Source organism: Streptosporangium carneum (assembly GCF_027922005.1).
GTDB classification, from domain to species: domain Bacteria; phylum Actinomycetota; class Actinomycetes; order Streptosporangiales; family Streptosporangiaceae; genus Streptosporangium; species Streptosporangium carneum.
Genome location: NZ_BSEV01000043.1, coordinates 1 through 50,392, shown reverse-complemented (window position 1 = coordinate 50,392; position 50,392 = coordinate 1). Strand labels below are relative to the sequence as shown.

Annotated in this window: 45 protein-coding genes and 2 tRNA genes; 38 read left to right on the top strand and 9 right to left on the bottom strand. The window is 70.8% G+C overall.

Going from position 1 to position 50,392, the window contains the following annotated elements:
• The first annotated feature begins 346 nt into the window (after window positions 1–346).
• The 21 genes from PKF00_RS42140 (at window position 347) to PKF00_RS42040 (ending at window position 25,411) form a co-directional block, all read left to right on the top strand.
• Window positions 347–1,639, top strand: a complete 1,293-nt coding sequence (locus tag PKF00_RS42140) for a bifunctional folylpolyglutamate synthase/dihydrofolate synthase (protein ID WP_271223394.1) — start codon at window positions 347–349, stop codon at window positions 1,637–1,639.
• On the top strand, window positions 1,636–2,004 hold the full coding sequence (locus PKF00_RS42135; protein WP_271223392.1) for a DUF4233 domain-containing protein: 369 nt from the start codon (window positions 1,636–1,638) through the stop codon (window positions 2,002–2,004). The genes PKF00_RS42140 and PKF00_RS42135 overlap by 4 nt, the downstream gene beginning before the upstream one ends.
• A gap of 11 nt (window positions 2,005–2,015) precedes the next feature.
• Window positions 2,016–3,830: a hypothetical protein gene (locus tag PKF00_RS42130; RefSeq protein WP_271223391.1), complete on the top strand. Its 1,815-nt coding sequence runs from the start codon at window positions 2,016–2,018 to the stop codon at window positions 3,828–3,830.
• Window positions 3,831–3,939: 109 nt separating this feature from the next.
• Window positions 3,940–4,350 carry a nucleoside-diphosphate kinase gene (gene ndk, locus PKF00_RS42125; RefSeq protein WP_271223390.1) on the top strand — a complete coding sequence of 137 codons (411 nt, stop codon included), beginning with the start codon at window positions 3,940–3,942 and terminating at the stop codon, window positions 4,348–4,350.
• Between the two features lie 230 nt (window positions 4,351–4,580).
• On the top strand, window positions 4,581–5,612 hold the full coding sequence (locus PKF00_RS42120; RefSeq protein ID WP_271223389.1) for a rod shape-determining protein: 1,032 nt from the start codon (window positions 4,581–4,583) through the stop codon (window positions 5,610–5,612).
• Window positions 5,612–6,505, top strand: a complete 894-nt coding sequence (mreC, locus tag PKF00_RS42115; protein WP_271223388.1) for a rod shape-determining protein MreC — start codon at window positions 5,612–5,614, stop codon at window positions 6,503–6,505. Before PKF00_RS42120 ends, mreC begins: the two co-directional genes overlap by 1 nt.
• Window positions 6,495–7,022 (top strand): rod shape-determining protein MreD, encoded by a 528-nt coding sequence (gene mreD, locus PKF00_RS42110; RefSeq protein ID WP_271223387.1) that lies wholly within the window; start codon window positions 6,495–6,497, stop codon window positions 7,020–7,022. The genes mreC and mreD overlap by 11 nt, the downstream gene beginning before the upstream one ends.
• A gap of 67 nt (window positions 7,023–7,089) precedes the next feature.
• Entirely contained in the window at window positions 7,090–9,159 is a 2,070-nt protein-coding gene (gene mrdA, locus PKF00_RS42105; protein WP_271223386.1) for a penicillin-binding protein 2, read from the top strand.
• Window positions 9,156–10,319: a rod shape-determining protein RodA gene (rodA, locus tag PKF00_RS42100; protein ID WP_271223385.1), complete on the top strand. Its 1,164-nt coding sequence runs from the start codon at window positions 9,156–9,158 to the stop codon at window positions 10,317–10,319. Before mrdA ends, rodA begins: the two co-directional genes overlap by 4 nt.
• A gap of 114 nt (window positions 10,320–10,433) precedes the next feature.
• Complete coding sequence (locus PKF00_RS42095; protein WP_271223384.1) at window positions 10,434–10,658, top strand: hypothetical protein; 225 nt, start codon at window positions 10,434–10,436, stop codon at window positions 10,656–10,658.
• A 103-nt stretch (window positions 10,659–10,761) separates the two neighbouring features.
• Window positions 10,762–12,189, top strand: a complete 1,428-nt coding sequence (locus PKF00_RS42090) for an NsdA family TPR-like regulatory protein (protein WP_271223383.1) — start codon at window positions 10,762–10,764, stop codon at window positions 12,187–12,189.
• On the top strand, window positions 12,186–13,082 hold the full coding sequence (locus PKF00_RS42085) for a phosphotransferase family protein (RefSeq protein ID WP_271223382.1): 897 nt from the start codon (window positions 12,186–12,188) through the stop codon (window positions 13,080–13,082). The genes PKF00_RS42090 and PKF00_RS42085 overlap by 4 nt, the downstream gene beginning before the upstream one ends.
• An 18-nt stretch (window positions 13,083–13,100) precedes the next feature.
• Window positions 13,101–15,011, top strand: coding sequence for a TIGR03960 family B12-binding radical SAM protein (locus tag PKF00_RS42080; RefSeq protein WP_271223381.1), 1,911 nt, complete (start codon window positions 13,101–13,103; stop codon window positions 15,009–15,011).
• A gap of 97 nt (window positions 15,012–15,108) precedes the next feature.
• On the top strand, window positions 15,109–15,894 hold the full coding sequence (locus PKF00_RS42075; protein WP_425582320.1) for a TIGR03936 family radical SAM-associated protein: 786 nt from the start codon (window positions 15,109–15,111) through the stop codon (window positions 15,892–15,894).
• A gap of 97 nt (window positions 15,895–15,991) precedes the next feature.
• Window positions 15,992–18,733 carry an Rne/Rng family ribonuclease gene (locus PKF00_RS42070; protein ID WP_271223380.1) on the top strand — a complete coding sequence of 914 codons (2,742 nt, stop codon included), beginning with the start codon at window positions 15,992–15,994 and terminating at the stop codon, window positions 18,731–18,733.
• A 265-nt stretch (window positions 18,734–18,998) separates the two neighbouring features.
• Window positions 18,999–19,301 carry a 50S ribosomal protein L21 gene (rplU, locus tag PKF00_RS42065; RefSeq protein ID WP_271223379.1) on the top strand — a complete coding sequence of 101 codons (303 nt, stop codon included), beginning with the start codon at window positions 18,999–19,001 and terminating at the stop codon, window positions 19,299–19,301.
• A 19-nt stretch (window positions 19,302–19,320) separates the two neighbouring features.
• A complete protein-coding gene (rpmA, locus tag PKF00_RS42060; RefSeq protein WP_012893687.1) occupies window positions 19,321–19,578 on the top strand; it encodes a 50S ribosomal protein L27 in 258 nt (85 codons plus the stop codon).
• A gap of 103 nt (window positions 19,579–19,681) precedes the next feature.
• Complete coding sequence (gene obgE / locus PKF00_RS42055; protein WP_271223378.1) at window positions 19,682–21,034, top strand: GTPase ObgE; 1,353 nt, start codon at window positions 19,682–19,684, stop codon at window positions 21,032–21,034.
• Window positions 21,035–21,090: 56 nt separating this feature from the next.
• Entirely contained in the window at window positions 21,091–22,215 is a 1,125-nt protein-coding gene (proB, locus tag PKF00_RS42050) for a glutamate 5-kinase (RefSeq protein WP_271223377.1), read from the top strand.
• A gap of 15 nt (window positions 22,216–22,230) precedes the next feature.
• The gene (locus PKF00_RS42045; protein ID WP_271223376.1) at window positions 22,231–23,523 is read left to right on the top strand and encodes a glutamate-5-semialdehyde dehydrogenase; all 1,293 of its coding nucleotides are present in this window, start codon (window positions 22,231–22,233) and stop codon (window positions 23,521–23,523) included.
• A gap of 226 nt (window positions 23,524–23,749) precedes the next feature.
• Window positions 23,750–25,411: a serine/threonine-protein kinase gene (locus tag PKF00_RS42040; RefSeq protein WP_271223375.1), complete on the top strand. Its 1,662-nt coding sequence runs from the start codon at window positions 23,750–23,752 to the stop codon at window positions 25,409–25,411.
• A gap of 91 nt (window positions 25,412–25,502) precedes the next feature.
• Here the strand turns inward: PKF00_RS42040 and PKF00_RS42035 are convergent, their stop codons facing one another.
• Window positions 25,503–26,528 carry a M48 family metallopeptidase gene (locus PKF00_RS42035; RefSeq protein WP_425582319.1) on the bottom strand — a complete coding sequence of 342 codons (1,026 nt, stop codon included), beginning with the start codon at window positions 26,526–26,528 and terminating at the stop codon, window positions 25,503–25,505.
• A 74-nt stretch (window positions 26,529–26,602) separates the two neighbouring features.
• Between PKF00_RS42035 and nadD the strand changes: the two genes are divergently transcribed.
• The 6 genes from nadD (at window position 26,603) to PKF00_RS42005 (ending at window position 33,657) form a co-directional block, all read left to right on the top strand.
• A complete protein-coding gene (nadD, locus tag PKF00_RS42030; protein WP_271223373.1) occupies window positions 26,603–27,271 on the top strand; it encodes a nicotinate-nucleotide adenylyltransferase in 669 nt (222 codons plus the stop codon).
• Window positions 27,272–27,360: 89 nt separating this feature from the next.
• Complete coding sequence (gene rsfS, locus PKF00_RS42025; protein ID WP_271223372.1) at window positions 27,361–27,768, top strand: ribosome silencing factor; 408 nt, start codon at window positions 27,361–27,363, stop codon at window positions 27,766–27,768.
• Window positions 27,765–28,397 (top strand): histidine phosphatase family protein, encoded by a 633-nt coding sequence (locus PKF00_RS42020; protein ID WP_271223371.1) that lies wholly within the window; start codon window positions 27,765–27,767, stop codon window positions 28,395–28,397. Before rsfS ends, PKF00_RS42020 begins: the two co-directional genes overlap by 4 nt.
• A 126-nt stretch (window positions 28,398–28,523) precedes the next feature.
• Window positions 28,524–28,596, top strand: a tRNA-Ala gene (locus PKF00_RS42015).
• A 412-nt stretch (window positions 28,597–29,008) separates the two neighbouring features.
• Complete coding sequence (locus PKF00_RS42010) at window positions 29,009–30,295, top strand: MFS transporter (RefSeq protein ID WP_271223370.1); 1,287 nt, start codon at window positions 29,009–29,011, stop codon at window positions 30,293–30,295.
• A gap of 65 nt (window positions 30,296–30,360) precedes the next feature.
• Entirely contained in the window at window positions 30,361–33,657 is a 3,297-nt protein-coding gene (locus PKF00_RS42005) for an AfsR/SARP family transcriptional regulator (protein ID WP_271223369.1), read from the top strand.
• Between the two features lie 242 nt (window positions 33,658–33,899).
• On the opposite strand, the gene PKF00_RS42000 is transcribed toward PKF00_RS42005, so the two are convergent.
• Entirely contained in the window at window positions 33,900–35,261 is a 1,362-nt protein-coding gene (locus PKF00_RS42000; RefSeq protein WP_271223368.1) for an ATP-binding protein, read from the bottom strand.
• Window positions 35,258–35,935: a response regulator transcription factor gene (locus tag PKF00_RS41995; protein ID WP_271223367.1), complete on the bottom strand. Its 678-nt coding sequence runs from the start codon at window positions 35,933–35,935 to the stop codon at window positions 35,258–35,260. Before PKF00_RS41995 ends, PKF00_RS42000 begins: the two co-directional genes overlap by 4 nt.
• Window positions 35,936–35,985: 50 nt before the next feature.
• Between PKF00_RS41995 and PKF00_RS41990 the strand changes: the two genes are divergently transcribed.
• Window positions 35,986–36,672, top strand: coding sequence for a hypothetical protein (locus PKF00_RS41990; protein WP_271223366.1), 687 nt, complete (start codon window positions 35,986–35,988; stop codon window positions 36,670–36,672).
• Here PKF00_RS41990 and PKF00_RS41985 read toward each other — a convergent pair.
• Complete coding sequence (locus PKF00_RS41985) at window positions 36,669–37,184, bottom strand: 2-thiouracil desulfurase family protein (protein WP_271223365.1); 516 nt, start codon at window positions 37,182–37,184, stop codon at window positions 36,669–36,671. The genes PKF00_RS41990 and PKF00_RS41985 overlap by 4 nt on opposite strands.
• A gap of 86 nt (window positions 37,185–37,270) precedes the next feature.
• Between PKF00_RS41985 and PKF00_RS41980 the strand changes: the two genes are divergently transcribed.
• From PKF00_RS41980 to PKF00_RS41950, 7 genes are all read left to right on the top strand, one after another.
• Window positions 37,271–37,633, top strand: a complete 363-nt coding sequence (locus tag PKF00_RS41980) for a hypothetical protein (protein WP_271223364.1) — start codon at window positions 37,271–37,273, stop codon at window positions 37,631–37,633.
• Complete coding sequence (locus tag PKF00_RS41975) at window positions 37,630–38,010, top strand: hypothetical protein (RefSeq protein ID WP_271223363.1); 381 nt, start codon at window positions 37,630–37,632, stop codon at window positions 38,008–38,010. Before PKF00_RS41980 ends, PKF00_RS41975 begins: the two co-directional genes overlap by 4 nt.
• Before the next feature lie 60 nt (window positions 38,011–38,070).
• Entirely contained in the window at window positions 38,071–38,754 is a 684-nt protein-coding gene (locus tag PKF00_RS41970; protein WP_271223362.1) for an SRPBCC family protein, read from the top strand.
• Window positions 38,755–38,959: 205 nt separating this feature from the next.
• On the top strand, window positions 38,960–40,189 hold the full coding sequence (locus tag PKF00_RS41965) for a CynX/NimT family MFS transporter (protein ID WP_271223361.1): 1,230 nt from the start codon (window positions 38,960–38,962) through the stop codon (window positions 40,187–40,189).
• A gap of 88 nt (window positions 40,190–40,277) precedes the next feature.
• A complete protein-coding gene (locus tag PKF00_RS41960; protein ID WP_271223360.1) occupies window positions 40,278–41,120 on the top strand; it encodes an alanyl-tRNA editing protein in 843 nt (280 codons plus the stop codon).
• A gap of 236 nt (window positions 41,121–41,356) precedes the next feature.
• Window positions 41,357–42,787 (top strand): MFS transporter, encoded by a 1,431-nt coding sequence (locus PKF00_RS41955; RefSeq protein ID WP_271223359.1) that lies wholly within the window; start codon window positions 41,357–41,359, stop codon window positions 42,785–42,787.
• A 19-nt stretch (window positions 42,788–42,806) separates the two neighbouring features.
• Window positions 42,807–42,879 (top strand) — tRNA-Ala (locus PKF00_RS41950).
• A 140-nt stretch (window positions 42,880–43,019) separates the two neighbouring features.
• Here the strand turns inward: PKF00_RS41950 and PKF00_RS41945 are convergent.
• Entirely contained in the window at window positions 43,020–44,018 is a 999-nt protein-coding gene (locus tag PKF00_RS41945) for a quinone oxidoreductase family protein (RefSeq protein WP_271223358.1), read from the bottom strand.
• A gap of 87 nt (window positions 44,019–44,105) precedes the next feature.
• On the opposite strand from PKF00_RS41945, the gene PKF00_RS41940 reads away from it, so the two are divergent.
• Entirely contained in the window at window positions 44,106–44,528 is a 423-nt protein-coding gene (locus PKF00_RS41940; RefSeq protein WP_271223357.1) for a MarR family winged helix-turn-helix transcriptional regulator, read from the top strand.
• Between the two features lie 125 nt (window positions 44,529–44,653).
• Here PKF00_RS41940 and PKF00_RS41935 read toward each other — a convergent pair whose 3' ends face one another.
• A complete protein-coding gene (locus PKF00_RS41935; protein ID WP_271223356.1) occupies window positions 44,654–45,691 on the bottom strand; it encodes a TerC family protein in 1,038 nt (345 codons plus the stop codon).
• 738 nt (window positions 45,692–46,429) lie between these two features.
• On the bottom strand, window positions 46,430–47,008 hold the full coding sequence (locus tag PKF00_RS41930; protein WP_271223355.1) for a TetR/AcrR family transcriptional regulator: 579 nt from the start codon (window positions 47,006–47,008) through the stop codon (window positions 46,430–46,432).
• Window positions 47,009–47,087: 79 nt separating this feature from the next.
• Here PKF00_RS41930 and PKF00_RS41925 point away from each other — a divergent pair, with 79 nt between their 5' ends.
• The gene (locus PKF00_RS41925) at window positions 47,088–47,504 is read left to right on the top strand and encodes a VOC family protein (protein ID WP_271223354.1); all 417 of its coding nucleotides are present in this window, start codon (window positions 47,088–47,090) and stop codon (window positions 47,502–47,504) included.
• A gap of 69 nt (window positions 47,505–47,573) precedes the next feature.
• On the opposite strand, the gene PKF00_RS41920 is transcribed toward PKF00_RS41925, so the two are convergent.
• Window positions 47,574–48,575, bottom strand: a complete 1,002-nt coding sequence (locus tag PKF00_RS41920) for an alpha/beta fold hydrolase (RefSeq protein WP_271223353.1) — start codon at window positions 48,573–48,575, stop codon at window positions 47,574–47,576.
• Between the two features lie 121 nt (window positions 48,576–48,696).
• Between PKF00_RS41920 and PKF00_RS41915 the strand changes: the two genes are divergently transcribed.
• Entirely contained in the window at window positions 48,697–49,545 is an 849-nt protein-coding gene (locus tag PKF00_RS41915; protein WP_271223352.1) for a helix-turn-helix domain-containing protein, read from the top strand.
• Window positions 49,546–49,634: 89 nt separating this feature from the next.
• Here the strand turns inward: PKF00_RS41915 and PKF00_RS41910 are convergent, their stop codons facing one another.
• Window positions 49,635–50,117: a hypothetical protein gene (locus PKF00_RS41910; RefSeq protein ID WP_271223351.1), complete on the bottom strand. Its 483-nt coding sequence runs from the start codon at window positions 50,115–50,117 to the stop codon at window positions 49,635–49,637.
• Window positions 50,118–50,392 lie beyond the last annotated feature (275 nt).

Genomic DNA, 50,392 nt, shown 5'->3' with positions numbered 1-50,392 from the left:
CACCGGGGACGGTGTGGGAGAGTAGGTCGCCGCCGGACAATCTTTCAAGGAGGGTCACCCCGTTCGGGGTGGCCCTTCTTTGCGTTTCCGGGACTTTCTCGTGCGGGCTCGATCCGGTGGTGTGTCGCGTCGTTGGCGCGGGGCCGGGCTGGTGGGTGTCCGTACCCGGTGTCGGTGCTCGCCGTACCGGCATCGGGAAGCACTGAGAAGCGCTGAGAAGAGGGCCCAGAGCGGACAGGACGCGGAAACACGGGCTCCGGGGTCTTGCCTGACGGGCCTGGCGGGAGGCCGCCGGTGGGGTCAGTAGGCTTGGGACGTGGAATATCGAGCGGTCGAACAGGCAATCATGGAACGCGGAGTCGAGTGGAACTTCGAGCCCACTCTCGACAGGATCGCCGCGCTCATGGACGTGCTCGGTTCCCCGCAGCACGCCTATCCGGTCGTTCACGTCGCGGGAACGAACGGGAAGTCCAGCACGACGCGCATGATCGAGACGCTCCTGCGCGAACGCAATCTGCGCGTCGGTCGCTTCACCAGCCCGCATCTGGTGTCCATGCGTGAGCGCATCTCCGTCGACGGCGCTCCGCTGAGCGAGGAGCGTTTCACCGAGGTCTACGAGGACATCGAGCCCTACCTCAAGATGATCGACGCCCAGGGCCGCAGGCTCTCGTTCTTCGAGACGCTCACCGCGATGGCCTTCGCCGCCTTCGCCGACGCGCCCGTCGACGTCGCGGTGATCGAGACGGGCATGGGCGGCAGCTTCGACGCGACCAACGTCGCCGACGGCGTGGTCGCCGTCATCACCCCGATCTCCCTGGACCACGTCGACTATCTCGGCCCTGACGTCGAGACGATCGCGGGCGAGAAGGCCGGCATCATCAAGCCGGAGGCGACGGCCGTGCTGGCGCAGCAGCAGCTTCCCGCCGCGGAGGTGTTGGTGCGCAGGGCGGCCGAGGCGGGGGCGACCGTGGCCAGGGAGGGGCTGGAGTTCGGCGTGCTGGGCAGGGAGTTGGCGGTCGGCGGGCAGCTGCTCCACCTCAAGGGCCTGAAGGGGACCTACGAGGAGGTTCTGCTTCCCCTGTACGGGGCACACCAGGCGGGCAACGCCGCCTGCGCGCTGGCCGCCGTCGAGGCGCTGACCGCGGGGGACGAGCCTCTCGACCCCGAGCTGGTACGGCAGGCGTTCCTGCAGGTGCGCTCGCCGGGCAGACTGGAGGTCGTACGGCGTGGGCCCACGGTGCTCGTGGACGCCGCGCACAACCCCGGCGGGATCCAGGCCACCCTGGAGGCCGTCCATGAGTCCTTCGACTTCGCCAAGCTCATCGGTGTCGTGGCGATGTTCGCCGACAAGGACGTCCGGGGCATCCTGGAACTGCTGGAGCCGATGATGGACGAGCTCGTGGTGACGAGGAACTCCTCGCCGAGGTCCATGGATCCGCACGAGCTGGCGGCGCTCGCCGGGGAGATCTTCGGGCCCGACAGGGTCCGTCTGGCCGAGCGGCTCGACGAGGCGATCGACGTCGGCATCGGCCTCGCGGACGAGGCGGGGGAGCTGGCCGGGGCCGGTGTGCTGATCACCGGTTCCGTGGTCACGGCCGGAGACGCGCGGCTGTTGCTGAAGGCGGAGGAGGCCACGTGAGCGAGACGACGGAGAAGGGGCGAGGGATGTTCACCGTCACCCCAGGTATGCGGCGGCTCTGCGCCAGTGTGCTGGGCATGGAGGCGATCGTCGTCGGGTTGTTCACGCCGGTGGCGATCAACACCCAGAACGTCGCGCCCGCCGTCGCGGTGACGGTCGGGATCGGCCTGGCGGTTCTGTCCGTCCTGGTGGTGGGCATGCTGAAACATCCCTTCGCCTACATCGTGGGAAGTGTGATCCAGGTTCTGGCCATCGCCGCGGGTTTCCTGGTTCCGACCATGTTCTTCCTCGGAGCGATCTTCGCCGCGCTGTGGATCACGGCGATATTCGTCGCTCGCCGTGTCGAGGGCGTGACTTCCCGCTAAAGTCGGCCAACATGGCCGTCCCTCCCATTCAGCCGGACCGGGGGGTGGTCGCCGGGTCCGAGACCCTGGCGCGCCCCCTCCGTGCCTCGCTGGTGCTCGACGTCGTCCTCGGGCTGCTCGTCGCGGTGACGCTTCCGCTGGCGATCGTTGCGATCCCCAACACCGTCTCCGTGGTCGCCGCGCTGCTCCCACCGGACATCTCGCAGGTCGAGATGGTCAGGGCGCACGGGCTGGCGCTGCCCGCCATGGTGCTGACCGTGCCGCTGGCCGCGCTGCTCTTACGCCGGGTGCGCGCGGTCCCGATCCTGGTCGCGGGGCTGACGCTGCTCGCGCTCGCCGACGCGGCCGGAGGTTACGCCGAGTCCTCGCTGCTGGTCGGCGTTCTGCGGGTCCTGCACGGGGTGGGGGCCGGTCTGCTGGTGCCCGCCAGTCTCGTGGCGGTCTGGGAGCGGTCCCTGGTCCTGCGCGCCGTCTGGGGAGGCATGCTCGCGGTGAGCCTCCTGGCCGCGCAGGCGCTCGCCCTGTGGCCTCTCGACGAGGTCAGGTCGTGGCGGGTGACGCTTCAGCCGTACCCCATGCTCACGGGCGTCGCCCTGGCGCTGGCAGCCGTCTGTCTCGTGCTGTGGGTGCGAGGCGGCGAAGGCGCGGCCGAGCCCGTTCCGCTGGAGCGCGGGCGGTTGCCGGTGGCGGCCGGACTGGCGGCGGCGATCGCCGCCCTGGCCCTCGGCACGACGTTCGACTGGCCGCCGGGGCTGCTCGTCCTCACGGCCGCGCTGTCCATCCTGGCGCTCTTCTGTCTCGCCTCAGCCTGCGGGTTCGAGGGCGTCTTCGGCAGGGCGTCCGCCTACACGACGCTCGCGATCGGCGTGGTGGTCCTGCCGACCGCGGCGCAGGTCACCTACGTCGAGCTCGGCGGTCTGGGCGGGCCGGGTCTGTCCGGCCTGTGGCTGGCGTTCGCGATCGCCGGGATCACGGGCCTGGTCGCCGCGGTGCTGGCGAGCAGGCTCGGCGACGCCGTCATGCCGCTGTGCGCCGCGGGCGGCCTGGTGGTCGTGGTGGCCGGGTTGTGCGCGGTCAGACTGCTCCTTCCCGCGGCGGAGGGGCCCGCGCTGATCCTTCCGTTCGTGCTGCTCACGGTCGGCACCGCGGTCGCGCTGACCTCCGCGCTGCGTCCGTCGGGCGCGGGCGCCGCGCTCTTCGCGCTGTCGCTGTTCTTTCCCGGCGTCCTGTCCGGCTTCCTGCTGGGCAGCGGGATCCAGGTCACCCGCCTGAAGGAGGCCGGGTCCCCGCAGGCTATGGTCGACGCGTTCGTGGACGCCCTGCATCTGTGGGCCCTGGTCGGCGGAGGCCTGGTGGTCGTCATGATCGTGCTCGGCGCGGTTCTGGCCAGCCGCCTCCCCGCGGTGCGGGCCGGTGCGGCGGGTGCCCTGCCCCGGGTCGAGCTGCCTCCGGTCGAGGGTCTCGACGACGTCCAGGAGGAGGAGCCGAAGGGGGAGGCGTCCGCGGCCTCCTCCGCGTTTCCTACGGCGTTTCCCGCGGTTCCCGCGCCCGCGCCGCCTGTCGACTCCGATCTGTCCTCCTCCGCCGGGGCTCGCGGGGAGTCCGCCTCCGGGGCGGTCGGCGGGCTCGAGGAGGACAGGCCGGGGCATGTCCGGCCGGAGCCGGAGCCGAAAACGGGTCCCAGGCCGAAGGAGAAGCCGGGAAACACGCCCTCACCGGCGGCCAGGCCGGAAGCGGATCCTGACAAGCCCGGCGCGTTGCCGGTGGTGCCGCCGCCGACCCCGTCTCCCGAGGGGGCGCTGGGGGACGGGGCCGACCGTCCGTGATGTCGCCGACCACGGCGAATCGGGCCGGGGACGGTAAACTTCGCGCGTTCATCGCAGTCCGCGAGTCATTTCCGTTCAGCGAGTCGTTTCCGTTCGAAGGAGAACCTCAGTGTCCGAGCGCACCCTTGTCCTGATCAAGCCCGACGGTGTCGCGCGTGGTCTCATCGGCGACGTGATCGCCCGGATCGAGCGCAAGGGCCTGAAGGTCGCGGCGCTGGAGCTGCGCACCCTGGACGCCGACACCGCCAAGTCGCACTACGCCGAGCACTCCGAGCGGCCGTTCTTCGGCGAGCTGGTCGAGTTCATCACCTCGGGCCCGCTGGTCGCGCTGGTCGCGGAGGGTCCCCGTGCGATCGAGGCCTTCCGCTCCCTCGCCGGCCTGACCGACCCGGTCAAGTCCGCCCCCGGCACCATCCGCGGCGACCACGCCCTGGAGATCGGTGAGAACGTGGTCCACGGCTCCGACTCGCCCGAGTCCGCCGCCCGTGAGATCAAGCTCTTCTTCCCGGACCGCTTCTGAGTCCCGCCCCGCAGACCTTTTACCCGCCCGAGGCCTGATCCCGGGCGGGCCCCAGGTCCCTTCGAGCCCCGTCATCCCTGTGGATGGCGGGGCTCGACGTGTTGCGGCGACTTAAGATTTTCCCGGAGCTGGGGGCCTCATTGCGTTCAGTGGTGGGTACGTCACGTTACGATTCGAGTGCGTTCTGTAGTTTTCGCCGACGACCTGACGGAAGGAGGGCCGCCTTCCTCATGAGCAGCAAGCTTGCCTTCCTCGGCCGCGACATGGCGGTCGATCTCGGCACCGCCAACACTCTCGTCTACGTGCGGGGGCGCGGCGTCGTTCTCAACGAACCATCCGTCGTGGCGATAAACACGACCACGGGAAAGATCGTGGCCATCGGCATCGAGGCCAAACGCATGATCGGCAGGACCCCCGGAAACATCCTGGCGATCAGGCCCCTCAAGGACGGCGTCATCGCCGACTTCGACGTCACCGAGCGCATGCTCCGCTACTTCATCCAGCGGGTGCACAAGCGTCATCATTTCGCCAAGCCGCGCATCATCATCGCGGTGCCGAGCGGGATCACCGGGGTCGAGCAGCGGGCGGTCAAGGAGGCCGGATACCAGGCGGGCGCCCGGGGGGTCTACATCATCGAGGAGCCGATGGCCGCCGCGATCGGCGCGGGGCTGCCCGTGCACGAGCCGACCGGCAACATGGTGGTCGACATCGGCGGCGGCACCACCGAGGTGGCGATCATCTCGATGGGCGGGGTGGTGACCAGCCAGTCGATCCGGGTCGGCGGTGACGAGCTGGACCAGGCGATCATCACCTTCGCCAAGAAGGAGCATTCGATCATGCTCGGCGAGCGGACCGCGGAGGAGATCAAGATGGCGATCGGTTCGGCCTGCCTGCTTCCCGAGGAGGGGCACGCCGAGATCCGCGGCCGTGACCTGGTCACCGGCCTGCCGAAGACGATCGTCGTCTCGGCCGCCGAGATCCGCAGGGCCACCGAGGAGCCGGTGAACGTGATCGTCGACGCGGTCAAGACGACGCTGGACAAGTGCCCGCCGGAGCTCTCCGGCGACCTGATGGACCGGGGGATAGCGCTCACCGGAGGCGGCGCGCTGCTCAAGGGGATGGACGAGCGGCTCAAGGACGAGACCGGCATGCCGATCCATCTGGTGGACAACGCGCTCGACTCCGTCGCCCTCGGGTCGGGCAAGTGCGTCGAGGACTTCGACGCCCTGCAGCAGGTTCTGGTGCCGGAGCCGCGGCACTGATGAGGGACACACGCCGGGCACGGATGAGCCTGGGGGTGCTGCTGGCCGCGGCGCTCGCACTCATGACCGTCGACCACAGGGCGGGGGCGAACTCTCCGCTCAGTCCGCTCAGGACGGCGGGCGCGGAGCTGTTCGGCGCCGCGGAGAGCGCGGGAGCGGGCTTCGTGCGGCCGATCGGGCGTTTCTTCGAGACGATGACGGCCGCGCCGGACGCGCAGCGCCGCATCGACGCGCTGCGCGCGGAGAACCAGCGGCTCAGGCGTGATCTGACGGCCCAGGCCCTGGACCGTCAGCACTCCGCGGAGCTGGGGCGTCTGCTGGGCGTCGCGGGGATAGCCGGATACCGGCTGGTTCCGGCGCAGGTGATCGCGCGGCGTGGCACGCCGGGGTTCGAGGAGGCCGTCCAGCTCGACGTGGGCAGCGCCGACGGGGTCCGCTCGGAGATGACCGTGCTGAACGGCGACGGCCTGGTCGGCAGGGTGGTCCAGGTGAGCACGTCCACCTCGACCGTGGTCCTGCTGAGCGACCCGGCCTCCGCGGCGGGGGCGCGGCTCGAGGGGAGCAACGAGATAGGGGTGGTGCACGGGGTCGGGCAGAACGGCCGTCTGCTCCGTTTCCGTCTGCTCGACTCGACCGCGCAGGTCGTTCCCGGGCGTCGCATCGTGAGCTTCGGCTCCCAGCGTGGCGCGCCGTACGTCGCGGGGGTGCCGATCGGGGTGGTCGAGCACGTGGAGGCCACGCCGGGGGAGCTGACCCGCATCGCCTACGCGCGCCCCTACGCCGACCTCACCGCGCTGGACGTGGTGGGTGTGGTGGTGCAGGCGCCCAGGCGCAACCCGCGCGACGCCGTGCTGCCCGACGTGCCGCGTGAGGGGGCCGACGGTGGGGCGTGACGTGGCGTCCGTGGGGGTGCTCCTGCTGGCTCTGGTCGTGCAGGTGACGGTCGTCAACCGGTTGCCGCTGCCCGGTGGGGCCGCGCCCGATCTGGTGCTGCTCACCGTCGTGGGATACGCCCTGGCGCGTGGGGCCACCGCGGGGGCGGTCATGGGTTTCTGCGCGGGGCTCGCGGGCGACGTGCTGCCGCCCGCCGCGCACGTGCTCGGGCAGTACACCCTGGTGCTGTGCCTGATCGGGTTCGCCGCGGGGCGGGTGGCCGACAGCCGTCCCGATGCCAGGCTGCCCGCCGCGCTGGCCTGCGCGGCGGCGGGGCCGCCCGCTCTCGCGGTGACCAGCCTGCTGCTCGGCGACGCCCAGATCGGCGGGGAGGCGCTCGTCGCGACGCTGCCCTGGGAGGTCGGATACAACCTGCTGGCCGCGCCGCCGACGGTGTGGCTGGTGATGAGGATCGCCAGGGGGCCCCGCGAACGGGAGCTGCGGCCTGTGGGGCATCTCGTGCGGAGACGGGCATGAGCGGGCGGGGCGTCGGGGACGGCGTCCTGGGTTCCCGCTCACCGGTTCCCGCGGCCGGGAGGCCGGAGTGATCCGGACAAGGGGCAGGCTGGTCGTGCTCCAGATCCTGGTGATCTCGTTGCTGGCGCTGCTGGCCGTACGGCTCTGGCAGGTGCAGGTGGTGCGCGGGGCGGAGTACGTGGCGGCGGCGACCGAGACACGCACCCGCGACGTGGTCGTGCCCGCGGTGCGCGGGCAGATCCTCGACTCGGCGGGGCGGCCGCTGGTGCGCAACCGGACCAGGCTTGTGGTGTCCGTCGACCGCACGAGCCTGAACCGGATGGAGGGCAACGGCAGGGTCGTGCTGCAGAAGCTCGCCACGGTGCTGAACCGCAGGCCCGTGGACCTGCGCATGCGCATCAGGGCGTGCGGGCCCGGGGTCACCAGGCCCTGCTGGCCTGGCTCCCCGTACCAGCCGATCCCGATCGACGACGACGTCACCACCCGCGAGGCCCTGCAGATCCTGGAGCGGCAGGAGGAGTTTCCCGGGGTCACCGCAGAGGTGCAGGCGGTCAGGGAGTACCCCGGCAGTACCGCGGGCGCGCAGGCGCTCGGCTACCTGCAGCCGATCACGCAGGAGGAGCTGGAGAAGCGCGACGGGTTCAAGGCGGTGTTCTCCGGGGTCGACCTGGTGGGCCGCGACGGCCTCGAGGCGGTCTACGACAGACAGTTGCGGGGGGTGCCCGGATTGCGGCGGGTGCAGGTCGACCGGCTTGGCAAGGTGATCGGGGTCGAGCGGCAGGTGCAGCCGACACCGGGTGACACGCTCATCACCAGCATCGACGCCAGAGTGCAGGCGGTGACGGAGAAGGCTCTGGCCGAGGCGATGAAGGCGGCTCCGACCGCGGACGGCGCGGCGGGGGTCGTGCTCGACGTGCGGACCGGCAGGGTGGTCGCGCTGGCCAGCGCGCCGACCTACAACCCCGCGGTGTGGACGGGGGGCATCTCGGAGCCCGACTACCAGCGTCTGCTGTCGGGCAAGGCGGGCATGCCGCTGGTGTCGCGGGCGATCAAGGGGGAGTTCGCCCCCGGTTCGACGTTCAAGGTGTCGTCGGTCTCGGCGATGCTCAGGGACGGTTATCCCCTGCACGGCCGTTACGACTGCCCTGGCTCCTTCATGGTCGGCAGCAGGCCGTTCAACAACTTCCACGGCATCGGGATGGGCACCATCGACCTGCACACGGCCCTGGTGAAGTCCTGCGACACGATCTTCTACAAGGCGGCGTACGAGCAGTGGCTGCGCGACGGGGGATTGCGGCCGAGGGGGAAGACGAAGGAGCCGATGGCGACCATGGCGCGGGCCTTCGGGTTCGGCAGGCCGACGGGGATCGACCTGCCGGGCGAGTCGGCGGGCCGGATCCCCGACCGCGAGTGGAAGAAACAGCTGTGGGCTGAGACCAAGACGGAGAACTGCAGGCGGGCGAGGTCCGGCTATCCGGAGGTCGCCAGGAGCAGTCCCGGCAGGGCGGCCTTCCTCAAACAGCTGGCGTACGAGAACTGCGTCGAGGGCTACCAGTGGCGGCCGGGCGACGCGGCCAACTTCTCCATCGGGCAGGGCGACGTGCTGGTGACCCCGTTGCAACTCGCCGCGGCGTACGCGGCGCTGGTCGGAGACGGCAAGTTGCGCAGTCCCCGTCTGGGCTGGGCGCTGGTGCGCCCCGACGGCACGATGGTCAAGGAGATCAAGGCGCCTGTCGTGGGCAGGCTGCCGATCTCCCCGGTGGAGCGGGCCTACATCAAGGGGGCGCTCAGCGAGGTCGCCTCCGACGGCACGGCGGCCGGGGCCTTCGCGGGGTTCCCCATGGACAAGGTCAAGGTCGGCGGCAAGACCGGCACCGCCGAGGTCTACGGCAAGACCGACACCTCTTGGTTCGCCTCGTTCGCTCCCACGGACAGGCCGCGGTTCGTGGTGGTCGTCATGGTCTCCCAGGGCGGGATGGGCGGTCAGACCGCGGCTCCCGCCGTGCGGAAGATCTACGAGGGCATCTACGGCCTCGCGCCCGAGGCCAAGGGGAAGCCGGTCCGCGCGGCGCTGCCGAACCATCGTCCCGCCGTCGACCTGCCGATGATCAAGCGGGACGGGACCGTGGCGCGGTGAACCGCTCGACGGCCGTGCAGAGCGGTGGTTCCCTCGCCCGCAGGGCGGTCGCGGCGTCCTCCGCGGTACGCAGGATGGACGGGGTGTTGCTGGTCGCCGTCGCCGCGCTGACGGTGATCGGCACGATGCTGGTCTGGTCGTCGACCAGGACCTGGGCGCCGGGTGCGACCGGGCTCGTCAAGAAGCACATCCTCAACGTGTCCATCGGGATCGCGCTGACCAGCGCGGCGGTGATGGTCAACCACAGGTCGCTGCGCATCTACTCGCCGCTGGTGTACGGCGTGAGCCTGGTGGGGCTGGTGCTGGTCATCACGCCGCTCGGCGCGACCGTGAACGGCGCCCACTCGTGGATCATGCTGGGCGGCGGTTTCGCCTTCCAGCCCTCCGAGTTCGCCAAGCTCGGCCTGGTGCTGATGCTGGCCATGCTGCTGGCCAAGCCGTCCAGGGGCACCGACAGGCCTCGAGGGCTCGACGTCGCGCTGTCACTGGGGGTGGCGGGGTTCACCATGGGGCTGGTGATGCTCCAGCCCGACCTGGGCACCACCATGGTCCTCGGGGTGATCACCGCGGGGGCGATCGTGATCGGGGGCGTCCGCAAGCGCTGGGTCCTCGGGCTCGGAACGCTGGTGGTCTGCGGGGGCGCGGCCGTGTGGCTGCTCGACGTGCTGGAGCCGTACCAGATCGCGCGGTTCACCGCCTTTCTCAATCCCGCGAGCGATCCGCGCGGTGTCGGCTACAACAGCACCCAGTCACTGATCGCGATCGGTTCCGGCGGGCTGTTCGGCAAGGGGTTGTTCGAGGGGGGCCAGACGACGGGGCGGTTCGTGCCCGAGCAGCACACCGACTTCATCTTCACGGTCGCGGGGGAGGAGTTCGGTTTCCTCGGTTCGGTCACCGTGGTGGTCCTGATCGGGGTGATTCTGCTGCGCGGGGTGCGCATCGCGCGGCAGTGCGACGACAGGTTCGGCACCCTGGTGGCCGGGGTGATCGTCTGCTGGCTGGCCTTCCAGGCTTTCGTCAACATCGGGATGACGATAGGAATCATGCCGATTACAGGGCTTCCGCTCCCGTTTGTCTCCTATGGCGGTACTGCCACCTTCGCGAATATGATCGCTATCGGCTTGCTCCAAGCTATCCACATTCGCGAACAACCCTTCTGAATCAGCCAACATGAGAGCCGTCCGCATGTTCGCTCCCCTTAATTCTCACTGGATTTCTGTGAGTCAAGCGAACATTCTGGGAACGATGACGGAACTCGCGATGACGGAGGAGCCGTGACATCGGAGCTCGCCGAGCGGCAACGGGCGTTGGAACTGCTGCGGACAGCGTTTCCCGACTATCGGATCGTGTTCAGCAAGGGGCGTTGGGCCGCGGTTTCGGCGGGTAGTCCACCCGCGGTCTGGTTCGCCGAAACTCCGAGCAGCCTGTGCGGGCAGCTGTTCCAGGCGCAGCTCCGCAACGGCGGGACCGTGGTGCCCTTCGGCGGTAACGGTTCATGAGGGGGGCGCTCTCCCCAACCGGCGAAAAGCTCTCAGGTCCACCCGGTGTCGACCAAACCACTAGCGTGGGGGCGACCCCATCGGGAAAGGGCCGAAAGAGCCTATGACCCAGAACTCCCGGGGCGGAGACCGCGCCGCCCTGGCCTGTGCCACGATCATTCGTAACCGTACGTTGGCGGCCCTGCCCGGGCCGCCTTCCGCGGCCGTCATCCAGCAGATGGTCGAGGAGATCCACACCTGCTGCCCGCAGCAGAGCTGGTTCAAGTGCCGGAGGCTGGCCCACGGCTGGACCGTGGAGGAGGCCATCGAGCAGTTCCACGCCCTGTGCGACAGGGAGGGCGTCAAGCGGCGAGGGCTGACCGAGCGCTCCTGGCGGGAGTGGGAGGCCGGTTCGCGCCCTGACCGTGACTACACCGACCTGCTGTGCAGGCTCTTCGAGACCGGTCCCGTCCAGCTCGGCTTCGCCAACGACTACACCCCCGAGGAGCTGCGTTCCGCGCCGTCCGCGCCGCCGGCCCTCGACCTGATCACCGTGGCGGCCGACGAGGCGGGCGCGCACGCGGAGGAGGCCGAGGCGAGCGAGCTGGGCGCGGGAGCGTTGGAGCGCCTGCGCACCCAGGTGATCTGGGTCGGCAAGCGCTACGTCGCCGAGGCGCCGCTGCCGCTGTTCGTGGAGATGCGGGAGCTGCAGGAACGCACCAGGAGGGCGCTGGACAAGCGCATCCACCCCGGTCAGGCGAGGGAGCTCTACTTCCTCACCGGCGCGTTGTGCGGGCTGATGGCCAACGTCAGCATGGACATGGACCGTCGCATCCCCGCCGACACCCTCGCGCGCGCCGCGTGGACCTACGGCAAGGTCGCCGGGCACAGCGCGCTGATGGGATGGGCGCGCGGCATGCAGTCCTCGGTCGCCCTGTGGGACCGCCGCTACAGCGACGCCGCCAGATACGCGGAGGAGGGCCTGACCTGCCTGCGCACCGGCTCGGGCGCCACCCGCCTGCACATGTTGCGGGCCCGCTCCTACGCCCTGCTCGGCCGCAGGCGAGAGGCGGCCGAGGCGCTCCGCGAGGCGGAGGACGCGCGGCTCGCCGGAGCGGACGAGCTGCACGACGAGATCGGCGGGGAGTTCGCCTTCCGGCCGGCCAAGGAGCGTTACTACGCCGCCGTCACGCACCTGCACCTCGACGACCCGGCCTCGGCCATCGTGGCGGCACGCGAGTCGCTGGCCCTGTACGCCTCGGGCGAGCCGGAGAACCGCTCGTACGGGTGCGAGTCCATGGCCAGCGCGCACCTGACGGTCGCCCACATCATGGAGGACGACGCCACGGGCGCGGAGGAGGCGATGGCGCCGATCCTCGAGCTCGCGCCCGACAGACGCATCAGCAGCCTGGGCACGACCCTCAGCATGGGCCGTGAGCTGCTTTCCTCCCGTCCGGGAGGGCAGCAGCTGGCCAGGCGGATCGAGAGTTTCTGCGCGGTCGGCCTGCCCCAGCGGGCCCGGCACGCCATTTCAGACAGGAGCGGACGATGACGATTGCCGCCGAGGGCTCGCTCCTCACCAGGGCAGCCTTGGCACTGAACGAGGCATGCCAGAAGGCAGGCCTGGACGCGGGCGGTGTCAGGCTGCTGCGTGACTTCGCCAACACCGTCTACCACCTGCCCGCCGAGCGGGTGGTGGTACGGCTGGCGCAGGCGAACACCCCCGGCAAGTTCGACCGCCTGGTGACCTCGATCAAGGTCACGCGCTGGCTCGTCGAGCAGGGGTTCCCCACCATCAGGCCGCTTGAGGGCAAGCAGCCGGTCGTCGCCGACGGGTTCCTGGCGACCTTCTGGCACCACGAGGAGCACATCGGCCCGCCGCCGGACCCGGCGCAGCTGGGGCCGCTGCTGCGGCGGCTGCACGACCTGCCGCCCGTGCCGTTCGACCTGCCGACCCACGACCCGTTCAGCGGGGTGCGCAGGGCCATCCAGGCCGGTCTCGCGCTCGAGGAGAAGGACCGGAGCTGGCTCCTGGAACGTTGCGAGAGTCTGGCGGAGACCTACTACGAGCGGCTTGAGTTCGCGCTGCCGTACGGGCTCGTGCACGCCGACGCCCACCGCGGGAACATGATCCGCACTCGTGACGGCTTCCTGCTGTGCGACTGGGACGGGGTGTGCGCGGGGCCGAGGGAGATCGACCTGATCCCGACACTCGCGGGAGTGCGGTTCGGGCTGACCGAGCGTCAGCGCGGCAATTTCAGCCAGGCCTACGGTTACGACGCGACGAAGTGGGAGGGCTATCCGGTGCTGCGCGACATGCGTGAGCTGCAGACCCTCACCGCCGTGCTGCGCAACGCCCACCGCGACGAGGCCGCTCACGCCGAGCTGCGTCACCGGCTCGATTCGCTGAGGGCGGGCGACGACCGCCTGTGGCACCCTTTCTAGACGGATAGTCTTGGCTGTATGCCTGTCGAGTCGTTGTTTCCCCGCCTGGAAGCGCTCCTGCCCAAGGTGCAGAAGCCGATCCAGTACGTCGGAGGTGAGCTCAACTCGACCGTCAAAAGCTGGGACGAGACGACGGTCCGCTGGGCTCTGATGTATCCGGACGCCTACGAGGTCGGCCTGCCGAACCAGGGTGTCCAGATCCTCTACGAGATCCTCAACGAGATGCCGGAGACGCTGGCCGAGCGGACCTACGCGGTCTGGCCCGACCTCGAGGCGCTCATGAGGGCCGAGGGTGTTCCCCAGTTCACCGTCGACGCGCACCGCCCCGTGCGGGCGTTCGACGTGTTCGGGATCTCCTTCTCCACCGAGCTCGGCTACACCAACATGCTCACCGCGCTGGACCTGGCGGGCATTCCGCTGGAGGCCGCGGACCGGGGCGAGGACGATCCGATCGTCCTCGCGGGCGGTCACGCGGCCTTCAACCCCGAGCCGATCGCCGACTTCCTCGACGCCGCGGTGCTGGGAGACGGCGAGCAGGTCGCCATCGCGATCACCGAGGTCATCCGCGAGTGGAAGGCGGAGGGCTCGCCGGGCGGGCGCGACGAGCTGCTGATGCGGCTGGCCGAGTCCGGCGGCGTGTACGTGCCGAAGTTCTACGACGTCGACTACCACGCGGACGGTCGGATCCAGCGCGTCGCGCCGAACCGGTCCGGCGTGCCGTGGCGGGTGCACAAGCACACGGTCATGGACCTCGACGAGTGGCCCTACCCGAAGAAGCCCCTGGTTCCGCTGGCGGAGACCGTGCACGAGCGGTTCAGCGTGGAGATCTTCCGCGGCTGCACGCGCGGGTGCCGTTTCTGCCAGGCGGGCATGATCACCCGTCCGGTCCGGGAGCGCTCGATCACCACGATCGGCGACATGGTCGACGCGGGCGTCAGGGCGTCCGGCTTCAACGAGGTCGGCCTGCTGTCGCTGTCGTCGGCGGACCACTCCGAGATCGGCGAGGTCGCCAAGGGCCTGGCCGACCGCTACGAGGGCACCAACACCTCGTTGTCGCTGCCCTCGACCAGGGTCGACGCCTTCAACATCGACCTGGCGAACGAGTTCTCCCGCAACGGCCGCCGTTCGGGCCTGACGTTCGCCCCAGAGGGCGGCTCGGAGCGGATGCGCAAGGTGATCAACAAGATGGTCACCGAGGAAGACCTGATCAGGACCGTCTCCACGGCCTACAGCCAGGGCTGGCGGCAGGTGAAGCTCTACTTCATGTGCGGCCTGCCCACCGAGGAGGACGTCGACGTCCTGGGCATCGCCGACCTGGCCAGGAAGGTCATCAAGGCGGGACGCGAGGCCAGCGGGTCCCGCGACGTCCGCTGCACGGTCTCCATCGGCGGGTTCGTGCCCAAGCCGCACACGCCGTTCCAGTGGGCCGCCCAGGCCTCCCACGAGGTCGTCGACCACAGGCTCAAGGCGTTGAAGGACGCCCTGCGCGGCGACAAGGAGTACGGCAGGGCCATCGGCCTGCGCTACCACGACGGCAAGCCCTCGATCGTGGAGGGCCTGCTCTCCCGGGGCGACCGCAGGGTGGGCAAGGTCATCCGCGCGGTGTGGGAGGACGGCGGCCGGTTCGACGGCTGGAGCGAGCACTTCTCCTACCAGCGCTGGATGGACGCCGCCGCCAAGGCCGACCTCGACGTCGACTGGTACACCACGCGGGAACGCGAGGAGAACGAGGTGCTGCCCTGGGACCACCTCGACGCCGGTCTCGACCGCGAGTGGCTCTGGCAGGACTGGCGTGACGCGGTCAACGACGTGGAGGTCGAGGACTGCCGCTGGACCCCGTGCTACGACTGCGGCGTCTGCCCCACCATGGGCACCGAGATCCAGATCGGGCCGACGGGGAAGAAGCTGCTGCCACTGACGGTTGTCTGAGATAGGCCGTGCGTGAGCACGGCCTATCCTGGAACGACGACCACGACTTGGGAAGGACGACACCACTCTGAAACCCGTTCCCGACGGACCTCCGCCCGTGCCGGTGGCGCAGCGCCTGCGTGTTCGCTACGCCAAGCGCGGCCGCCTGCGGTTCACCAGCCACCGTGACATCTCCCGAGCCGTGGAACGCGCGGTCCGGCGAGCCGACGTCCCGGTCGCTTTCAGCGCGGGCTTCTCACCCCACCCCAGGATCTCCTACGTGGGCGCCGCCGCACCCACCGGAGTCGCGAGCGAGGCCGAGTACCTCGAGATCAGCGTGACCCGGCGGTGTGACCCCGAACTGCTGCGCGCCGCGCTGGACACCTCGCTTCCGCCCGGCCTGGACGTGTTGGCCGTCGTCGAGGCGACGGAGGGGAGCCTGGCCGACCGCCTTGAGTGCTCGGCGTGGGAGATACGGCTGCCGAAGGCCGATTCCGCCCTCGCGGTGGCGGCGGTCGAGGGGTTCAACGCCGCCGAGCGCGTCGACGTCGAGCGCCTCACCAAGAAGGGGCTGCGCCGTTTCGACGCCAGGGAGGCCGTGCTGAGCCTCGAGGTTGTTGAGGGAACTGAGACAACAGCAGGTCAGGCGTCCAGTCAGCCATGTGTCATACTTCGCATGGTTGTACGGCACGCAACTCCTGCCGTTCGACCCGACGACGTTCTTACCGGACTGCGTCTTGTGGCTGGCTTCGCGCCGCCGGTGCCCCCCGAGGTGACCAGGCTGGCGCAGGGACCGCTCGACGTGGGCACCGGTGAGCCCGCCGACCCCTTCGGCCTGGACCGCGAGGTTACGCGCGGCGGCGAAACGGAACCGGTGGGCGGGCACGTCGGCGGCGACCTATAGGACTTGGCGTCGGACCGCGAGGCCCGGCGTGCAGCGAGAGACGAGGGCTCCCGCGCGGCGCGGAGACGCGCCCGGGAGCTGACGGGAGAGCGCCCGCATGCTCGACAACGAGCCCAACACCGGGGCCAACGGCCCTGGCGAGGATACAAACGAACAGAAGAAGCCGACACCTCGCCGGCGATCCGCGAGCCGTCCGGCCGGTCCTCCGCCGGAGGAGCCGGAGGCGGCCCCCGCGGCGGTCGTGACCGCCGAACCCGAGCCGACGTCGGCTCAGGAGGCGGAACCGGCGCAGGAGGCGGCGCCCAAGCGCGCCACCAGACGCAGAACCGCCGCCACGGACACCACGACCACGACGACGCGGCGCAGCCGTACGAAGAAGGCGGACGTGGAGCCGGTCGCGGAGGCGGACGGGGCCGCCCCGACGGGCGAGGTCTCCGAAGCCGGCGCGCCGCCCGTCGCCCAGGCGGAGGAACAGGCCGTCCAGGCGGCCCCCGAGCCGGCGGCGCAGGAGGCTCCCGCGCCGGTCAAGCGCAGCCGTACCCGCAGGAAGGTCGTCCAGGAGGACGCGCAGGCTGAGCCGGTCGAGGTGGAGCGGGTCGCCGACATCACCACGGCCGAGGCCGAGGAGGTCGCGGCGGCGCTGCTGCTCGCGATGCCCGCCGACGAGCCTCTGGACGACGAGCCCGCGGGCGAGGACGTCGTCGAGGAGCAGCGCCCCGGCCTGTTCGCCGATCCGTTCGGACTGGCGGCACAGGACCGCTCCGAGGTTCCCTCCGTCGCCTTCCAGGCGCCCGCGGCGGTGTTCCAGCCGCTGTTCCAGGCTCCCGACCCGTACCGCGCGGAGCAGCCCGTGCGTTCCGCTCCGGCGCAGCAGCCCGCCGCGGTCCAGCAGCCCGAGCCGGAGGCCGTCGAGGCCGAGACGGACAGCGCGGAGGAAGCCGATGACGACGAGGCGGAGGGCGACGACGACGCGGGCAGCCGCCGTCGCCGTCGCCGCAGGGGCGGCCGAGGGCGGGGCAAGACGCGCGAGCTCGACGAGGCCGAGGACGACGACTCGGAGCAGCAGGAGGAGGAGACCTCCGCCGAGGCCGAGCAGGAGGAGGAGCCGGAGGCCGGCAGCTCCCGTCGTCGCCGTCGTCGTCGCCGCAGGGGCGCCGACGACGCTGGAGATGTCCCCGACGACCCGCCGAACACCGTGGTGCGGATCCGCGCGCCCCGCGCGGGGCGCAGCACCTCCGTCGACGAGGTGCAGAGCGTGCGCGGCTCGACCCGTCTCGAGGCGAAGAAGCAGCGCCGCAGGGAGGGACGCGAGCTCGGCAGGCGGCGTCCGCCGATCATCACCGAGTCGGAGTTCCTGGCCAGGCGGGAGTCGGTCGAGCGCGTGATGGTGGTCCGCCGCACCGGTGGCCGGACCCAGATCGCGGTGCTCGAGGACGGCGTCCTCGTCGAGCACTACGTCAACCGCGAGGCGAGCCAGTCCTACGTGGGCAACGTCTACCTCGGCAAGGTGCAGAACGTCCTGCCCAGCATGGAGGCGGCGTTCGTCGACATCGGCAAGGGCCGTAACGCGGTGCTGTACGCCGGTGAGGTCAACTTCGACACCGCGGGCCTCGAGGGCCAGCCCAAGCGCATCGAGGTGGCGCTGAAGTCGGGCCAGTCGGTGCTGGTGCAGGTCACCAAGGACCCGATCGGCCACAAGGGCGCGCGGCTCACCTCGCAGATCAGCCTGCCCGGCCGATACCTGGTCTACGTGCCCGACGGTTCGATGACCGGCATCAGCCGCAAGCTCCCCGACAAGGAGCGCACCCGCCTCAAGAGCATCCTGAAGAAGGTGATGCCGGAGAACGCCGGCGTCATCGTCCGCACGGCCGCCGAGGGCGCCTCGGAGGAGGAGCTCGGGCGTGACGTGGCCAGGCTGTCGGCCCAGTGGGAGAACATCCAGCGCAAGGCCAAGTCGGCCAGCGCGCCCGAGCTGCTGTCCTCCGAGCCCGACCTGACGGTCCGGGTGGTCCGCGACGTGTTCAACGAGGACTTCACCTCGCTGGTCGTGGCGGGCGACGAGGTGTGGGAGACGGTCGACGAGTACGTCCGCTACGTCGCCCCGCACCTGGCCGAGCGCCTGACCAGGTGGGAGGACCGGGGAGACGTCTTCGCGGCCTACCGGATCGACGAGCAGATCGCCAAGGCGATGGAGCGCAAGGTCTGGCTGCCCAGCGGCGGCTCGCTGGTGATCGACAGGACCGAGGCCATGACGGTGGTCGACGTCAACACCGGCAAGTTCACCGGCCAGGGCGGAAACCTCGAGGAGACCGTCACCCGCAACAACCTGGAGGCGGCCGAGGAGATCGTCCGCCAGCTCAGGCTGCGCGACATCGGCGGCATCATCGTCATCGACTTCATCGACATGGTGCTGGAGAACAACCGGGACCTGGTGCTGCGACGGCTGCTGGAGTGCCTGGCCCGTGACCGGACCAAGCACCAGGTGGCGGAGGTCACCTCGCTCGGTCTGGTCCAGATGACCCGCAAGCGGGTCGGGCAGGGCCTGCTCGAGGCCTTCTCCACCGTCTGCGAGTGCTGCAACGGCCGGGGCCTGCACGTCTCGACCGAGCCGGTCGAGGGCAAGCCGGAGCCGCGCGGAACCCAGGGCAAGATGGCCGTGGAGAAGGCCGTCGCGGAGAAGCTCGCCAAGGACGGCGGTCACGCCGTAGCGGCCACTGAGCCGTTCGGTCGTGATACGGTGACCGATGCGCTTGATGACGTCCAGGGTGAGGACGCGCAAGCCGGACAGGCTTCTGGCCGGGGGCGGCGACGTTCCCGTAAGGCCAAGTCCGCCGACTAGGCCCTGTCCCGCAGACCCTGCCGTGGCGAGGCGCCGCACGGACGACCGCGACAGGCAGAGGATCTGCGGGAAAGGGCTTGGCCCGGCATCCCGACGTTCCGCCCGGTTCGACCAGGACACCGGTAATCCGGTACCCTGGTGAACCGGTGCGCTCATGGCGCGCCCTGTTCGCGCGTCTACCCGGTTCGTCGGTCAAACTCAATGACCATAGCCGGATGCGGGGCGCAGCATCCAGCGAGCAATCAGTCAGAAGAAGGGTTCCGCGGTGTACGCGATCGTTCGTTGCGGCGGCAGGCAGCAGAAGGTCTCCGTCGGTGACGTCCTCGAGGTGGACAAGGTCGCCGGCGAGGTCGGTTCCACGGTTTCGCTGCCGACGGTGCTCGTCGTCAACGATGGCGATGTGACCACCGAGGCGGGCAAGTTCACGGTTGCCGCCGAGATTCTCGGTGAGACCAAGGGTCCGAAGATCCGGATCCTGAAGTACAAGAACAAGACCGGTTACAAGAAGCGCCAGGGTCACCGCCAGCGTTACACGCAGGTGAAGATCACCGGCATCGACCAGGCCTGAGTTTCGGGAGTTTTGCGAGATGGCACACAAGAAGGGCGCGTCGTCCACTCGGAACGGCCGTGACTCCAACGCCCAGCGCCTGGGCGTCAAGCGCTTCGGCGGTCAGCTGGTCAACGCCGGCGAGATCATCGTCCGTCAGCGCGGCACCCACTTCCACCCGGGTGACAACGTCGGCCGTGGTGGCGACGACACGCTGTTCGCGCTGGCCGCGGGCCACGTGCAGTTCGGTGTCAAGCGCGGTCGCCGCGCGGTGAGCATCGTCCCGGTCGCGGAGTAGATCCGCACCGACAGACGTCAACGACAGGGGTGGATCGCGTAGAGCGGTCCGCCCCTGTTTGTGTTTTAGCGGGCATTTCCGTAGATGGGGGTAAGAGGCAGACATGCCGGACTTTGTGGACCAGGTGGTCCTGCATATCAAGGCCGGTGACGGGGGACATGGCTGCGCCTCTGTCCATCGGGAGAAGTTCAAGCCGCTGGGCGGGCCCGACGGAGGGAACGGCGGGCGCGGTGGTGACGTGATCCTGGAAGTCGACCCGAACACCGCGACGCTCCTCGAGTACCACCGCCGCCCGCACCGCAAGGCCGACAACGGCAAGCAGGGGCAGGGCTCCAACCGCGACGGGGCGAACGGCCCCGACATCATCCTCGCCGTCCCCGACGGCACCGTCGTCAAGGACGCCGACACCGGCGAGGTGCTGGTCGACCTGATCGGCGCGGGCACCCGCTACGTGATCGCGGAGGGCGGGCACGGCGGCCTCGGCAACGCCGCCCTCGCCTCGACCAAGCGCAAGGCCCCCGGCTTCGCGTTGCTCGGCGAGCCCGGCGACGAGCTCGACGTGATGCTGGAGATGAAGAGCGTCGCGGACGTGGCGCTCGTCGGCTTTCCCAGCGCGGGCAAGTCCTCCCTCATCGCCGCGCTCTCCGCGGCCCGCCCCAAGATCGCCGACTACCCCTTCACCACGCTGATCCCCAACCTCGGCGTGGTCACCGCGGGCGACACGATCTTCACCGTCGCCGACGTCCCCGGCCTCATCCCCGGAGCCTCTGAGGGCAAGGGGCTGGGGCACGAGTTCCTGCGCCACGTCGAGCGCTGCAACACCATCGTGCACGTGATCGACTGCGCGACCATGGAGCCGGGCCGCGACCCGATCAGTGACTTCGAGGCGATCGAGGCCGAGCTGCGGGCCTACGGCAAGCTGGAGGACCGCCCGCGTCTCGCCGTGCTCAACAAGGCCGACGTCCCTGACGCCCGCGAGCTGGCCGACATCGTCAGGCCGATGCTCGAGGAGCGGGGCCTGAGGGTCTTCTCGATCTCCGCGGCCACCCACCAGGGGCTCAAGGAGCTGACCTACGCCATGGGCGAGATGGTCGCCGCCGCGCGGGAGGCCGCGCCGGTGGCCGAGCCGACCCGCCTGGTCATCAAGCCCAAGCAGCTCGGCGACGCGGGCTTCACGGTGCGCCGGGTCGACGAGAACACCTTCCAGGTCACCGGGGTGAAGCCGGAGCGGTGGATCCGCCAGACCGACTTCACCAACGACGAGGCCGTCGGCTACCTGGCCGACCGTCTCGAGCGTCTCGGCGTCGAGGAGGAGCTCACCAAGGCCGGGGCCAAGGCGGGGGCCGAGGTGGTCATCGGCTCCATGGAGACCGGTTACATCTTCGACTGGCAGCCGACGCTCAACGCCGAGGCCGTGCACCAGGGACCGCGCGGCACCGACAACCGGCTCGGATAGCCTGCTGTCTCCCCGGTGATCTCCGTGGTCCCATGATCTGGAAAGGTGTACGTTTCGTGGACTCCGCGCGCGATCGGATCCGTACGGCCTCACGCCTCGTCGTGAAGGTGGGGTCGTCATCGCTCACGACCCCGCAGGGAACGATCGACGTCGACCGGGTCGACGCCCTGGTCGACGTGCTCGCCGCCCGCAGGAAGGCCGGGACGCAGGTCGTGCTGGTCTCCTCGGGGGCGATCGCGGCCGGTCTCGGCCCGCTCGGCCTGTCCGCGAGGCCGCGTGACCTCGCCACCCAGCAGGCCGCGGCCTCGGTGGGGCAGGGAGTGCTGGTCGCCCGCTACACCTCCTCCTTCGCCCGGTACGGCCTGCGGGTCGGCCAGGTGCTGCTGACCGCCGACGACATGATGCGCCGCTCGCACCACGTCAACGCCCAGCGCACGCTGGGCAGGCTGCTGGAGCTGGGCATCGTCCCCGTGGTCAACGAGAACGACACCGTGGCCACCGACGAGATCCGCTTCGGCGACAACGACCGGCTCGCCGCGCTGGTGGCCCACCTGACCCACGCCGACGCGCTGGTGCTGCTGTCCGACGTGGACGCGCTCTACGACGGAGACCCCCGCCGCCCCGGGGCCCGCAGGCTGGGCGACGTGCGAGGTCCTGAGGATCTCGTGGGGGTCGAGCTGGGCAAGGGCGGCGCGGTCGGCACCGGGGGCATGGTCACCAAGGTTCAGGCCGCCAGGATCGCCACGGGCGCGGGCGTGCCCGTGGTGCTGACCGCGGCCGCGCACGCCGCGCAGGCCCTCGCGGGCGCCGACGTCGGCACCTACTTCCACCCCGACGGCCGCCACCCCGGCACCCGTCTGCTCTGGCTGGCCCACGCCACGACGGGGCGCGGCAGGCTCCACCTGGACTCGGGGGCCGTCGACGCCGTCGTGGAACGCCGAAAGTCGCTGCTGCCCGCCGGGGTCACCGCCGTCGAGGGCGAGTTCGCCGCGGGGGACCCGGTCGACCTGTGCGGGCCGCTCGGCCGGGTGGTCGCCAGAGGGCTGGTCAACTTCGACGCGGGGGAGATCCCCGGCCTGCTCGGCCGGTCGACCCGTGAGCTGGCCGCCAGCCTCGGTCCGGAATATGAACGCGAGCTCATCCACCGTGACGACATCGTCATACTGGAGTCCCACCACTAGTTTCTGGAGCGCGAGATGTCCGAGGACTTCCTGAAGGCAGCCATGGCGGCCAAAGAGGCCGCCGCAGAGCTGGCCCCGCTGCCGCGGGCGCCGAAGGACGCCGCGCTCCGTGCGATCGCCGACGCCCTGGTGGCCAGGTCCGCCGAGATCGTCGAGGCCAACGCGCTCGACGTGCGGCGGGCCGAGGAGAGCGGCACCTCCGCCTACATGATCGACCGGCTCAGGCTCGACGAGGCCAGGGTCAGAGCCGTCGCGGACGCGGTGCGCCAGGTCGCTGACCTGCCCGACCCCGTCGGCGAGGTCATCCGCGGCGGCACCCTGCCCAACGGTCTCGAACTGCGTCAGCTCAGGGTGCCGCTCGGCGTGATCGGCATCATCTACGAGGGCCGTCCCAACGTGACCGTGGACGCCGCCGCGCTCTGCCTGAAGAGCGGCAACGCCACCCTGCTGCGCGGATCCTCCAGCGCCTACGAGTCGAACACGGTCCTGGTCAGGATCATGCAGGAGGCGCTGGCGGACACCGAGGTCCCGGCGGGAGCCGTGCAGCTGGTGCCGGGCCAGACCCGTGAGTCGGTCAAGGAGCTTATGCGGGCCCGCGGCCTGGTGGACGTGCTGATCCCGCGCGGCGGGGCCTCTCTGATCAACTCGGTGGTGGAGGAGGCGACGGTTCCGGTCATCGAGACCGGCGTCGGCAACTGCCACGTCTACGTCGACGCCGACGCCGACCAGGACCTCGCCATCGAGATCCTGGTCAACGCGAAGGCGCAGCGCCCCTCCGTGTGCAACGCCGCTGAGACGTTCCTGGTGCACGCCGCCGTGGCCGACGCCTTCGTGCCGCGCGCCCTGGCCGCCCTGGCGGCGCAGGGGGTGACGGTGCACGGCGACGCCAGGATCGCCGCCTACGGCGACGACGTGGTGCCCGCGGGAGAGGACGACTTCCTGGCCGAGTACCTCTCGCTGGACATCGCCGCCGCGGTGGTCGACTCGCTCGAGGACGCCGTCGCGCACATCAGGAAGTACGGCTCGGGCCACACCGACGCCATCGTCACCCGTTCGGTCGGAGCGTCCCGCAGGTTCGTCGCCCTGGTCGACTCGGCGGCGGTCGCGGTCAACGCCTCGACCAGGTTCACCGACGGAGGCGAGTTCGGCTTCGGCGCGGAGATCGGCATCTCCACCCAGAAGCTGCACGCGCGCGGCCCCATGGGCCTGCCCGAGCTGACCTCGACCAAGTGGGTCTACACCGGCGAGGGCCACCTGCGCACCGCCTCGGGCACGGTCATCGCCTCGGGCGAGGCCGCAGGGGCGTGAGGCGGCGGGCGGCCGTCCTCGACGTCCCAGGGCGTTTCGCGGACGAGCCGCCCAGGCGGTCGCGCCCCGCCGATCTCCCGCCGCTACGGCGCGCCGCCGGAAATTCGTCGTCTCCGCCCGCTATGGTGTTGTCTCCTATGGCTGGAGAGCGGGGAAGCGCGCGAGAGCGGGTGACCCGGTAGGCGCAGCGGTCCCCAGGACCCATGTGGCCGACGCAGGAGGTCACGTGGGTCGTCTCGGGCGTGTCGGCTCCTATACGTTGGTTGAACGCCTCGGCCGGGGCGGCATGGGCGAGGTCTACCGCGCCACCAACAAGCGCGGTGAGAGCGTCGCCCTCAAAATGCTCCACGACGCCGTCGACGCCGACTCGGAGGCGCGAATACGCCTCGAGCGCGAGGTCCGCGCTCTTCGCCGGGTCGAGAGCCCCTATGTCGCGCGAGTCGTCGACGCCGATCTCGCCTGCGAGCGGCCCTACCTCGTCATGGAGCACATCGAGGGAGACACCCTCCTCGACCGGGTACGGCGCGGCGGCCCGCTCGGGGGCGCAGGCCTGGTCGCCCTGGCCCACGGGCTCGCCACGGCTCTGTCGATCATTCACGCGGCGGGGGTCGTCCACCGGGACCTCAAGCCCGCCAACGTCCTGATCAACGCCGAGGACGATCCCGTCCTGATCGACTTCGGCATCGCCCAGGTGCTGGACGCGACCCGGCTCACCCTGACCGGCACCTTCCTCGGCACTCCGAGCTACGCCGCGCCCGAGGTGTTCGCGGACGAGCCCGTGGGGGAGCCCGCGGACGTGCACGGCTGGGCGGCCACGGTCGCCTTCGCCGCGACAGGACGGCCCCCCTTCGGCAGGGGCAGCGTCGAGGCGCAGATGTACGCCGTCCTCAACGGCCAGGCCGATCTCGCCGGTATCCCCGCCGCGCTGCTCCCCCTGATCCGTGCCGCCCTCAACCGCGAGACGGCCAAACGTCCGACCGCCGCCCTCCTCGCCGCCCGGCTCAGCCGCCTGGCCCGTGCCGCCGCACCCGATCCCGAGCCTTCGAAGACGACGAGGCAGGCCGCGGGGACGGTCGCCTCGGCCATGGCGGGACCGGGGGCGGCGAAGAAGCCGGAGACCCGTGGCAGGGCTGCGGCCAGGACGGAGGAGCCCCCGCGCGCAGGGCGGCCCGGAGCCAAGGTGGCCGAGTCCGTTCGCGGAGCCAGGCCTGGCGCCGGGGCGGACGGCGCGATGAGGAGCGGGCGTGCCGCCCAGGCCGTGGACGGCGTGGCGCGGGCCGGGCGTCCCGCAGGGACGGAGGGAGCGGTGCGGGCCGGACGCGCCGTTCAGGGCGCGGACGGCGCCGTCGCGGGCGCCAGGTCCAGGCCGTTGCGCGCGGGAAGCGCGGCCCTGGTCCTGCTGCTGGCCGTGCTCGCCGTGCCGTGTGTGGTGACCACGGTGATCTGGCCGGTGGCCACCTTCGCCGTCACCGGTGTCTTCGCGGCCCTGGCCCGAGCGATCTGGGCCGGACGCTGGCTGGTCAGGAAACGCAAGACGGCCAGGTCGCGAGGGGTTCTGCGCGTCGTGACCTTCCCGCCGGCCTTCGCGCTCTCGCTGCTGACCGTGCTGGCCTGGCCGGGGCTGCCCGCGGCGGCGCTCGCCTGGATCACGCTGTGGCTGGCCTGCGGAGGCTCACTGCCCCCCGAGTGGTGGCTGCAGCCGGTGCCGGTCATCGTCGCGGGCATCGTGTTCGGCGTCGTCTGCGGCGTGCTCGTCGGCAGGGAGGTGGAGCGGGTCGGCGCGAGGACCCCCGAGCTCGGCAAGGAGGGGTTGCGCGCCCTCGCGGTGCTCGGCGGCTTCGTCGCCCTGTGCGCGGCGGCGGTGCGCGCGATCGCGCTCCTGGTCTAGGTCCTGTCGCGTGCCGTGACCGGAGTGGCGTGGTTCGGGGAAAAGGCCCAGAAGGCGGCCTTCCAGACCTTTCCGTTGAGCATGGAGCGGTCTAGTTGCCGTCGCGGCGGGCGAAGCGGTTGAAGATGCGCTCCCCGGCGTTGACCGCGCCCTCGGCCACGTCACGCAGGACGCCGATGAACGGATCCTGGGACTGGGACCACGACTCGCGGTAGGAACGGGCGGCGGCCTTGATCTCTTCGGAGATCTTGGCGTTGGCGTCGTCGGCGCGGCGGGGGTAGTCACCGGAGATGATCGTGTCGTACTCGCCGTCGCGGCGCCACTTGTCGAGCTCCGCCACCCGGGAGACGGCGAAGGGGTGGGTGGTGCCGAGCAGGTTGAGGACCTTGAGCAGGCCGTCGCGGACGTCGCCCGCGGTGTCGTACTCCTTGGCCTGGTCGAGGAAGGCCTCGATGTTCATCTCGTGCAGGCGCGAACCTCCCGCGAGCTTCATCAGCGCGCGCAGGGCGGCGTCCGGGTCCTGGCCGCAGAGCAGACCGCCACGGTCGGCGGAGAGCTCGGACTTGCGGTGCCATTCCTCCAGGCCCGCGACGATCGCGCGCAGTCCGATGTAGCCGAGGGGGATCCAGGCGACACGGGTGGCCAGACGGGTGAGGATGTCCAGCATGGTGCGGTAGACCGCGTGACCGGACAGGATGTGCGCGGTCTCGTGGCCGATGACGAAACGCTGCTCCTCCTCGTCCATGAGATCGAGCAGGCCGGTCGTGACGACGATGAACGGGTCGTCGAAGCCGATCGCCATGGCCTGCGCCTGCGGGTTCTGCTGGACGTAGACCTCGGGGATGCGGTGGAGGTCCAGCGTGTACGCCGCGTCGCGGCCCATGTCGTGGAGGGCGCGGAACTGGGTCTCGCTGGTGCGCACGGCCGAGGCGAGGTAGATCAGGCGCAGGCGGCGCTCACTGATCAGGCCGGACATCTGCTTGAGCACCGTGTCGAACCCGCTGAGCGAGCGCAGAGCTACCAGCGCGGACCGGTCGGCGGGATGTTCGTAGGCACGTGAGCTGACGCCGGGAAGCTGCACGCGGTTGCGATCCGGGGTGGTGGTCATGTCCGGCATGCTACGTCGGGCCCGCCTGGCATGCGCGGGGGGTGATTAAAAGCCCTGCACGGCTTACGCGTATGGTCCGTTTCATGATGAACGCGGCTACCGGCCAGGGGAAGCGGCGCCTGGGGGTCATGGGCGGCACCTTCGACCCCATCCACCACGGTCACCTGGTCGCCGCCAGTGAGGTCGCGCACCACTTCCACCTCGACGAGGTGGTGTTCGTGCCGACCGGGCGTCCATGGCAGAAGGCGGACAAGACCGTCTCCGCCCCGGAGGACCGCTATCTGATGACGGTCATCGCGACCGCGTCCAACCCCCGCTTCTCGGTGAGCCGGGTGGACATAGACCGCCCGGGGCCGACCTACACGATCGACACCCTCAGGGAGATCGCCGCCGACAGGGGCCCCGACGCCGAGCTGTACTTCATCACCGGGGCCGACGCCCTCTCCCAGATCCTGAGCTGGCGCGACGTCGACGAGCTCTTCACGATCGCGCACTTCGTCGGCGCCACCCGCCCCGGCCACATCCTGCGCGACCCCGGACTGCCCGAGGGCAAGGTGAGCCTGCTGGAGATCCCCGCGCTGGCCATCTCGTCGTCCGAGTGCAGGGAACGGGTCGCCTCGGGACAGCCCATCTGGTACCTGGTGCCCGACGGTATCGTTCAGTACATCAACAAGCGCGGTCTCTACCGCTACGTGAGCCCCTCGTCGGACCGTCAATTCGTTTGCGGCGCGGAATCGGGTGGCACACGATAGGCGTTGTACCTACGGCGGCTCTTCAACGACCGCCCGATCGGGCACCCTGATAGGTGACAGCGTCGACTACTGGAGGACTAACCGACACCGTGACCGCAACCGACAGATCCGTTCAGCTCGTCAGACTCGCAGCCGAGGCCGCGGCGGACAAGCTGGCCGATGACATCCTCGCCTATGACGTGAGCGACCAGCTCGTCATCACCGACGCGTTCCTGCTCTGCTCCGCCACCAACGACCGTCAGGTCCGCGCCATCGTCGACGAGATCGAGGAACGGCTGCGGATCGAGGCCCACGCCAAGCCCGTCCGCAGGGAGGGCGAGCGTGAGGGCCGCTGGGTTCTCCTGGACTACGTCGACATCGTCGTGCACGTCCAGCACGAGGAGGACCGCACCTTCTACGCGCTTGAGCGCCTGTGGAAGGACTGCCCCTCCATCGCCCTGCCTGACAGCGTCACGCAGGTCGCCGCCCAGCGCGCCCGCGAGGCGGTAACTGAGTGAGTCGCAGGGTCGTCTGCCTGAGACACGGCCAGACGCTGTGGAACGTCGAGCACCGTTTCCAGGGACACAGCGACATTCCGCTGGACGAGACCGGTGTCGCGCAGGCGGCGCGGGCGGCCTCGCTGCTCGCCGCGCTCCGCCCCACCATGATCGTCTCCTCTGACCTCCAGCGGGCCTTCGACACCGCCTCGGCGCTCGGCCGCCTCGTCGGCCTGAGCGTGTCGGTGGACAAGGACCTGCGCGAGCGCGGCGGCGGCGAGTGGGAGGGGCTCACCCGGGAGGAGATCTCCGCGGGCTGGCCCAGGGAGTTCGCCGACTGGGAGGCCCCCGGCGGCGAGGTGGTCACCGACGTCGCCGAGCGCGTCTCCTCGTCGATCCGCAGGTGGGCCGAACGGCTCGAGCCCGACGGGCTGCTCGTGATCGCCTCCCACGGGGCGGCGATCCGGCTCGGCATCGCCAAGCTGATAGGCCTGCCGGAGGAGCTCTGGCCCGCCCTCGGCGGTCTGGGCAACTGCTCGTGGTCGGTGCTCGAGGAGGGCCGCAAGGGCTGGCGTCTGATGGAGCACAACGCGGGAACCCTGCCCGAGCCCGTCCAGAGCGACGACAGTCCCGAGGTCACCCAGGACTGACCCGGCGTGTGCGGCTCACGCCCCTAGGTGAAGGGCGTGGGCCGCATGACCGTCGATTAGGTGAACTCCTGGATGTCCTTGTATGCTTCCGAAGCGCCGCGACGAGAGGACTCGGAGCGGTGACCAGGGGCTATGGCGCAGCTGGTAGCGCGCCTCCATGGCATGGAGGAGGTCTGGGGTTCGAATCCCCATAGCTCCACCCCGGGTCGTTCTCACGGACGGCCGAAGGAAGTCGACGAGATCCCGTCCGATCGGCTTGATCGGGCGGGATCTCGTCGTTTTCCGGCTCGACACGGCCGCCTCCCGCGGTCGCCCTGCTCCTCGTGGCTCCCTTCCGCCGCGGCAGGGGCACATGCCTCCCGTCTTTCCGGCGCGGGACGACGAGCGGGTCCGCGCATCGGGGCTCGGGCCGGAGAGGGTTCCCGGTCCCGGAGTGCGTACCGATCGGGACGGCTTTCCCATTGGTAAAGGTGATCTATCAGGATCCTGATGATCAAGAGCTTTAAACCTACCCAGATGCGTGATTAGTCTCACAATCCGGTCATTTAGGAATCCATCTCTCTTTGGGGGGTGTTCGGTACTTCGATAAATCCCCAAAGAAGGACAAAGTCGTGTCTTTGTCAGCGGCGACGCTGCGTTCCCTCAAGCACCACAACTACCGGCTATGGGCGGGAGCCGACCTGGTCTCCGTCACCGGCACCTGGATGCAGGTGCTGGGCGTCAACTGGCTGATCCTCTCCAAGACCGGATCGGCGGCCAGTGTGGGCCTGAGCCTCGTCCTCCAGGCGCTTCCCACCCTCCTGCTCGGGCTGTGGGGCGGCGCTCTGGCCGACAGGCTTCCCAGCCGTCCGGTGGTGCTCGCCACGCAGGTCGCCCACGCGGTCCTCGCCGCGGTCCTCGCATCGGTCGCGATGAGCGACCCGGCCTCGATGACCCCCGTCTACGGTCTTGTGCTCGCCAGTGGCGTGGTCAGCGCGATCGGCGGGCCCGCGCTCGGCAGGTTCGGCGCGGAGGTCGTCCCCCGGGAGGACCTGCCCAACGCCCTCGCGCTCGGCTCCGTCATCAACTCGGGGGGCCGCATCCTCGGCATGAGCCTGGCGGGCATGCTCCTCCCCTTCACCGGCGCCGGCGGCCTGTTCCTCCTCAACGCGGTGAGCTTCTTCGCCGTGATCGCCTCGATCCTCGCGATGCGCGCCTCCGAGATGCACCGGCTCGTGCACGCGGGGGAGAACAGCGGCAGCGTGCGCGCCGGCCTCGCCTACGTGCTGCGCACGCCGCGGCTGCTGGTCCTGCTGGCGCTCGCGCTCGTCCTGGGCAGCCTGGGGCGCAACTACCAGGTCACCATGGCGGCCATGAGCGCGGGACCGCTGGACGCCGGAGCGGGCGGATACGGCCTGCTGTCGACGGTGTTCGCGATCGGCACCGTGGCCGGAGGCGTGATCGCCGCCGGACGCCCCCGCCTGACGATCGGGCTGCTGCTCGGCGCCGCGCTGCTGACGAGCGTGGCCCAGAGCGTGAGCGGTCTCATGCCGGGCATGGCGGCCTTCGCCGCGCTCATCCTGCCGATCGCGGCCGGAGCCGTGATCATCGACACCACCGTCGGCACGCGTGTCCAGCTGGACAGTCCCGGTGACATGCGCGGGCGCGTCATCGCCGTCCAAGGGGTGGTGAGCGCGGCCGCGGGCGCCGTCGGCGGCCCCCTGCTCGGCTGGCTCTGCGACGAGCTCGGCCCCCGGCTGACTCTCGAGGCGGCGGGGGCGGCCACCGTGGCCGCCACACTGGTCGCCGCCGCCGCGCTGGCCCGCCTGTCGAACGTCCGGCTGGACAGAGCCGTTCTGCTGCCCGTGCGGGGAATCCTGCGCCGCGCGCCCGCCGAGCAGGCCGCCGCTCTCCCCTGAGCCCCGGCAGGCTCGGGGCCGCCGGCCGGTGCGCGCCGGGCCGGTCAAGCACGATAATCGGTGCCATGTGGGTCGGCTTGCTGGGCGCGACGGAGGTGCGGGACGCCGAAGGGAGCCCGGTCGCCGTGGGCGGGCCGAGGACGCGGGCGCTGCTCGCGATGCTGGCGCTCGACGCGGGACGGGTGGTCACCGCGGAGCGGCTGATCGACGGACTCTACGGCGACGCCCCCGCGGGCAACGTCGTCAACGCGCTGCAGGCGCAGGTCTCCCGGCTCAGGCAGTCGCTGGGAGGCGCAGGCACGGTGGAGTTCCATCCGGCGGGCTACCGGCTCGCGGCGCGGCCGGAGGACGTCGACGTCCACCGGTTCGAGCGGCTGGCGGCGCGAGGACGTCGGGTCATGGCCGCGGGCGACGGGGTGGGCGCCGCCGCGCTCCTGCGCGAGGCGCTCGGCCTGTGGCGGGGGCCCGCCCTGCCCGACGTGGGCGAGGCTCCGTTCGCGCCGGCGCAGGTCACGCGCCTGGAGGAGCTGCGTCTGGCGGCGCTCGAGGACCGCGCGGAGGCGGAGCTGGCGGCGGGTGAGCACCGGGCGCTGGTGGCCGAGCTGCGGGCGCTGGTGGCCGTGCACCCGCTGCGGGAGCGGTTACGGGGACAGCTCATGCGGGCGCTGTACGGCAGCGGCAGGCAGGCCGAGGCGCTCGCCGCGTACGAGGAGGTCAGGCGGCTCCTGGCCGAGGAGCTCGGAGCGGAGCCGACGGCCGAGCTGGCCGCCACGCACCTGGCCGTGCTCAGGGCGGACCTGCCGCGGGGTCCTGCGGCGTTCGGGGCCGACCCGGCTCCGCCCCTGGTCGCGTCCGGGCAGGCTCCGCCTCCGGCTGCGTCCGGGACGGATTCGTCTCCGCGGGACGGGACCCGGCAGGTCGGGCGGGAGACGGCCGTCCTCCCGGCGACGGGACCCGTCGCACGGCACGCCCTCACGGCGCAGCTGACCAGTTTCGTGGGCAGGCGCGAGGAACTGGCACGGGTCGGCGCGCTCCTTGAGGAGGGACGCCTGGTCACTCTCACGGGGCCGGGAGGAGTGGGCAAGACACGCCTGGCGGTCGAGGCGGCGGCGCGGCGGCCGGGGGAGGTCCACTTCGTGGATCTCGCGCCGCTGAGCCGGGAGGCCGAGGTCGCCCAGGCCGTGTTCGGCGTGCTCGGGCTCCGCGAGACGGGACTGACGCCGGGAGCGGGCAGGCCGCAGGCCGACGCGGTCGAGCGGATGATCGCCGCGCTCGCCGGGCGTCGCGTCCTGCTCGTCTTCGACAACTGCGAGCATCTCGTCGAGGCCGCGGCGGAGCTCGCGGGACGCCTGCTCGGCGCGTGTCCCGGACTGCGGATCCTCGCCACGAGCAGGGAGGCGCTGGGCATCACCGGAGAGAGCCTGTGCCCGCTGCCCGCGCTCGCGGTGCCGCCGCAGGGCACGCCCGCGCCGCGGACGCTCGACTACCCCGCCGTCCAGCTCTTCGCGCACCGGGCCGCCGCCGTGCTGCCGGGCTTCACCGTCGACGAGGCGAACGTCGAGGCCGTCCTGCGGATCTGCCGGGCTCTCGACGGGCAGCCGCTGGCGATCGAACTGGCCGCGGCGCGGCTGCGGTCGCTGCCGGTCGCCGAGGTGGCCGCAAGACTGGACGACCGGTTCCGGTTGCTGTCGCGCGGCAGCCGTACCGCGCAGCCGAGGCACCGCACGCTGCGCGCGGTGGTCGAGTGGAGCTGGGACCTGCTCGACGAGACGGAGCGGGCGCTGGCCAGGTGGCTGACGGTCTTCAGCGGCGGCGCCACCCTGGAGGCGGTCTCCTCGGTGTGCGGGCTGCCCGACGACGAGGTGGTCGAGGCGCTGACCGGCCTGGCGGACAAGTCCCTCGTCGAGGTCTCGGGAGACCGTTACCGCATGCTCAACACGATCCAGGCGTTCTGTGCCGAACGCCTGGCGGAGGCGGGGGAGACGGAGCGGCTGAGGCGCTCGCACGCCGACCACTTCCTCGGCCTGGCGCTGACCGCGGAGCCACGCTTGATCACCGCCGGCCAGCTGGAGTGGCTGGCCTCGCTCGACGCCGAGCGTGACAACCTGCACGCCGCGCTCCACCGGGTCTCCGAGGCGGCGGACGCCGCCGACACGGGGCGGGCGCTGCGGTTGCTGGCCTCCCTGACGCCCTACTGGTGGCTGCGCGGGATGCGCAGCCAGGGGGCGGCGCGCGCGGAGGAACTCGTCAGGAGGATCGGTCCGCACCCTCCCGACGGGTTCGAGGAGGAGTACACCCTGTGCGTCCTGAGCATCGCGTCGGGCGGATCCCGCAGCGAGTTCGACGCCCATCTGGACAACGCCGTCGAGACGATGCTGGCCAGGGGAGGCCCGCCCCGGCAGCCCTTCCTGACCATGATGCTGGGCATGGCGATGGGCGTCCCCGAGGCGCGGAAGGCGAACCTGGGCGACCAGTGGCACAAGCTCGTCGGCGCCGACCCGTGGAGTCAGGCGCTCGGCCACCTCGGCGAGGGGCTGAGGGTGCTGTACGCCGGGCGGATCGACGAGGCCGAACACGGGCTCTCCGCCGGGCTGGACGGCTTCCGCGCCCTCGGGGAGCGGTGGGGGATGGCGGTCGCCCTGTCCGAGCTCGCCAAGATCGCCGAATGGCGGGGTGACGTCGAGCGTGCTCGAACCCTGTGCGGTGAGTCCCTCGAGCTGGCCCGGGAGCTCGGCGCCGACGAGGACATCGCCGAGCGCCTGTGCCAGCGCGCGGGGGTGCGGGCGCGGACGGGCGACCTGGACGGGGCGCGGGAGGACGCGGAGCGGGCGGCCGAGCTGGCCCGCCGTACCGGGGCGTCCGAGGTGCTCGCCCTGGCCAACCACGAGCTGGGCGTCATCGCCAGGGCGCGGGGCGAGTTGGCCGAGGCCCGGCGGCTGGGGGAGGCGGCGCTGGCCGGATGCTCCGCCGGGTGGTTCGGGGCCGAGGAGACCCGGGCCACCGTCATGATCGGCCTCGGGCTTGTCGCCGAGGCCGAGGGCGACGCCCGGGCGGCACTGGCCTGGTACCACCGGGTGCTGGTCTCCGCCGCGAACCAGCGCAACGTGGCGACGGCGGCGCTGGTGACCGAGCTGCTGTCAGGCGTCGCGCTGCTGGAGGGGGACGCGGAACAGGCGGCCCTGCTGCTCGGCGCGGGCATGGCGACGCGCGGCAGCGCCATGGCGGGCGACGCCGACGTGGCGCGACTGGCTGCGGCCACCAGGAGGGCGCTCGGAGAGCGGGCGTACGAGGAGGCGTACGGACGGGGCGCGTCCATGACCTGTCATGAGGTGTGGCCGGCGGTCGGCGTTCCCCCGATCTGACACCCGGGCGCGTCCGTCCACGACGGGCCGGGCGGCGACTCCGTTCACGACGGGGCCGGATCGGCGGCTCCGCTCACGACGTCCCGCGTGCTCGCCCACGACGGGACCGGCCGCTCTGTTCACGACAGGATCACCCGGGGCCGGGCATCGTCCACGACGGGGCCTAGCGGGCCGCCACACGGGCGGTGGGCGACCCGTCAGGCTCATGGGCGCCGCGACCCTGTGACGCCCCCACCGGCCTCTCAGCGCCTCTCGGCCGTCTCCCGTGAGGAGCGCTTCCCGCGCGACCACCGCTTCCCCGCGGGACGCCTGGCCGTACGCGCGGTGCGGTCGCGCTGGTCGGTGCGGAACCACAGCTGCACCCTGGCTCCGCCGAGGGCGGAGACGTCGATCCGCAGCGTGCCGCCCGAGCCCTCGGCGAGCTGGCGGGCGATGTCCAGGCCGAGCCCGGTGGATCCCGACCCGCTGGCTCCCCGCCGCAGCGCCGCCTCGGGGTCGGCGATGCCCGGCCCCGCGTCGGCGATCAGGATGCCGGCCGTGTCCGAGCCCTGGTGCAGCGTCACCGTGAACGCCGCGCCCTCCGGGGTGTGCCGGAAGACGTTGCCGAGCAGCGCGTCGACCACGGCGCTCAGCTCGGCCGCCGCGACCGGGATCCTGACCGGCTCCGCGGCGCCGATCAGCTGCCACGGCCGCTGCTGGTCGTCCGCCAGGGCGGACCAGAAGGTCAGCCGCTCGCGCAGCACCTGGGCGGCGTCGCAGTGGACGAGCCCCGGCGCGCGGGAGGGCTGCCTGGCCGCCGCGATGATCTCGTCGACCTCGGACTCCAGGCGGCTCAGGGCCAGGCGGCTCTGCTCGGCCTCCGGACCCAGGTGGTCCAGGCTGAGCCGCAGGGCCGTGAGCGGTGTGCGCAGCCGGTGCGACAGATCGGCGGCCATCTCCCGTTCGGCGGCCAGCAGCTGGACCATCTGGTCGGCCATGGTGTTGAAGGCCTCTCCCGCGGCGGCCAGTTCCGCGGGTCCCTCGGGGGCGATCCGGACGCTGAAGTCGCCCGCGCCCAGTGAGGCCGCCGCGCGGCCCAGGCGCCGCGCCGAGCGCACCACGCGTACCCCGAGGCGGTCGGCGACCAGCACCGATCCCGCGACCAGGACCACCGCGACCCCGCTGAGCACCGCCCACGACGCGGCGACGCCCCGGGTGAGGTCGTTGGACGGCACGAGGATCTCGATGACGGCGCTCCGGCCGTTCTCCAGGGTGACGGGACGCAGCAGCAGGTAGTCGTCGCCTGACTCCCAGATCACGGCCCGCGTCAGCTGGGACAGCGCGGCCACGGTCTCCGCCGGAGCCCTGAGCGTGCCGACCGAGCCGCCGTCGGGCAGGTGGAGGGCGATCCGCTCCTTCGCGCCGGTGCTGGCCACCGCGCGGGTCAGCCGTTCCGGGTTCGTGGTGATGGCCAGCACCGGGACCAGCGCCGACGCCTGCCGCTCCGCCTCCGCCACCGCCCGGCCATGGGCGATCTCCCTGACGATGAGCCCGAGCGGGATCAGGAAGGCCAGGGCGATCATCGAGGCTCCCGCGACGGCGAGCAGGGCCAGGGTCCGTCTCACGACGGTGTGATCAGCATGACGCCGACGCCGCGCACGGTGTGGAGGTAGCGGGGGGAGGAGGCGCTCTCACCGAGTTTGCGCCGCAGCCACGACAGGTGGACGTCGATGGTCTGGTCGTCGCCGTAGGACTGCTGCCACACCTCGGTGAGCAGTTCCTTGCGGGAGACGACCCGGTCCGCCCTGGCCGCGAGGTAGGCGAGCAGGTCGAACTCCCGCCGGGTCAGCGTGAGCGGCGCGCCGCCAAGGGCGGCCTCGCGCCGGTTGAGATCGACCGCGAGCGCGCCGATGTGCAGCACCGGCGGCGGGGTCGCCGCCCTGGCCCTGCGCAGCACGGCGTCAAGCCGGGCGTTCAGGTGGTCGCCGGAGAACGGTTTGACCAGGTAGTCGTCCGCGCCCGCCTCCAGCAGGCGGACGATCTCCGCCTCGTCGTCCCTGGCCGTCGCCACGATGACCGGGACGCTGGACACGCTGCGGACCATCTTCAGGGCCTCTGAGCCGTCCAGGTCGGGCAGGCCGAGATCGAGGATCACAGCGTCGGGGGGATTCTGGGTGATCTCCCGCAACGCGTCGAGTGCCCGCCCCGCGCTGCGCACGGCGTGCTGACGCCTGCCCAGTTCCTGGATGATCGCGGAACGCACGTACTCGTCGTCTTCCACCACGAGAACCGTCGCCATACGACGTAACCGTAGTGAACAAAGAGACACATGAGGTAATAATTCACCGCATGCGGCAAACCATGGGATTCATAGCGGTGTGGTGTGGCGCCACGGTCCTGGCGGCCTCGATCACCTGGTTCGGAGTCCGTGACGTGCTGCGCAGCCAGGTCTTCGACGACGCGAGGGTCGAGTCCCTCAACTCCGCGCTCACCCGGGTGGGAGCCGCGCCGCTCGTTCCCACGACCCCCACCGGCCCCGGCGAGACCCCCGGCACGCCGAGCGCCTCGCCCTCGCGGAGCAGACACGTCCCCGCGCCCGACGTCTCGGTCACCGCCACCCGGGACACGCGCCAGACGCGGACCACCGGCTCCCCGCACACCACCATCCGGGACCCGGCCCGTTCGAAGGGCTCCACGATCTCCAACCCCGTCAGGTCCACGACCGCCGCGCCCCCACCCGCCCAGACGACGTCCGCCGCCCCCAAGGCCGCCAGGCCGTCCGCCACGCCCAGTTCCTCGGCTCAGGCGGCGCTCGCGGACGAGGGGACGCGGGTGGTGAGCGCCAGGAACGGCTCGGTCTCGTTCAGCATCGAGGCGGGCGTGTGCCGCCTGGTCGCCGCGAGCCCCAACGCGGGTTTCGAGAGCCAGGTCTCCCAGGCCGACGGCTGGATCCGGGTCGACCTGGTCCAGGGCCAGCACGGCTCCGCGGTCTTCTGCATCGGCAAGGAGAACCGCACCGACGTCTGGGAGTACTAGGACCTGTCGGGGGGCCGGGCTTCGGCGAGCTCGCGCAGCCGTACGGCGGCGTCCGCGACGTGGTCCTCGGTGAACACCGAGACGCCGTGCAGTTCGAGCAGGGCGGCGGTCACGCCGACGCCCGGCACACGGCGTCCCCGGAAGGAGCCGTCATAGACGCTCAGGCCTCCGCAGGAGGGGCTGCCCTCCTTGAGGATCGCCACCCTGACGCCGAAGGACCTGGCCACGGCGAGCGCCGCCTGGGCTCCGGCGAGGAAGGCCCGCGTGACGTCGGTCCCGTCGGCCGTGAGCACCCGGGCGGCTCCCGCGAGCACGGCCGCGCCTCCCGCGCCGCCCTCGATCTCGGAGGCCGGACGCGGCACCGGCAGGCCGCCCTCGACCTCGGGGCAGAACGGGACCAGCCGCCCCTCCCGCCGCCAGGCGGCCAGCAGCGCGTCGCCGCTGGTCTTCGCGGCTCCGTCGTAGCGGACTCTCCGTCCGACCAGGCACGCGCTGACCAGGATCCTCTCCATGGAACCAGCGTATGCGCCGCGGCGGGGAGGGCGACGGTACCTGCCAGTACCCTACTGGTCATGCCTCCTGCCACGGTGACGTCCCGGTGATCGGCCCACTTGCGACCGGCCTGATCGTGCTGGCGCTGCTGATCATGCTGTCCGGCATCGTGACCGCCGTGCGGAACAGGCCGATGGGGACCGTGATCCTCGTCGCGCTCGGGGTGCTGGAGGTGGGCCTGCTGGTCCAGGCGGGCTTCGCGGTCGCCGGAGTGATCGGCGGCGAGGGGGCAGGGGAGACGGCGACCCTGATCGGCTACCTGGCGGGCACCCTGCTGATCCCGCCCGCGGCGGCCTTCCTCGGGCTCGCCGAGCGCTCGCGCTGGGGACCCGCTGTGATCGCGGTCGGAGCCTTCGCGGTCTGCGTCATGGTCGGGCGGCTTCTCCAGATCTGGCACGGAACGGCATGAGCGAACCGGCGATCGGCTCGGGCCCCGGACGCGCGCTGCTCGCGGTCTACGGCGTCTTCGCGCTGGCCGCGGGGGCGCGCGCGGCGGTGCAGATCGCGACGCGCTTCGAGGAGGCCCCGCTGGCCTACGCGCTCTCGGCGTTCGCCTCGGTGGTCTACGTCGTGCTCACCGTGGCGCTGGCCAGGGGAAACCGGCGTCTCGCCCTGGTCGCCTGCGGCATCGAGCTGGCGGGGGTGCTCATCGTCGGCACACTGAGCATGGCCGACCCCGCGGCCTTCCCGCACGCCACGGTCTGGTCGGGGTACGGCAGCGGCTACGTGTTCATCCCTCTCGTCCTGCCGGTCATCGGCCTTTACTGGCTTTTGCGGCGTAAATAGTTAGGCTCCGGTCTCCTCGGGCAGGTCTGGTCCCCGAACCCACAAGAGGGAGGCAGACCTGTGAGCACGATCGAACAGTCCGTCGATGTGAACGTCCCGATCAGGACGGCCTACAACCAGTGGACCCAGTTCGAGAGCTTTCCCGAGTTCATGGAAGGCGTCGAGTCGGTCAAGCAGCTGAGTGACACCCGTACGGCCTGGGTCGTCGAGATCTCGGGGGTTCGCCGCGAGTTCGAGGCCGAGATCACCGAGCAGCACCCCGACGAGCGGGTGGCGTGGAAGTCCGTCGACCGGCCGCACCAGGCCGGGGTGGTCACCTTCCATCACCTCTCCCCGGAGACCACCCGTGTCACGCTCCAGATGGAGTACGACCCGGAGGGCTTCGTCGAGACCGTCGGCGACTGGCTGCAGATCGTCCGGCTGCGCGTCCGCGGCGACCTGGAGCGTTTCAAGACGTTCATCGAGGCACGCGGCGGCGAGACCGGCGCCTGGCGCGGCGACGTGCCGGGGCCGCAGGATCGGGGCACGGGCGCGACCGGTGCCGGTGCCGGTGGCGTCGGCGGCGTCGGTGTGACCGACAGGCCTGAGGGCGGTCACGGCTTCGGCGAACCGGCGCCCCCGCGCACGGTCGGTCAGGAGTACCCGCCGCAGTCCCCGCTGGCCCCGCCCGGCAGCGGCCCGCTGCCCGGAGCCGGTCGGCGGCCCGGTGAGGAGCCGCCCGCGACCCCGGGGCCGCGCATCTGACGTCGGCGTTCGCCGAAGCCCCCGCGCTCGCGCCTGACGAGTGAGAAAGCCGGGTCACGCTCTGTAAGAGGGAGCGTGGTCCGGCTTTCACGTTGTCAGGGGTTTTTGGTGCCAGGAACAAACTTGATTTTGGGTCCTGTTACAGTTGGAGTCAGCCAATCATCCTACGATTGGGTGAATCGATTGAAGGAGGACTGACCCCCGCATGAGCGTGCTAACCCATCAGACACGGGGCCGCACCGGTGGCACGACTGGATCTCTGGCCTGGTTGCTCGTGCTGGGAATCGTCCTCGCCGCACTGAACCTGCGCACCGCGGTCACTAGTGTGGGACCGGTTCTCGATCACATCTCGTCCGGCCTGGGCATGTCAGGCGTCGGGGTCGGACTCCTCACCACACTACCCGTGCTCATCTTCGCCTCGGTCGGAGCCGTGACCCCGGCGCTGGCCAGGAGGCTGGGCGAGCACAGGCTGCTGCTGCTCGCCCTGGTCACCCTCGGCGCGGGACTGCTCATCCGGGCGATGGTCCACTCCGCCGAGGTGTTCCTGTTCAGCAGCGCCCTCGCCCTGTCCGGCGGCGCCGTGGGCAACGTGCTCATCCCCACCCTGATCAAGCGTCACTTCCCCGGCAGAGCCGGGACCATGACCACCGTCTACACCACCGCCCTCGCGGTCGGCACGATGCTCGCGGCCGCCGCGACCGTGCCGATCGAGCGGGCCGCCGACGGCAACTGGCACGTTGCCCTCGGGGTGTGGGCGGCGCTGGCCGCTGTCGCCGCCATTCCGTGGCTTGCGCTGTTGCGCAGTGAGCCGGAGCGGGACACGGGCAGCAGGGACCTCGGACCGAGGACCCTGATCAGGAGCAGGCTGGCCTGGGCGGTCGCCGCCTACTTCGGCACGCAGAGCATGGTCGCCTACATCATGTTCGGCTTCCTGCCCAAGATCCTCGTCGACGGCGGCTACACCACCGGCCAGGCCGGGCTGGTGTTGGGCGTCTTCACCGCGATCGGCATCCCGGTCTCCATGGTCGTGCCCTGGATCGCCTCGAAGTTCGCCGACCAGCGGCCCGTCGTGGCGGCGTTCGTGGTCTTCTACACGATCGGCTTCCTCGGCCTCTGGCTCGCGCCCTCAGGCCCGGCCTGGGTGTTCGCCATCCTGGTCGGCATCGGGATGGGGTCGTTCCCGCTGGCGCTGACCATGCTCGCCCTGCGCACCCGCACCCCGGAGGCCACCGCGGCGCTCTCCGCCTTCGGGCAGAGCGCCGGATACCTCATCGCGGGCGCGGGCCCCCTGGTCGTCGGCGTGATGCACGAGTCGAGCGGAAGCTGGACGCCGCCGTTCCTGCTGCTGTTCGCGGTGGTCGCCGTCCAGTTCGCGACCGGCTGGTACGCGGGCCGCGCCCGCTACCTGGAGGACGAGCGGGTCCTCGCCGCCTGATCACCTCACCGGTACGGCTTGCGCCTCCTCGGGGGCGGCGCAAGTCGTACCGGCATGTCAGGAGAAGTCGTGCTGGCATGATGAGGGGATGGAAATCGGGGGATCGACACTCGTCGGCTATCCGGACGGCGGGATCCGAGGACGCTCGGCGGTGCTGGCGACCGTGCCCGTGGGCGGCACGCACGGAACGATCGTGGCGGAGACCCCCTTCCACCCCCTCGACCACACCTGGCCGGACCAGCCCGCCGACCTGGGAACCATCGCCGGGATCGCGGTGACCGACTGCCTGACCGGAGCGGTGGCCGACGGCGAGCGAGCCGTCCACGTCGGCGAGGACATCCCGGTGCGCCGCGGCGCCCCCGGCTGGAGCTGGCTGGTCGTCCACGTCACCGGCGAACCAGTGCCGGAGGGGGAGGTCGAGCTCGTGGTCGACGCCGAGCGTCGTCACGCGCTGTCGGCCGGGCACACCGCCTGTCACCTCACGGCCCTCGCGCTCAACGCGGCGCTGGCCGACCGGTGGCGCAAGGAGGTCGCCGTGGACGGCCTCGGCAACCCCGACTTCGACCAGACGGCCATCACCTCCTCACGGATCCTGCCCCGTGGCAGCCGCGACGTCTACCGGCTGGGAAAGTCCCTGCGCCGCAAGGGGTTCACCGCCGACGGGCTGGCCGAAAGCCTGACGGAGATCACCCGGACGATCGACGGCAGGCTCAAGGAGTGGATCGAGGCCGACGCCCCGGTCTGGATCGAGAGCCCCGGGCCCGAGCTGACCGCGCGCCGCGCCTGGCACTGCGGCCTGCCCGCCGGCGAGGTCGCCATCCCGTGCGGCGGCACCCACCTGTCCCGCACCTCCCAGCTCGGCTCGGTCACCACGACCCTCGACCTGTCCGCGGACGGCGCCGAGCTGACCATGCGCACGACCGTCGGCTGACGCCCCGACAGGAAACAGTCACCTGATCACGCGTGCCGATCACGCGTGCCGGTCGCGGCGCCCTGGATCGGGCGAACGCCCTGGCCTGCGGCGGCACGGTCTCCGCCGAGGCACTCAACCACCATGACTCTCAAGAGGTATCACGCTAGCCATTACGTGACATGACCCGAGAGATGACGTTTTCTGACGAGCATTTACCATTTCATTGCGAAAGTCGATTGGAAATGGGGGAAAACGTGGCAGGAGTAGCCGTCGCCGAGCCCGACACCGTGCGGCAGGGCAGGCAGCTCTGGCTCACCCTGCTCGCCCTCTCCGTGGCGGGGATGATCGTCTCCGTCCAGCAGACCGTGGTCATCCCGCTGCTGCCCCGCCTGATGACCGTCTTCGGGGTGCAGGTCGCCGAGGTCACCTGGGTCTTCACCGCCTCGCTGCTCGCGGGCGCGGTGGCCACGCCGCTGCTGTCCCGTCTCGGGGACATGTACGGCAAGAAGCGGATGATCCTGTTCACCGTCGGCCTGCTCGTGCTGGGTTCGGCGGTCTGCGCCGTGTCGGACTCCCTGTCGGTGCTGATCGCGGGGCGGGCCCTGCAGGGCGCGTCGGCGGCGCTGATCCCGCTGGCCATCGGCATGATCCGGGACAGCTTCCCGCGGGCCCGGGTGATGACGGCCATCGGAGTGGTCAGCGCGACCATGGGGGTCGGCGGCAACCTCGGCATGATCGTCACAGGCCTCATCGCCGACCGCACCAGCAGCCACCATCCGGTCTTCTGGATCACCGCGGGGCTCGGCGCGGTCGCGATCGTCCTCATCGCCCTGAGCGCCCACGACGCGGGAGCCCGCGCGGGAGGCCGCCCCGACTTCGTCGGCGCGCTGCTGCTGTCCGCCTGGCTCGTCTGCCTGCTGCTCGCCGTCTCGAAGGGGAACGACTGGGGGTGGGGCTCGGGTCCCGTGATCGGGCTCTTCGCGGGCGCGGCGGTCCTCTGCGCGGTGTGGGTGTTCAGCCAGCTCAGGCTCAGGGCGCCGATGGTCCGCCTCCACCTGCTCGTCGGCCGCCACTCCCTGCCCGCCAACCTGGCCGCGCTGCTGCTGGGCTTCGCGATGTTCGGCTCCTTCACCCTGGTCTCCAGCTTCGTCCAGACGCCTGCCTCCGTCGGGTACGGCTTCGGCGCATCGGTCCTCGACGTGGGCCTGTACGCCCTGCCCAGCACCGTCACCATGCTGTTCTCGTCCTCCATGGCCGGACACCTCTCCTCGCGTCTCGGCCCCGCCAACTCCCTGGCCCTCGGCGCGGCCCTCACCGCGGCCGGATTCGGGTGGTTCGCGCTCTTCAACACCTCGGTGCTCCACCTGCTCGGCTCGAACGCGCTGCAGGGCCTGGGGTTCGGGGTCGCCTACGCGGCGCTGGGGGCGCTGGCCGTACAGCACGTGCCGATGGACCAGAGCGGCATCGCCAGCGGCATCAACTCCCTGGTCCGCTCCATCGGGGGCAGCGTCTCCGGCGCCGTCACCGCCGCGCTCCTGGCCTCGATCACCGTCGCGGGCACAGCCGTACCCGCCCGCGGGGCCTATCTCCTGTCCTTCGCGATCATCACCGCCGGAGCCGCGGCCTCCGCCGTCGTCGCCCTCGTCTCCGGTGTGATGGCGCGGGAGGTGTCCGGAGTCGGCTAAGATTTCATCTGCGTCGCAAGGGGCTATGGCGCAGCTGGTAGCGCGCCTCCATGGCATGGAGGAGGTCTGGGGTTCGAATCCCCATAGCTCCACAGAGGGCCGTTCTCGAGACGGCCTGAAGCACGTTGACGAGATCCCGTCTGATCACTCCGATCGGACGGGATCTCGCTGTTTTCCCGGATGGCGTAGCCGCCGGCAGGCTTCCCCGCAGCCTCGAGCGGCTTGTCGCGTCCTATCCGACCTTGAGGGCCAGCTTCCCGACATAGTGATCGTTCAGAGCGCGATGCGCGTCCTTGACCTGACCGAACGGGAAGGTCCGGGCGACGTGGACCTCGAAGGAGCTCGCCTCGATGATCGCGTTCAGCCGATCGGTGGCCGCGCGGCTTCGATCCCCGTCAAAATAGGACACCGTCGCACCCGGCGAGGCCACAGGCGCGGGCAGGACGCCATTCGGCCAGGCGATCCGCCCCGAGTTCCTGATCGCGCGAAGAGACCGTTCCGCGGTCTCGCCTCCCGCGGTGACCAGAGCCGCATCGAGCCCGCCTGGCGCGAACTCGGACGCCGCAGCCAGCACATCGTCTTTGCGACCGTCGACGGCCTCGTCTGCGCCCAGCCGGCGGGCCAGGGCGACACCGTCGTCACCAGAGGCCACGGCCAGCACGCGGATGCCGCTGTGCCGCGCCAGCTGTACGGCCAGGTGCCCGATGCCCCCACTGGCCCCGAAGACCATGAGCGTCTCGTCCGGCCGCAGGTCGAGCAGATCGAGGCCGCTCAGTGCGGTCAGGGCGTCCCAGGCCATCGCTCCGGCCTGCTCGGTCGGCATCCGGTCGGGTACGCGCGCCACGAACTCCGCCTCAACGAGGCCGTACTCGGCGTAGAAGCCACCACGCGGCACCGGCATCGTCGCAGCGTAGACACGCTCGCCCACGTCGAACCGGGTGACGTTGCGGCCGACCGCGGCCACCGTGCCCGCCGCGTCCCAGCCGAGGACATAGGGGAAGGCCGACGCGACGCCGAAAGCGCCGTCGTATTCCCCCTCCCGCTCGACCGCGTCCCAGGACCCGACCCCTGCGAACTCCACCTGGATGAGGACGTCGTCATCGCCGACCTCCGGGAGCGGTATCCGGCGTGACGAGAGTTCGTCGACGCCGCCGAACCGGTCAAGGACGACCGCGTTCATCTGCGGCACCACGATCGCGCCGCCCGCTGTGCGCTCAGCCCTGCTGTCCATCGGCTCCCCTTCATTACTTGAGTGAATCAAGTATTGATTGGACCACATCTGCTTGAGTGAATCAAATAACTCCTCTAGGCTGGCGCCATGGCGCTGCCAAACGGACCCGTAGCCACCTCCTCCAAGGCTGAGGCCGTTTTGTTCGAGCTGATCGACGTGTACGACCGTGCCTACGAGGCGGCGGCGGCGGAGCTGTCGCTCAGCTCGGCGCAGGCATGTGTGCTCGGGCGGCTCGACGAGCGCCGCGGCATGGGAGCCTTGGCCGAGGAGCTCGGCTGCGACGCCTCCAACATCACCCAGATCGTGGCGCGTCTCGAAGGGCTCGGCCTCGTGGCCCGCGAACCGAATCCCCGGGACCGCCGGGCACGACTCGTGGCGCGAACCCCCCGAGGAGACGAGGTCAACCACCGGTTCGCAGAAGCCTTCACCTTCGCCCGCACGGCGATCGGACGACTTTCACCCGACGAGCAGGACCAGTTGACGGCGCTGCTGCGAAAGGCGCTGGGCTGACAGCGGGAGTATGAAACGCATCTGCTGCGAGGGTGTCCATGTCAGTCGTCACACGCTGAGCGTCGACACCCTCGCCCTGTCTCCGCAGCCGCGTCTTCCTGCGGCTGGCCCTTGGAATCAATCATCTAGTGCGTCGGCCACGAGTGGGGTTCGGGTTCGGCGGGTGAGGAGGCGGGATTCGCGTCGCGGCGGTTGACGTACACACTCGTGATCGTGACGGTGATCAGGACCGCGACGATGACCCCCAGCGAGATCGGAGTAGGAATCTCCGGGACCCACGCCCAGACGCCGTGCGCCCAGTGCAGAACGAGCTTGATCCCGATGAAGGCCAGGATGACGCCGAGTCCGTGGTTCAGGTGCCGCAGTTTCGTCAGGACACCCAGGAGCACGAAGTAGAGCGCTCGCAGGCCCAGCAGGGCGAAGGCGTTGGTGGCGAAGACGAGGAAGGGGTCCTCGGTCACGCCGTACACCGCAGGCACCGAGTCGACGGCGAAGACGATGTCGGTGGCGAAGACGGCCACGATGGCCAGCGCCAGCGGGGTCAGAGCGCGGCGGCCGCCCTCGCGAACGACCAGGTGGGAGCCGCGATAGTCGTCGGTGACGGGCACGAAGCGCCGCAGCAGCCGGATCGTGCGCATGGAGGAGATGTCGACCGTCTGTTCCCTCCCGCTCAGCGCGTCCTTGAGGATCTTCCCAGCGGTGACGACCAGTATCCCGCCGAACAGCAGGAACGCCCATGTGCCGCTCTGCAGAACGGCCGCCCCCAGGGCGATGAAGATCGCGCGCAGTACCAGTGCCCCGATGATGCCGTACAGCAGGACCCGTTGGGCCAACGCGGGCGGGACCGCGAAGGCGGACAGCAGCAGCATGAACACGAACAGGTTGTCCACCGACAGTGACTTCTCCACCACGTAGCCGGTGAAGAACTCCGTCGCCACACCGGACCCGAAGACCCCCCATACGTAGACGCCGAAGATCAGAGGCAGTGCCAGGTAGAAGACCGACCAGCCCACCGCCTCGCGCATCCGCACTTTGTGCGGGCGCCGTGTCAGTATGAAGTCCACGGTCAGCAGTAACGTCAGAGCTGCCACAGTGATCGTCCACAGTTTCGGCGAACCAATCGTTTCAAGATTGGCTGCCGACAGGACTGTCTCGGCGGGCATGAGATCTCCTCGAACGCGCTCGGCTGTTCGAGGTCTCCTTCGCCCACGCCTGCGGGCGGCCGCCCGGGGACGTTTCGAAACGTCCGTACTGACCGGATCGGCTCTTGGGAAGTACTCCCCTCGTCGTCCCAGATTAGGCCACTTCCTGGGCGGCGCTCTACCCCTGGGGCGGTGGCCGGGAATGGTCGCGGGCATTTGACTAGGGCCTGAGCTGCACGGATAGTGGACTCAATGCGGAGGGGAGTACCCACCGTCCGACACCCCGATCGTCATCACGGTCCTCGAGCACAAGGAGACCCGGCGGGGTGGCCCTCGTGCGACATGGGGGTGTGGGAAGACCTTCGTCCTCGTGGTCACATGTCCACAGCGAGGTCGAGGGAGGGCTCGATGTCGACCACTGCGCTTCTCGAAATTCTGCTGGGCGTCCTGTTGACGATCTCCGCGATCGCCGCCGCCGCCGTCCTGTGGCCGGGTAGGCCCTGGCCTCGGCCGCCGTCCACCTTCGAACCGCCTTCTCCGTGCCGTCCGCCGCTGACCGGTACGAGGCTCCAGAGCGCGGCCGGTCGAAGGCGCCGCCATCGGGACGGAGCCCGCCTGCACCGCCCGGGCGATCACGGCGGCAATGAGAGCCGCCGATCCTGTGGCTACTCCCGGAGGACGTGAGAGGGAAGGTGACGAGATCCCGTCCGATCGGCTTGATCGGGCGGGATCTCGTCGTTTTCCCGGCTGAACCGCCGGTCAGCCGCGCAGGGACTCCAGCATGCGGGTGAGGGCGGCCTTGGTGTCGGCGAGGTCGCCGGGGTCGGCCGAGGTGGCGAGCCACAGGGCGGCCTCGTTCATGGCGCCGGAGAGCAGGCGGACCAGGGGGGCGACCGGTTGCCTGGCGATGACGCCGGCCTCGATCAGGTGAGTCAGCGCGTCGGACAGGTGGCGGGCCGAGGCGGCTTCGTCGAGCGCGCGCCACTCGTTCCAGCCGAGTACGGCAGGGGCGTCGATCAGCATGATCCGCTGGACGTCCGGGTCGGCGCTCGCGGTGAGGAAGGCGTGGCATCCGGCGACGAGTTGGTCCCAGAGGTCCGGCTCGGCGTCGGCGGTCGCGGCCACGCGCCGGCCGACCTCCTCCTGCACCTGCGCCAGGACGGCTCGGAACAGCGCCGCCTTGCCGTCGAAGTGGTGGTAGAGGGCGCCCTTGGTGACGCCGGCGGCGTTGACGATCTGGGACAGGCCCACGGCGCCGTAGCCCTTGGCCGTGAACAGCCGCCTGCTCTCCCGTAGCAGTGTGCGCCTGGTCTGTTCGCGTTGCTCGGCTCTGCTCATGTCGCTCCTCGCGCTGTTGACATACCGATGGTACGCCAAATAGCTTTCGCGTACTGACGGTATGCGAAAGGGGTTCGCCATGATCCTGACCAGCTTCTATCCGGTCGTCTGCACCGAGCGCCTGGCCGAGAGCCGGGACTTCTACGTCGGCCTGTTCGGCTTCGAGCCGACCTTCGAGGCGGACTGGTACGTGAGTCTGCGGCGGCCCGGCGCGCAGCCGTACGAACTGGCCCTGCTCGACCACCAGCACCCGACACTGCCCGAGGCGTACCGGGCGCCGGTGCGGGGGCTGCTGCTCAACTTCGAGGTGGAGGACGTCGACGCGGAGTGGGAGCGGCTGGTCGTACGGCATGGCCTGCGGCCCGAGCTGGAGCTGCGTAGCGAGGGCTTCGGGCAGCGGCACTTCATCGTCGCCGATCCGAACGGGGTGCTGATCGACGTGATCACGCCGATCGAGCCGTCCGCCGAGTACGCGGAGCAGTTCAAGGAGGGCTAGGGGCGAGGGCGTACCCGGGAGAAGATCGCTTCGGATCCGCAAAGCGATCTTCAGGTGGGCTCCGCCTCGTCAGCGTGGCGCGGCTTCGACGGCGAAGTCATGCAGGAGGGCTCCGGTGGCGCCGGGGTCCTCGAACATGGGTGTGTGGCCGACGCCGTCGAGGATCTCGATCCGGGCGCGGGGGACTCGCCGGTAGTCCTGGGCGGAGGACGGCTGCCATCGCCGGTCCTGGGAGCCGAAGATCACCAGGGTCGGCAGGCCGAGGCCGGCGAGCCGGTCGGGGATGGGCCGTTCCTTCAAGTACGCGCTGGACGCCTCGTCGGTCGCGATGAGGCCGCGGTAGGTCATGCCCCGGATGTCGGCGACGATCTGGTCGGGGACCCGCACCTCGCGGGTGAACGCGGTGCTCAGCGCGTCGCGGATCGTGCCGTCGGTGCGCAGTCGCCAGATCAGCTCCCCTGCCACCGGCGTGGTCATCAGGCGGGCGACGAAGCCGTCGCCGAGGAACGCGTCAGCCCGCGGGCCGGTGTCGATCAGCACGAGCGCCGTCACCAGGTCGCGGCGCCGCTCGGCCAGCGACGTGGCGACGGCGCCGCCGGTGGAATGCCCGACGACGGTCGCGCGGCGCACCCCGAGCTGATCGAGCACGGCCCCGACCCGGTGTGCCTGCTCCGCGATGCCGTAACCCTCGACCGGTTTCGCTGATCCGCCGTGCCCGAGCAGGTCCACCCGCACCACGCGCAGGTCCCGCAACGGCGGCAGCACCGGATCCCACCATGCCGCCGAGCCGGCCAGGCCGTGCAGGAGCACCACCGCGGGCGCGCCGGGCGGTCCGTCCTGCACGACGTGGACGTCCCCGCCGGGAAGGCGCACGATCTGCTCGCCGGAGGCCTCGGCTGTCTCCGTGCGCACTGACACCGTGTTCCCCGCCAGCAGGACGACCAGTCCGGCGACGGCCAGCGACGTGATCCGTCGCCGTCGACTCCATGCCCGCAGCCCGCGTGCGGCGCTCGGCGCCGCGTCCGCGCGGCCGTGGGTGCGTTGGTCTTGCGGGCTGGTCGTCTCGTCCAAGGTTCCTCCGTCGGTCGGTCCGGGTGACAACACCATCCCGGTGGCGGCGCGACGCGTCTTGAAGAAATGTCGCCGTCTCACGCGCTGGTCGACCCCGCCGAGCCGCTCGTATAGTCGAGGCGTGCGACCAGTTCGCCGGGAGGCAGACTCCACCGCTGCCTGGGAGATCGCGCGACCGTCACGGGCAACCGCGTTGCCCGGTGTCGACATGGCCGGATTCCGTATTGGCGGCGACAGCCCGACCGAACTGCGAGCCATCCCTCATCCCGCCGTCACCGTGGCCGTCGAGTTCGGTGACCGCTCGTTCGACGTCCACGGCGAGACCGGCCGGACGCGGTTGAAGAGCCTGGCCGCCGGGCTCGCCTTCAGCGCGTTCCAGGTGCGCGCCGACGGCGTCGAGTGCGTGCAGATACGCCTGTCTCCGCTTGCCGCGCACCACGTGCTCGGGTTCCCGCTCGGGGAGTTGCGCGGGAGGGTCGTCGCACTCGACGACCTGTGGGGCCGCGACACGTCGCGCCTGCGGGAGCGGCTTCACCATGCGCGAACCTGGCCGGAGCGCTTCGCGCTGATCGACACGGAACTGTTCCCCCGGCTCCAGGCGGGCAGGCCGGTCGATCCCGAGGTCGCCTGGGCCTGGCGCCGGATCGTCGCCAGCCGCGGCCGGGCCCGCGTGAGCGACCTCACGGCCCGGACCGGGTGGAGCCGCCAGCGCATGTGGTCACGCTTCGGCTCGCAGATCGGCCTGACGCCCAAACGCGCCGCCATGCTGGTCCGCTTCGATCACGCCGTCCACCGCCTGGTGCGTGGGCACACCCCCGCGCGGGTGGCGGCGGACGGCGGTTACGCCGACCAGTCCCACCTTCACCACGACGTCCGCGCGTTCACCGGGACGACCCCCGCCGCCGCCGCGAACGAGCCGTGGCTGACCGCCGACGACACAGCCTGGCCGGCACACGGCGGCGCGGCCTGACCGGCGCCGTGAGCGACCGGCCCGCAGAAAGGAGATCCAAGTCCCAGGTGAGAGTCAGGTCGAGGGGGCCCACGTCAAGGAGGCTCCCCTCATCCGCCCGGGAAGAGTTCGTGCAGGAGTGTGCAGCCCGGCATGGCCTGGGCAGGACGCACGCCTACGGCGAACATCTCCGGGTCGTCGAACACCGGTTCTCCGCTGGGGCGGCGTGCGTACGGGACACGCCCGTAATCCACGCCGTCGCTTTCGTGGAAACTCATCCAGGTGATCGTTTCCTGTTCCCCTTCGCGTAGAGGATGGTTGGACACGGCCCGGCTGTAGACGGTGTCAGGTGTGGTGACCCATACCAAAGGGACGGCGAACACCCATCGCGTCGCCTGGATCTCCTGTGCTCTGGCGGCTGCGCGCGTCTCGAACGAGACGGCGGACCGCGGGCCGCGGAGGTAGTCGTAGTCGCTGAGCACGAGCCTCCGCTCTCCTTCGAGAGCGACGATCGCGGGGCGGTCACAGGCGGCGATGTTCTTCTGGAGACGCTCGACCACATCGAAGAGCAGTGCGGCCGTCTCGTTGTTCATCGTGTCCTCCGAAGCTTGCAGTCCTCAGATCCTTCGTGGCGCGGAGCGACCTCGCAGAGCTGGCCGGACTGTCTTGGCCAGGGTGCGCCGGTCGAGGAACCCCTCAGGGGCTGGACGGTGTCACGGTCGAGGTCGTCGACATCGGCGCGCACCATGCGGTGCGTGTCGCGTTCGGCGTGTACGGCTCCCCGTACGGCCCGGTCGTTTTCGGAAACCCGCCGGTGCTGTTCCACCGCGGGTGTCGGCCCGCGCCGGAGGACGACCGCCCTCCGGCG

Excerpts from the sequence above, each read along its gene's own strand:
- PKF00_RS42140 (WP_271223394.1), top strand. The coding sequence starts at position 347 with ATGGAACGCGGAGTCGAGTGGAACTTCGAGCCCACTCTCGACAGGATC.
- PKF00_RS42130 (WP_271223391.1), top strand. The coding sequence starts at position 2,016 with ATGGCCGTCCCTCCCATTCAGCCGGACCGGGGGGTGGTCGCCGGGTCC.
- PKF00_RS42120 (WP_271223389.1), top strand. The coding sequence starts at position 4,581 with ATGAGCAGCAAGCTTGCCTTCCTCGGCCGCGACATGGCGGTCGATCTC.
- mreC (WP_271223388.1), top strand. The coding sequence starts at position 5,612 with ATGAGGGACACACGCCGGGCACGGATGAGCCTGGGGGTGCTGCTGGCC.
- PKF00_RS42090 (WP_271223383.1), top strand. The coding sequence starts at position 10,762 with ATGACCCAGAACTCCCGGGGCGGAGACCGCGCCGCCCTGGCCTGTGCC.
- PKF00_RS42085 (WP_271223382.1), top strand. The coding sequence starts at position 12,186 with ATGACGATTGCCGCCGAGGGCTCGCTCCTCACCAGGGCAGCCTTGGCA.
- PKF00_RS42080 (WP_271223381.1), top strand. The coding sequence starts at position 13,101 with ATGCCTGTCGAGTCGTTGTTTCCCCGCCTGGAAGCGCTCCTGCCCAAG.
- PKF00_RS42070 (WP_271223380.1), top strand. The coding sequence starts at position 15,992 with ATGCTCGACAACGAGCCCAACACCGGGGCCAACGGCCCTGGCGAGGAT.
- rpmA (WP_012893687.1), top strand. The coding sequence starts at position 19,321 with ATGGCACACAAGAAGGGCGCGTCGTCCACTCGGAACGGCCGTGACTCC.
- obgE (WP_271223378.1), top strand. The coding sequence starts at position 19,682 with ATGCCGGACTTTGTGGACCAGGTGGTCCTGCATATCAAGGCCGGTGAC.
- PKF00_RS42045 (WP_271223376.1), top strand. The coding sequence starts at position 22,231 with ATGTCCGAGGACTTCCTGAAGGCAGCCATGGCGGCCAAAGAGGCCGCC.
- PKF00_RS42035 (WP_425582319.1), bottom strand. The coding sequence starts at position 26,528 with ATGCCGGACATGACCACCACCCCGGATCGCAACCGCGTGCAGCTTCCC.
- nadD (WP_271223373.1), top strand. The coding sequence starts at position 26,603 with ATGATGAACGCGGCTACCGGCCAGGGGAAGCGGCGCCTGGGGGTCATG.
- PKF00_RS42005 (WP_271223369.1), top strand. The coding sequence starts at position 30,361 with ATGTGGGTCGGCTTGCTGGGCGCGACGGAGGTGCGGGACGCCGAAGGG.
- PKF00_RS41995 (WP_271223367.1), bottom strand. The coding sequence starts at position 35,935 with ATGGCGACGGTTCTCGTGGTGGAAGACGACGAGTACGTGCGTTCCGCG.
- PKF00_RS41990 (WP_271223366.1), top strand. The coding sequence starts at position 35,986 with ATGCGGCAAACCATGGGATTCATAGCGGTGTGGTGTGGCGCCACGGTC.
- PKF00_RS41985 (WP_271223365.1), bottom strand. The coding sequence starts at position 37,184 with ATGGAGAGGATCCTGGTCAGCGCGTGCCTGGTCGGACGGAGAGTCCGC.
- PKF00_RS41975 (WP_271223363.1), top strand. The coding sequence starts at position 37,630 with ATGAGCGAACCGGCGATCGGCTCGGGCCCCGGACGCGCGCTGCTCGCG.
- PKF00_RS41965 (WP_271223361.1), top strand. The coding sequence starts at position 38,960 with ATGAGCGTGCTAACCCATCAGACACGGGGCCGCACCGGTGGCACGACT.
- PKF00_RS41960 (WP_271223360.1), top strand. The coding sequence starts at position 40,278 with ATGGAAATCGGGGGATCGACACTCGTCGGCTATCCGGACGGCGGGATC.
- PKF00_RS41945 (WP_271223358.1), bottom strand. The coding sequence starts at position 44,018 with ATGGACAGCAGGGCTGAGCGCACAGCGGGCGGCGCGATCGTGGTGCCG.
- PKF00_RS41940 (WP_271223357.1), top strand. The coding sequence starts at position 44,106 with ATGGCGCTGCCAAACGGACCCGTAGCCACCTCCTCCAAGGCTGAGGCC.
- PKF00_RS41935 (WP_271223356.1), bottom strand. The coding sequence starts at position 45,691 with ATGCCCGCCGAGACAGTCCTGTCGGCAGCCAATCTTGAAACGATTGGT.
- PKF00_RS41930 (WP_271223355.1), bottom strand. The coding sequence starts at position 47,008 with ATGAGCAGAGCCGAGCAACGCGAACAGACCAGGCGCACACTGCTACGG.
- PKF00_RS41925 (WP_271223354.1), top strand. The coding sequence starts at position 47,088 with ATGATCCTGACCAGCTTCTATCCGGTCGTCTGCACCGAGCGCCTGGCC.
- PKF00_RS41910 (WP_271223351.1), bottom strand. The coding sequence starts at position 50,117 with ATGAACAACGAGACGGCCGCACTGCTCTTCGATGTGGTCGAGCGTCTC.